Origin of the sequence: Pantoea sp. At-9b, from assembly GCF_000175935.2 — a bacterium.
Lineage (GTDB): Bacteria > Pseudomonadota > Gammaproteobacteria > Enterobacterales > Enterobacteriaceae > Pantoea.
Genome location: NC_014838.1, coordinates 678,613 through 736,283 on the forward strand (window position 1 = coordinate 678,613; position 57,671 = coordinate 736,283).

Annotated in this window: 46 protein-coding genes (2 of these 46 only partly in view); 18 read left to right on the forward strand and 28 right to left on the reverse strand. The window is 55.3% G+C overall.

Features of this window, described 5'->3' with window-relative positions; all coding sequences use genetic code 11:
• Both hcp and hcr read left to right on the forward strand, forming a co-directional pair.
• Positions 1-1,459, forward strand: the 3' portion of a protein-coding gene (gene hcp / locus PAT9B_RS23475; protein WP_013511785.1) for a hydroxylamine reductase. It extends 194 nt beyond the left edge of the window; 1,459 of the gene's 1,653 nt are visible here — the last part of the coding sequence; the start codon falls outside the window, past its left edge; the stop codon is at positions 1,457-1,459.
• A 10-nt stretch (positions 1,460-1,469) separates the two neighbouring features.
• Positions 1,470-2,435 (forward strand): NADH oxidoreductase, encoded by a 966-nt coding sequence (gene hcr / locus PAT9B_RS23480; protein WP_013511786.1) that lies wholly within the window; start codon positions 1,470-1,472, stop codon positions 2,433-2,435.
• Between the two features lie 24 nt (positions 2,436-2,459).
• On the opposite strand, the gene PAT9B_RS23485 is transcribed toward hcr, so the two are convergent.
• Positions 2,460-3,260, reverse strand: a complete 801-nt coding sequence (locus PAT9B_RS23485; RefSeq protein ID WP_013511787.1) for an IclR family transcriptional regulator — start codon at positions 3,258-3,260, stop codon at positions 2,460-2,462.
• Positions 3,261-3,331: 71 nt separating this feature from the next.
• On the opposite strand from PAT9B_RS23485, the gene PAT9B_RS23490 reads away from it, so the two are divergent.
• The 4 genes from PAT9B_RS23490 to PAT9B_RS23505 all read left to right on the forward strand — a co-directional run bounded on the left by PAT9B_RS23490 (position 3,332) and on the right by PAT9B_RS23505 (position 8,466).
• On the forward strand, positions 3,332-4,786 hold the full coding sequence (locus tag PAT9B_RS23490; protein WP_013511788.1) for an NAD-dependent succinate-semialdehyde dehydrogenase: 1,455 nt from the start codon (positions 3,332-3,334) through the stop codon (positions 4,784-4,786).
• Positions 4,787-4,814: 28 nt separating this feature from the next.
• Positions 4,815-5,975, forward strand: coding sequence for an iron-containing alcohol dehydrogenase (locus tag PAT9B_RS23495; RefSeq protein ID WP_013511789.1), 1,161 nt, complete (start codon positions 4,815-4,817; stop codon positions 5,973-5,975).
• A 54-nt stretch (positions 5,976-6,029) separates the two neighbouring features.
• Positions 6,030-6,821 carry an N-acyl homoserine lactonase AttM gene (gene attM / locus PAT9B_RS23500; RefSeq protein WP_013511790.1) on the forward strand — a complete coding sequence of 264 codons (792 nt, stop codon included), beginning with the start codon at positions 6,030-6,032 and terminating at the stop codon, positions 6,819-6,821.
• 265 nt (positions 6,822-7,086) lie between these two features.
• Entirely contained in the window at positions 7,087-8,466 is a 1,380-nt protein-coding gene (locus tag PAT9B_RS23505; protein WP_013511791.1) for an aromatic acid/H+ symport family MFS transporter, read from the forward strand.
• A 38-nt stretch (positions 8,467-8,504) separates the two neighbouring features.
• Here PAT9B_RS23505 and PAT9B_RS23510 read toward each other — a convergent pair whose 3' ends face one another.
• The 3 genes from PAT9B_RS23510 to PAT9B_RS23520 all read right to left on the reverse strand — a co-directional run bounded on the left by PAT9B_RS23510 (position 8,505) and on the right by PAT9B_RS23520 (position 12,799).
• A complete protein-coding gene (locus PAT9B_RS23510) occupies positions 8,505-9,869 on the reverse strand; it encodes a carbohydrate porin (RefSeq protein WP_013511792.1) in 1,365 nt (454 codons plus the stop codon).
• A 413-nt stretch (positions 9,870-10,282) separates the two neighbouring features.
• Complete coding sequence (locus tag PAT9B_RS23515; RefSeq protein ID WP_013511793.1) at positions 10,283-11,449, reverse strand: M20 aminoacylase family protein; 1,167 nt, start codon at positions 11,447-11,449, stop codon at positions 10,283-10,285.
• 15 nt (positions 11,450-11,464) lie between these two features.
• Positions 11,465-12,799 carry an MFS transporter gene (locus PAT9B_RS23520; protein ID WP_013511794.1) on the reverse strand — a complete coding sequence of 445 codons (1,335 nt, stop codon included), beginning with the start codon at positions 12,797-12,799 and terminating at the stop codon, positions 11,465-11,467.
• A 163-nt stretch (positions 12,800-12,962) separates the two neighbouring features.
• Here PAT9B_RS23520 and PAT9B_RS23525 point away from each other — a divergent pair, with 163 nt between their 5' ends.
• Both PAT9B_RS23525 and PAT9B_RS23530 read left to right on the forward strand, forming a co-directional pair.
• Positions 12,963-13,901 (forward strand): LysR family transcriptional regulator, encoded by a 939-nt coding sequence (locus tag PAT9B_RS23525; RefSeq protein ID WP_013511795.1) that lies wholly within the window; start codon positions 12,963-12,965, stop codon positions 13,899-13,901.
• A gap of 117 nt (positions 13,902-14,018) precedes the next feature.
• Positions 14,019-15,044 (forward strand): AI-2E family transporter, encoded by a 1,026-nt coding sequence (locus tag PAT9B_RS23530; RefSeq protein ID WP_013511796.1) that lies wholly within the window; start codon positions 14,019-14,021, stop codon positions 15,042-15,044.
• Here PAT9B_RS23530 and PAT9B_RS23535 read toward each other — a convergent pair.
• A complete protein-coding gene (locus PAT9B_RS23535) occupies positions 15,033-17,750 on the reverse strand; it encodes a cation-transporting P-type ATPase (RefSeq protein WP_013511797.1) in 2,718 nt (905 codons plus the stop codon). The genes PAT9B_RS23530 and PAT9B_RS23535 overlap by 12 nt on opposite strands.
• 442 nt (positions 17,751-18,192) lie before the next feature.
• Between PAT9B_RS23535 and PAT9B_RS23540 the strand changes: the two genes are divergently transcribed.
• Genes PAT9B_RS23540 through PAT9B_RS23550 form a run of 3 tightly spaced genes read left to right on the forward strand, consistent with a single transcriptional unit; the run spans position 18,193 to position 23,301 of the window.
• Positions 18,193-19,281: an efflux RND transporter periplasmic adaptor subunit gene (locus PAT9B_RS23540; RefSeq protein ID WP_013511799.1), complete on the forward strand. Its 1,089-nt coding sequence runs from the start codon at positions 18,193-18,195 to the stop codon at positions 19,279-19,281.
• Positions 19,281-22,343, forward strand: coding sequence for an efflux RND transporter permease subunit (locus PAT9B_RS23545; protein ID WP_041526058.1), 3,063 nt, complete (start codon positions 19,281-19,283; stop codon positions 22,341-22,343). The genes PAT9B_RS23540 and PAT9B_RS23545 overlap by 1 nt, the downstream gene beginning before the upstream one ends.
• Positions 22,336-23,301: an acyltransferase family protein gene (locus PAT9B_RS23550; RefSeq protein WP_013511801.1), complete on the forward strand. Its 966-nt coding sequence runs from the start codon at positions 22,336-22,338 to the stop codon at positions 23,299-23,301. The genes PAT9B_RS23545 and PAT9B_RS23550 overlap by 8 nt, the downstream gene beginning before the upstream one ends.
• Positions 23,302-23,341: 40 nt before the next feature.
• Here the strand turns inward: PAT9B_RS23550 and PAT9B_RS23555 are convergent, their stop codons facing one another.
• Positions 23,342-23,695 (reverse strand): DUF1428 domain-containing protein, encoded by a 354-nt coding sequence (locus PAT9B_RS23555; RefSeq protein WP_013511802.1) that lies wholly within the window; start codon positions 23,693-23,695, stop codon positions 23,342-23,344.
• Positions 23,696-23,815: 120 nt separating this feature from the next.
• Entirely contained in the window at positions 23,816-25,198 is a 1,383-nt protein-coding gene (locus PAT9B_RS29430; RefSeq protein WP_190274676.1) for an RHS repeat-associated core domain-containing protein, read from the reverse strand.
• A gap of 185 nt (positions 25,199-25,383) precedes the next feature.
• Between PAT9B_RS29430 and PAT9B_RS23565 the strand changes: the two genes are divergently transcribed.
• The gene (locus PAT9B_RS23565) at positions 25,384-26,070 is read left to right on the forward strand and encodes a hypothetical protein (RefSeq protein WP_013511804.1); all 687 of its coding nucleotides are present in this window, start codon (positions 25,384-25,386) and stop codon (positions 26,068-26,070) included.
• A gap of 34 nt (positions 26,071-26,104) precedes the next feature.
• On the opposite strand, the gene PAT9B_RS29895 is transcribed toward PAT9B_RS23565, so the two are convergent.
• Positions 26,105-26,359 carry a hypothetical protein gene (locus tag PAT9B_RS29895; protein ID WP_071883930.1) on the reverse strand — a complete coding sequence of 85 codons (255 nt, stop codon included), beginning with the start codon at positions 26,357-26,359 and terminating at the stop codon, positions 26,105-26,107.
• Positions 26,360-26,498: 139 nt separating this feature from the next.
• Between PAT9B_RS29895 and PAT9B_RS23570 the strand changes: the two genes are divergently transcribed.
• The 3 genes from PAT9B_RS23570 (at position 26,499) to PAT9B_RS23580 (ending at position 29,238) form a co-directional block, all read left to right on the forward strand.
• Positions 26,499-26,831 (forward strand): gamma-glutamylcyclotransferase family protein, encoded by a 333-nt coding sequence (locus tag PAT9B_RS23570; protein WP_013511805.1) that lies wholly within the window; start codon positions 26,499-26,501, stop codon positions 26,829-26,831.
• 374 nt (positions 26,832-27,205) lie between these two features.
• Positions 27,206-27,922 carry a response regulator transcription factor gene (locus tag PAT9B_RS23575; protein WP_041526059.1) on the forward strand — a complete coding sequence of 239 codons (717 nt, stop codon included), beginning with the start codon at positions 27,206-27,208 and terminating at the stop codon, positions 27,920-27,922.
• A complete protein-coding gene (locus tag PAT9B_RS23580) occupies positions 27,922-29,238 on the forward strand; it encodes a HAMP domain-containing sensor histidine kinase (protein ID WP_013511807.1) in 1,317 nt (438 codons plus the stop codon). The genes PAT9B_RS23575 and PAT9B_RS23580 overlap by 1 nt, the downstream gene beginning before the upstream one ends.
• A 28-nt stretch (positions 29,239-29,266) precedes the next feature.
• Here PAT9B_RS23580 and PAT9B_RS23585 read toward each other — a convergent pair whose 3' ends face one another.
• The 15 genes from PAT9B_RS23585 to PAT9B_RS23655 all read right to left on the reverse strand — a co-directional run bounded on the left by PAT9B_RS23585 (position 29,267) and on the right by PAT9B_RS23655 (position 49,655).
• Complete coding sequence (locus PAT9B_RS23585; RefSeq protein ID WP_013511808.1) at positions 29,267-30,370, reverse strand: YncE family protein; 1,104 nt, start codon at positions 30,368-30,370, stop codon at positions 29,267-29,269.
• 17 nt (positions 30,371-30,387) lie between these two features.
• A complete protein-coding gene (locus tag PAT9B_RS23590; RefSeq protein ID WP_223300492.1) occupies positions 30,388-32,256 on the reverse strand; it encodes a TonB-dependent receptor domain-containing protein in 1,869 nt (622 codons plus the stop codon).
• 278 nt (positions 32,257-32,534) lie between these two features.
• The gene (locus tag PAT9B_RS23595; protein ID WP_013511810.1) at positions 32,535-33,830 is read right to left on the reverse strand and encodes an esterase family protein; all 1,296 of its coding nucleotides are present in this window, start codon (positions 33,828-33,830) and stop codon (positions 32,535-32,537) included.
• Between the two features lie 437 nt (positions 33,831-34,267).
• Positions 34,268-35,272 carry an ABC transporter permease gene (locus PAT9B_RS23600; protein ID WP_013511811.1) on the reverse strand — a complete coding sequence of 335 codons (1,005 nt, stop codon included), beginning with the start codon at positions 35,270-35,272 and terminating at the stop codon, positions 34,268-34,270.
• Positions 35,272-36,210, reverse strand: a complete 939-nt coding sequence (locus tag PAT9B_RS23605; RefSeq protein WP_013511812.1) for an ABC transporter permease — start codon at positions 36,208-36,210, stop codon at positions 35,272-35,274. Before PAT9B_RS23605 ends, PAT9B_RS23600 begins: the two co-directional genes overlap by 1 nt.
• Positions 36,211-36,212: 2 nt before the next feature.
• Positions 36,213-37,844 carry an ABC transporter ATP-binding protein gene (locus PAT9B_RS23610; RefSeq protein WP_013511813.1) on the reverse strand — a complete coding sequence of 544 codons (1,632 nt, stop codon included), beginning with the start codon at positions 37,842-37,844 and terminating at the stop codon, positions 36,213-36,215.
• Positions 37,845-37,853: 9 nt separating this feature from the next.
• A complete protein-coding gene (locus tag PAT9B_RS23615) occupies positions 37,854-39,584 on the reverse strand; it encodes an ABC transporter substrate-binding protein (RefSeq protein WP_013511814.1) in 1,731 nt (576 codons plus the stop codon).
• A gap of 20 nt (positions 39,585-39,604) precedes the next feature.
• Complete coding sequence (locus PAT9B_RS23620; protein WP_013511815.1) at positions 39,605-40,813, reverse strand: GNAT family N-acetyltransferase; 1,209 nt, start codon at positions 40,811-40,813, stop codon at positions 39,605-39,607.
• Between the two features lie 9 nt (positions 40,814-40,822).
• On the reverse strand, positions 40,823-42,043 hold the full coding sequence (locus tag PAT9B_RS23625) for an acyl-CoA dehydrogenase family protein (protein WP_013511816.1): 1,221 nt from the start codon (positions 42,041-42,043) through the stop codon (positions 40,823-40,825).
• 33 nt (positions 42,044-42,076) lie between these two features.
• The gene (locus PAT9B_RS23630) at positions 42,077-43,210 is read right to left on the reverse strand and encodes an LLM class flavin-dependent oxidoreductase (protein WP_013511817.1); all 1,134 of its coding nucleotides are present in this window, start codon (positions 43,208-43,210) and stop codon (positions 42,077-42,079) included.
• Positions 43,207-44,616 (reverse strand): LLM class flavin-dependent oxidoreductase, encoded by a 1,410-nt coding sequence (locus tag PAT9B_RS23635; protein WP_013511818.1) that lies wholly within the window; start codon positions 44,614-44,616, stop codon positions 43,207-43,209. The genes PAT9B_RS23630 and PAT9B_RS23635 overlap by 4 nt, the downstream gene beginning before the upstream one ends.
• 12 nt (positions 44,617-44,628) lie before the next feature.
• Positions 44,629-46,248 carry an ABC transporter ATP-binding protein gene (locus PAT9B_RS23640; RefSeq protein ID WP_013511819.1) on the reverse strand — a complete coding sequence of 540 codons (1,620 nt, stop codon included), beginning with the start codon at positions 46,246-46,248 and terminating at the stop codon, positions 44,629-44,631.
• A 10-nt stretch (positions 46,249-46,258) separates the two neighbouring features.
• On the reverse strand, positions 46,259-47,086 hold the full coding sequence (locus PAT9B_RS23645) for an ABC transporter permease (protein ID WP_013511820.1): 828 nt from the start codon (positions 47,084-47,086) through the stop codon (positions 46,259-46,261).
• Positions 47,086-48,039 (reverse strand): ABC transporter permease, encoded by a 954-nt coding sequence (locus PAT9B_RS23650; RefSeq protein ID WP_013511821.1) that lies wholly within the window; start codon positions 48,037-48,039, stop codon positions 47,086-47,088. The genes PAT9B_RS23645 and PAT9B_RS23650 overlap by 1 nt, the downstream gene beginning before the upstream one ends.
• Positions 48,036-49,655 carry an ABC transporter substrate-binding protein gene (locus PAT9B_RS23655; protein WP_013511822.1) on the reverse strand — a complete coding sequence of 540 codons (1,620 nt, stop codon included), beginning with the start codon at positions 49,653-49,655 and terminating at the stop codon, positions 48,036-48,038. The genes PAT9B_RS23650 and PAT9B_RS23655 overlap by 4 nt, the downstream gene beginning before the upstream one ends.
• A 251-nt stretch (positions 49,656-49,906) precedes the next feature.
• Between PAT9B_RS23655 and PAT9B_RS23660 the strand changes: the two genes are divergently transcribed.
• The 3 genes from PAT9B_RS23660 to PAT9B_RS23670 all read left to right on the forward strand — a co-directional run bounded on the left by PAT9B_RS23660 (position 49,907) and on the right by PAT9B_RS23670 (position 53,569).
• Positions 49,907-51,277, forward strand: coding sequence for an LLM class flavin-dependent oxidoreductase (locus tag PAT9B_RS23660; protein ID WP_013511823.1), 1,371 nt, complete (start codon positions 49,907-49,909; stop codon positions 51,275-51,277).
• Between the two features lie 132 nt (positions 51,278-51,409).
• Positions 51,410-52,591, forward strand: coding sequence for a low temperature requirement protein A (locus PAT9B_RS23665; protein WP_013511824.1), 1,182 nt, complete (start codon positions 51,410-51,412; stop codon positions 52,589-52,591).
• A gap of 33 nt (positions 52,592-52,624) precedes the next feature.
• Complete coding sequence (locus PAT9B_RS23670; protein ID WP_013511825.1) at positions 52,625-53,569, forward strand: LysR family transcriptional regulator; 945 nt, start codon at positions 52,625-52,627, stop codon at positions 53,567-53,569.
• Here PAT9B_RS23670 and mdcH read toward each other — a convergent pair.
• The 5 genes from mdcH to PAT9B_RS23695 all read right to left on the reverse strand — a co-directional run.
• A complete protein-coding gene (gene mdcH / locus PAT9B_RS23675; RefSeq protein ID WP_013511826.1) occupies positions 53,554-54,447 on the reverse strand; it encodes a malonate decarboxylase subunit epsilon in 894 nt (297 codons plus the stop codon). The two genes, PAT9B_RS23670 and mdcH, sit on opposite strands and share 16 nt — an antisense overlap.
• Complete coding sequence (locus PAT9B_RS23680) at positions 54,444-55,049, reverse strand: malonate decarboxylase holo-ACP synthase (protein WP_013511827.1); 606 nt, start codon at positions 55,047-55,049, stop codon at positions 54,444-54,446. The genes mdcH and PAT9B_RS23680 overlap by 4 nt, the downstream gene beginning before the upstream one ends.
• 2 nt (positions 55,050-55,051) lie before the next feature.
• Positions 55,052-56,011 (reverse strand): AEC family transporter, encoded by a 960-nt coding sequence (locus PAT9B_RS23685; RefSeq protein ID WP_013511828.1) that lies wholly within the window; start codon positions 56,009-56,011, stop codon positions 55,052-55,054.
• Positions 56,012-56,139: 128 nt separating this feature from the next.
• Complete coding sequence (gene mdcE, locus PAT9B_RS23690; RefSeq protein WP_013511829.1) at positions 56,140-56,928, reverse strand: biotin-independent malonate decarboxylase subunit gamma; 789 nt, start codon at positions 56,926-56,928, stop codon at positions 56,140-56,142.
• Positions 56,925-57,671, reverse strand: partial view of a biotin-independent malonate decarboxylase subunit beta gene (locus tag PAT9B_RS23695; RefSeq protein WP_013511830.1) — the 3' portion only. 90 nt of this gene lie beyond the right edge of the window; only the last 747 of its 837 coding nucleotides appear in the window; its start codon lies off the right edge, out of view — the gene reads right to left on this strand; it ends in the stop codon at positions 56,925-56,927. Before PAT9B_RS23695 ends, mdcE begins: the two co-directional genes overlap by 4 nt.

Consider the following 57,671-nt stretch of genomic DNA (forward strand, 5'->3'; position numbering starts at 1 on the left):
TGCCCCACGCGCCTTTTTCTCCACCCTCACTAACGTCAACTTCGATTCACTGCGCATTGTCGGCTATGCGCAGGAGGCGATTGCCAAACGCGAAGCGTTGAAGGCGGCCTGCCTGGCGATTGACCCGCAGGCGAACATCGTTCATCCGCTGGCAGATTTGCAACTGGTCAGTGACGATCTCGGCGCATTGCAGCAACAAGCCGCCATTTTCACGCCAAATCGTGATAAAGCGCTGATTGGTGACAATATCCTCAGCCTGCGTCTGTTGTGTTTGTATGGGCTGAAAGGGGCGGCGGCCTATATGGAACACGCGCATGTACTCGGTCAGTACGACAACACCCTGTACGCCACTTATCACCGCATCATGGCGTGGTTAGGCAACTGGCCTGCGGATATGAATGCCCTGTTGGCCTGTGCCATGGAAATCGGCCAAATGAATTTCAGCGTGATGCGTATGCTCGATGCCGGAGAAACCCACAGCTGGGGCCATCCGACACCCACGCAGGTCAATGTTAAAGCGGTCGCCGGAAAGTGCATCCTGATTTCTGGTCACGATCTCAGAGACTTACATCACCTGTTGCAACAGACTGAGGGCACCGGCGTCAACGTTTATACCCACGGCGAAATGCTGCCTGCACATGGCTATCCGGAATTACGCAAGTTTAAACATCTGGTCGGCAACTACGGCAGCGGCTGGCAGAACCAGCAGGTGGAATTCGCCCGCTTCCCGGGGCCGATTATCATGACCTCCAACTGTATTATCGACCCGACCGTCGGTGCCTATGACCAACGTATCTGGACGCGTAGCATCGTCGGCTGGCCGGGTGTGCAACACCTGACAGGAGACGATTTCACCCCAGTCATCCAGCAGGCCCAACAACTGAACGGTTTCCCGTACAGCGAAATTGAACATCTGATTACCGTCGGTTTTGGTCGTCAGACCTTACTCGGTGCCGTGGATACCTTGATCGACCTGGTGACGCAGGAAAAACTGCGCCATGTGTTTTTAGTCGGTGGCTGTGACGGCGCACGCGGCGAACGCAGCTACTTCACCGATTTCGCCACTCAGGTGCCCGACGATTGCCTGATTCTGACGCTGGCATGCGGCAAATATCGCTTCAACAAACTCGACTTTGGCAACATTGCCGGACTGCCCAGACTGATCGATGCGGGTCAGTGTAATGACGCCTATTCGGCGATCATGCTGGCCGTGACGCTGGCGGAAAAACTCGGTTGTGGCGTCAACGATCTGCCGCTGTCCCTGGTGCTGTCGTGGTTTGAGCAAAAGGCGATTGTCATCCTGCTGACGCTGTTATCGCTGGGTGTCACCAATATCGTCACCGGCCCGACGGCTCCGGCATTTCTGACGCCGGACCTGCTGGCGATCCTGAACGAGAAATTTGGCCTGCGTCAGGTGACCACCGTTGAGCAGGATATGCAACAGATGCTGAGCGCCTGAGGAGGCCACCATGACGATGCCAACCCCACAATGCCCGTGGCGCATGCAGGTGCACCATATCCAGCAGGAGACGCCAGATGTCTGGACGCTGTCACTGTTGTGCCACGATTATTATCCTTACCGCGCCGGGCAATATGCGCTGGTGAGTATCGCTAACAGCGCGACCACCTTGCGCGCCTATACCCTCTCCTCTACACCCGGCGTCAGTGAATACATTACCCTGACCGTGCGCCGTATTGCAGACGGCGCTGGCTCGCAATGGCTGACTGGTGAGGTAAAACGCGGTGATTATCTGTGGCTCTCGGATGCGCAGGGGCAATTCACCTGTGATGACATGCCAGATGACAAACTGTTACTGCTGGCCGCCGGTTGTGGCGTGACGCCGATTATGTCCCTGCGCCGCTGGCTGGCACGATACCGTCCGGCAACCGATGTGCAGGTGATTTACAGTGTACGCTCACCACACGATGTGATCTTTGCCGACGAATGGCGTGATTACGCGGTGACGCGGGTGGCAGAGCAGCAGGCCAGCGCGGGATTTGTTGCAGGCCGCCTGAGCCAGGCGTTGTTAAGCACCGTGCCCGATCTCGCTAACCGAACGGTGTTTTGCTGTGGTCCGGCCCCCTACATGGCCTGGGTGGAAGACGCGGTGCAGCAATTCGGTGTGCGTCGCTTCTTTAAAGAAGCCTTCTTCACCCCGACAGCCCCGGCAACGGAAGGGCTGAAAATCAGCAAACTTTCCGCCGGCAAAACCTTCTTTGCGCCGCATGGCAGCTCACTGCTACAGGCGCTGGAGAGCAACAAGGTGCCGATCGTCGCGGCCTGTCGCGCAGGGGTGTGCGGCTGCTGTAAAACCCAGGTGCTCTCGGGCGAATATCACGTCAGCAGCAGCGCCACCCTGACCACTCAGGAAATTGATCAGGGTTTTGTGCTGGCCTGTTCGTGCCAGCCGCAGGGAGATTTGCTGCTGGCCTGATCAACAAATTCGTCACGGCGGCATTCAGCCCTGATAGCCGCACTGCCGGGACAAGGCAAGCGCCGCCGCACGGATTTTCTCGCCAAGGCTGTCCACCAACCCCGCCCGGGCTTCGCTGCTGAGAAAGCTGGTGGCGATGCCCGCAATCGCCCTTCCCGAGTGATCGTAAATCGCCGCACCAACACAGGTCATCGCCGCATGGATCTGGCCGTTATCAATCGAAAAATGGCGTGCACGAATCGCCGTCAGCTCGCGGCGCAACGCCTCAAGATTATTCACCCCGGCAGCGGTCATCGGGGGTGGAAAACCGCTCGCGAACAGGGCAGTCAGCTCATGGTCAGGCAGCTCGGAAAGCAGCATCTTACCAGTGGCGGTAAAGGGGGCTGGCAAGCGCATACCGATACGAAACGTATGACCAAGGGGTTTATCTGAATTTCGACAACTGATGTAGACCACTTCATCGCGGTCAAGCACAGTCAGCGTGATGGTATAGCCATCCAGCTCGCTGTCGCTGGCAAAGTATTCACGGAACAACGCCACGATATCCATTTGCGACAAGAAACCCTCTGCCCAGCGCATCAGATGTGGCCCGAGGCGGAAAGCCCCATCGGCGGATCTGACTAACAGCCCCAGCTCGGTCAGCACGTTCAGTTGCCCATGCGCGGTGCTTTTCGGCAGGGCCAGCTGACGGGTGATATCCGCCGCCGCCAGCGCGCCCCCCTGAGCAGCAACCAGGTCGAGAATGGTGACCGCACGTCGCAAAGCGGGAACGGTATCCATATTTTTGCGCGTTTGATCGCTTTTTGTTACGAAGTCCCCTGACATACTGCCCCCTGTCCAATGTTCACTATACCGATCTTAGTTCAATATATTGAACTTATCCTAAGGGGGAGTACATGATCAAACTAAAAAATCCCACGCTGCTGCGTGACCGCTGTTTGGTAAATGGCGAATGGGTGAGCGGCAGCAAGGGAGAGGTCATTAAGGTTGATAATCCTGCCACCGGCGACATTATCGCCACCGTACCTGCCCTGTCGGCATCCGATACTGAGGGCGCGATCCGCGCAGCGCAAACCGCCTTCCGCAGCTGGAGCAAAATGGCGGCCAAAGATCGCACCGCCGTGCTGCGTCGCTGGTTCAATTTGATGGTAGAACATGCCGACGACCTCGCCGCACTGATGACCGCTGAACAGGGTAAACCGCTGGCAGAAGCCAAAGGTGAAGCGCTGTATGCCGCTTCCTTTGTCGAATGGTTCGCCGAGGAAGCGAAACGGGTGTACGGCGAAACCATCCCGGCCCCCACCAATAACAAACGTATCGTGGTGATCAAGCAGCCGATTGGCGTTTGTGCGGCCATCACACCGTGGAATTTCCCGGCGGCGATGATCACCCGCAAAGCCGCGCCAGCACTGGCCGCAGGCTGCACCATGATCGTCCGCCCCGCAGAGAAAACACCGCTAACGGCACTGGCGCTGGCTGAATTGGCCCAACAGGCCGGTATTCCGGCCGGGGTTTTCCAGGTGATCACCGGCGATGCGCGCGAGCTGGGCGGGGTGCTCACCGCCAGCGATGTCGTCACCAAACTCTCTTTTACCGGCTCCACCCAGGTTGGCCGTCTGCTGATGGCCCAGTGCGCCCCGACCATTAAAAAGCTGTCGCTGGAACTGGGCGGTAACGCGCCTTTTATCGTGTTTGATGACGCCGACCTTGATGCCGCCGTCGAGGGGGCCATCGCCTCTAAATATCGCAACGCCGGGCAGACCTGCGTCTGCTCCAATCGTCTTTATGTGCAGGACGCGGTGTACGACCAGTTTGCCGAAAAACTCGCGGCGCGGGTTGCCGCGCTGAAGGTCGGCGAAGGTCATCAGCCGGATGTGCTGATCGGGCCGTTGATCGATGGCAACGCCGTCAAAAAGGTCGAAGAACATATTGCCGATGCACTGGCGAAAGGGGCGCGGTTGGTCACCGGGGGCAAAACGCATGCGCTCGGTGGCAGCTTCTTCGAACCGACGGTGCTGACGGACGTCACCCAGCAGATGAAAATCGCACGCGAGGAGACCTTCGGGCCGGTTGCTCCGTTGTTCCGCTTCAGCAGCGAGGATGAAGTGATCGCGATGGCAAACGATACCGAATTTGGCCTTGCCGCTTATTTCTACACCGAAAATGTGCGTCGCACCTGGCGAGTGGCCGAAGCGCTGGAGTACGGCATGGTCGGTCATAACACCGGGCTGATCTCCAACGAAGTTGCACCGTTCGGTGGTGTGAAGCAATCCGGTCTCGGTCGTGAAGGTTCCCATCACGGCATTGATGAGTATCTGGAAATCAAATACCTGTGCTCAGAAATTGCCTGAACATAGCAGTCAACAAAGAGGAGATGAGATGACTATCAATCCATTTGAGTTTCGCACCGTACCCGCGATCGAGATGAAGTGGGGAGGTGCACAGCAGCTCGGTACCAGCATCGCCGCCCGTTTCACCCAACGTCATGTCTGCCTGATCACCGATGCCGGGCTGGTTAAAGCCGGTCTGATTGCCCCCATCGTTGACAATCTTACCGCCGCCGGTTTCAGCGTCAGTGTGTTTGATCAGGTGGTGGCCGATCCGCCAGAAGCGATCGTCCATGCCTGTGTTGATGCCGTGAAACAAGCCGGTGCCGATCTGATTATCGGCCTCGGCGGTGGCTCCTCGCTGGATATCGCCAAGGTAGCGGCGGTGATGGCACACGGCGAGCAGCCACTGGCCGAGATGTATGGCATCGGCAAGGTGACAGGTTCCCGGTTGCCGCTGGTGCTGATCCCCACGACCGCCGGGACCGGCTCGGAAGTCACCAATATCGCCATTATCACCACTGGCGAAACCACCAAGATGGGTGTGGTTGCGCCACAACTGTATGCTGATTTCGTGTTGCTCGATGCGGAACTCACCGTCGGACTGCCACAAATCCATACTGCCGCGACCGGCATTGATGCCATGGTGCATGCCATCGAGGCTTACACCAGTAAGCACAAGAAGAATCCGTTATCCGATGCGCTGGCGCGTGAAGCGCTCCGGTTGTTGGGCGCTAACCTGATCAATGCCTGTCAGGACGGCAGCAATCGCAGCGCGCGTGAAGGGATGCTGCTCGGGGCGACGCTTGCCGGTCAGGCATTTGCCAACTCGCCGGTTGCCGCCGTGCACGCCCTCGCCTATCCGTTGGGTGGTCATTACCATGTCGCACACGGTCTTTCCAATGCGCTGATGCTCGGGCCGGTATTGCGTTATAACGCCAGCGCGGCGGCACCGCTGTATGCCGAACTGGCAGACGTACTGGGTGTGGCAGGAAGCGGCGATGCCGATACGCGTGCCAGCGCCTTTGTCGCACATATGTTGCAACTGATGGAACGCAGCGGTGCACCGCGTCGCCTGCGTGATGTTGGCGTCACCGAGGAGAGCCTGCCGCGACTTGCAGCTGATGCCATGTTACAAACACGCCTGCTCACCAATAACCCGGTAGAGGTGCTGGAGCAGGATGCCCTGAATCTGTATCGCGAAGCCTTTTAAGTTCTTACCCCTAAAACAAAAAAGTACCCACGACTAACCAGAGGAATGCCCAGTATGAAAGATATACGACTCTACATGCTCCAGTCCGGCACCCTGAAATGTAAGGTTCACAACATCAAGATGAACCAAGGCGCCGGGGCCGATTATGAAATCCCGGTCCCGTTTTTTCTGATTACCCATCCTGACGGTCACACCATTATCGATGGCGGCAACGCCATTGAAGTGGCAACCGATCCGCGCGGTTATTGGGGCGGGATTTGTGATGTGTACTGGCCAGTGCTGGGCGAGGATCAGGGCTGTGTTGATCAGGTCAAAGCACTCGGTATCGACCCGGCAGATGTGAAATATGTGGTGCAGTCGCATCTGCATCTCGACCACACCGGAGCCATTGGTCGCTTCCCCAATGCGCGCCATATTGTCCAGCGCGCGGAGTATGAATACGCCTTCACCCCGGACTGGTTTGCTGCGGGTGGCTACATCCGCCACGATTTCGACCGTCCCGGATTGAACTGGCAATTCCTCAACGGCACCGACGATGATTTCTATGACATCTACGGTGATGGCACCCTAACCACCATTTTCTCGCCTGGCCACGCGCCCGGGCATCAATCCTTCCTGGTCCGTTTGCCCAACAGTAAACCGCTGCTGCTGACTATCGATGCAGCCTATACGGTCGATCACTGGGAACAAAAGGCGCTGCCGGGCTTCCTCGCCTCCGCAGTGGATTCGGTGCGTTCGGTGCAGAAACTGCGCGCCGTGGCTGAGCGGGCGGATGCGATTGTCGTCACCGGCCATGACCCGGATGCCTGGGCAGGGTTTAAAAAAGCCCCCGAGTACTACGACTGAATCCCGAGGGGCGTCATGCCCCTTTTTATCGTCGGCTAAACGAAATTCATACACTTACTTCATCCCTCCGCGAATAATCCCCGTCTGTGCGCGCTTTTTCCCTGCCTGAGTTTGTCAGCCAGCTCACAATATAAACGCAACTCATACCCTTAAAAGCCTTTTTTGACAGACACTGCCCCGCCCCATGCTTAAGGTGTGATCGGATTGTTAAATTTCTCTCACCATGACAATAGCCGTCTGACACGGCATAACAGAGAGCGTACCCATGAACACAAACAACCTGGTCGATATCAAAGCATGGATCGACGCCCGGCCTATTTCGCGCTTTCAATGGCGCGTGTTACTCCTCTGTCTGATCATCATCATGTTCGACGGTTACGACGCCGCCGCCATGGGTTTTATTGCCCCCGCGTTGATTGAACATTGGGGCATCTCCCGTGCCGCGATGGGACCCATTCTCGGGGCGGCAATGTTTGGCGTCGCCATCGGTGCGCTCATCGCCGGACCCCTTTCCGATCGCTTTGGCCGTAAACGTATCATTCTGTTGTCCTTTCTGATGTTCTCAGCGTTTAGCCTCGCTTGTGCGTTTGCCAGCACGCCGTGGCAGATGGCGTTGTTGCGTTTTCTCACCGGACTGGGCCTGGGTGCGGTGATGCCGAACTGCGTCACGCTGCTGTCGGAATATATGCCAGAGCGCCGCAAAGGGGTGATGATTACCCTGATGTTCAGCGGCTTTAACATCGGATCCGGTCTGGGTGGCTTTATTGCTGCGGGATTGCTGAGTGTCTGGTCGTGGCAAGCGGTGCTGGTGTTTGGTGGCGCGGTGCCGCTGTTAATGTTGCCGTTTTTTATCTGGCTGTTGCCGGAATCCGCCCTGAATCTGCTGGTACGTAAAGCCCCGCGTCACCAGATTGCGGCCTTACTGAACCGCATGGGCGGCAGCTTCAGTCATGACAGCAGCTTTGTGCTGCACTCACCTCGCGTCAATGGTCACAGCCCGATTTCGCAACTGTTCCGTCATGGTTTTGCGCGCGGCACCATTATCCTGTGGCTGACCTACTTTATGGGACTGTTCGTGATTTACCTGCTGAACGGCTGGCTGCCGACCATTATGCGCTCTGGTGGCATTTCGCTGGAGCAGGCGGCGATTCTGGCGGGACTGTTCCAGCTTGGCGGCCCGTTGGGCGGTATCATTGTCGGCGCGTTAATGGACAAACTGCGCGCCAAATATGTGATTGGCGTGGTCTACCTGCTCGGCTGTCTGTGTCTGGTGGCGCAGGGGATGTTCGGCTTTAGCGGTGTCGCGCTCGGTGCCTTTATTTTTGTCATCGGGATGTGTATCAACGGGGCGCAAAATGGCTTGCAGGTGTACTCACCGGCTTATTATCCCACGGAAATCCGTGCCACCGGGGTGAGCTGGATGCACGGCATTGGTCGCACCGGGGCAATACTCAGTTCCTCGATCGGCGGATTGCTGATGGGCGCTTTCCCGGAGCAATCGTCGATATTCTTTATCCTCGCCCTGCCCGCGCTGCTGGCGGCACTGAGTATTGTGTTACATCGCACGATTCCGTTGACCCTCAAAATAAAAGGCGCAGAACTGGCTGACATTCCTGCGCTGTCGCAAACCTTAAATAACCGATAGTCGCGGCGCGATTTATCGCGCCGCTACGGAACAGCGGATTAGAACGTTACCACCGTTTTCAGCTCGCCCACCCAGGCATCCTGGGTTTCACTCAGGCTGCCCGGGCGATGCCAGTATTGAATCCCCGGTTGCAACTCAAGCCAGCTAACAGGACGGAAGCGATAATACAGTTCCGCGTTGATCGCATGTCCCGGGACCGGGCTGTAGAGTGGATCATAATAATCACTCACCCCTTGCAGGCTATTTTTCTCCTGCTGATTGCGGCTGTAGTGATTGCTGATATCGATATACGACACGCCTACCCCAATCCAGTCTTCCGGCCGGGCATCAAACAGTCCGCGATAGCGCAGGGTCGCCGCCGTGACGTAGTGGATATAGTTACTACGCTGGTCACCAAACCCGGCATTTACGCCGCCGCTTAAGCCGCGATTGGCGTCATCAGCATGGCGAGTGAGCTGCTGGTTGAAACCGCCATAGAAAAACCAGGTGCGGTTATATTCTTTATACCCGTCGGGATCATTCGCGCCGGCATTTTGCGTTTTTCCGCTGTAAAGATCGGATTGTTTGGCGTTGGTAAATTGCGTGCCCAAATTATAAATACCGGGTAAGTCATTAATGTGGGTTTTCCATTCCACTTCCAGCGGTAAAATAAACCCTTTGCTGCCTTTGGTTGACCAACTCCAGGCATGGCTACGGTCGGTCGCTGACGGGTTTTGCTCCATAATACCCGCTTTCAGGGTCAGCTCCGGGGTGAGTTTATAGGCGAACGTGGTCCCCCAAGTGTGAATATTCCAGTTGCTCCACAGCATGGAGTTAGCCGATTTTCCGCCGCACAACATTAGGGTCTGAAAATCACAGGGGGCAATTTGATCGAAGGTCTGGACTTTATTCATCATGCCGATACGCCACTGTAAACGGCGATCGTCAAAGGTTCGGCTGAACGTTAACCAACCCAGGCGGGTAATTGAACCGGTCCCGGCACTTTCCTGGGTAGCATCATTAATATTGACGCGTGAATCCTGTACCCGTTTGGTTAACAGGCTGTCATCATGATTACGGTTAACAATATTGCCTTCAATGGTCGCATCCGGAATACCGGTAAAGCGCTCTAAATCTTGCGTAAAGGTGATAGCAAATTGATCAATATAGGCGAGATGATGATCGTGATTGTATCCCCCGGCGATATTGTATGCATTTTCATTGAGATACTGAAAATTATAGTTAAATCCGTTATCGCTCAGGATCGGGCGAATGCCCAGCATATCACCCAGTAAACCTGTTCCCGGTGCTTCAAAACCCAATACCGTGCCATTCCATTGCGGATCTTCTGCATAGGTATTGAGCGCAGTAAAAAGTAATCCAGCCAGAATTGTTACACGGAAAACCCTCACGCTTTTTATCATGATTTTCGCTTCTCTCTATTTTTTAGGGCGTAGTTAACCCGGCAACGAAATATCTGCCTGAGTCAATTCACTGTCGGAATTTTGAGCAAAAAAAAACCTAAATCGCCGGACTCTGATTAACCAGAGCCAAGTGATTTAGGTTTTGCCTGTCAATGTAAAACAGTAACAATCCTGAATGGGGAGCATCATCATCAAACTGCTTCAGGCAGGCAAGCGGTTATCCGCATCTTGATTAAATAATGTGAAGGAGATCTTATTTACGCGTCGGTTGCAGCCTCAAGTTGCTGTTTTGGTTGTCCACATTCCGGGTGCATATCCGCGGCAAAACCCTGTGGATAAACTTCTCCGGGCCGCGCCCAGCGGCCCCGGAGAAATATCAGGTCATTTATTGACCGCATGCGGGCTATTTGTCCTTAACGCAGCCAGGCCTCCGCCAATCGCGCCCAATAGGTCGCGCCCGTTGACAGGCAGGCATCATTAAACTGATACAACGGATGGTGCACCGCATAGTCCTCTCCGCCGGTGCTGGTGCCCAACCAGATATAGTTTCCCGGCACCTCCTCCAGCATAAAGGCAAAATCCTCACTGCCCATCAGCGGCTTGACCTCAGCGTATTCGGCAACACGTTCCGCCCCGAAGGTGTCACGTGCCACCTGAGTCGCGAACGCTGTTTCCGCCTCATGGTTGATAGTGACAGGGTAACCGAAATCCGGTTGAATGCTGGCGGTCAGACCAAAACTGGCAGCCTGTGCCTGTACCAGTTGTTCAATTCGCGCCTTGGCTTTCTCACGGACCCCAGCGTTGAACGTGCGCAGATTCAGCTTCAGTACCGCGCTGTCCGGGATAACGTTATGGGTGCTGCCACTTTGCAGGCTTCCTACCGTGACCACCACCGCATCTTGCGGATCAACATTACGCGACACGATGGTCTGCAACGCCATGACAATCGCCGCACCGGCCACGGTCGGGTCGAGGGTATTTTCCGGCGTCGCGCCGTGTCCCCCCTTGCCATGGAGCGTAATGGTCATGCTGTCGGAGGAAGCCATCAATGGCCCGGGTTTGGTAAAAAAATGTCCGGCAGGCAGTAACGGAAAATTGTGTAAGCCAAACACCGCATCACAGGGAAATAAACGAAACAGCCCCTCATCCATCATGCGCCGCGCGCCGCCGTAAGACTCTTCCGACGGTTGGAAAATCACATGCAGCGTGCCGTTAAAAGGACGTTTCTCCGCCAGATAGCGTGCAGCAGACAGCAGCATCGCGCAGTGCCCGTCATGGCCGCAGGCATGCATTTTGCCCGCCACCTGACTGCGCCACGGGAGATCGGTTAACTCCTGCATCGGTAAGGCGTCCATATCGGCACGCAATCCCAGACGTTTGCTGCCGTTACCGACCTTCAGCGTGCCGACCACGCCCGTGCCACCGAGCCCACGGTGCACCTCATAACCCCATGACGTCAGCAGTTCGGCGATACGATCACTGGTGCGAAATTCTTCAAAACCCAATTCCGGGTGCTGATGAAAATCACGACGGATCGCAATCATCTCGTCTTCGAATGCGAGAATTTCTTTAATCAACATGTTAAACCTCAGCTGTTACTCATCGGATAAAACGGGTTGTTCCCGCCACGCCAGTAAGGCCGACAATGACACCACTGCGCTAAGCAGCAGATACCATGCCGGAGCCATGGCATCGCCGGTGACATTCAATAACCAGGTGACGTTAAATTGGGCGAAACCACCGAACAGGGTGACGCCAATCGCATAAATCAGCGCCATGCCCGATGCGCGCACCGGGCGTGGGAAGGCTTCGAGAATCAGCAAAAAGAAAGCCACTGCCGTAATGTTGGCCAGCACCTGATCGAGGGTAATCAGCGCCAGAGTCAGCGCGAGAGGTGCGCCGTGCTGCAAACTGGCAAAGATCGGCCATACCAGTAATAACGAACCGCTGCCGCAGCCAAGCAACAGGGGTTTACGTCGAGGCAGACGGTCCGCCAGTTTTCCGGCAAAGAAAGGCACCACCAGGGTTAAGGTGGCGGCCATCAGGCTAATCCAGTAGGAGGTGGCTTCCGGCATGTGCAGGGTATGCACCATGTAGGCGGGCATGTAATAAACGATGATGTAAAATGTAGTGGTGCTTTTCATCACCAGCAGAATACCCAGCAACAGGCTGCGGCGATGCTCGCGCCACAGGCGACCTGCCGGTGTTCCGCCTGCCGACTCAACCGATGGCGTATGGGTTTCACGCAGGTGGCGACGGATATAAATTCCCACCGGCATAATCGCCAGGCCGACGATGAAAGGGATGCGCCAACCCCAGCTATACAGGGCATCATGACTTAAGCTGTGGGTTAATAACGCCCCCATCGCCGCGCCAAGCAATGCCGCACCGCCCTGGCTGGCCATCTGCCAGCTCACACGCACGCCCCGTTGCGACTTGCCTCCCGCCTCCATCAACCAACTGGTCGCCGCCCCTACTTCACCACCCGCTGAGAAGCCTTGTAGCAGACGCCCGGTAACCAGTAAGGCAGGTGCCAACATGCCGACTTGCTCCCAGGTCGGTGCGAAGGCGACCAGCGCTACGCCGAGCGCCATCAACGCCATAATCAGCGTCAGCGCCGCCTTACGTCCATGTTTATCGGCGTAGTGCCCAAGCACCAGGCTACCGAGCGGGCGCATAAAAAATCCCACGCCAAAGGTTGCCACCGCCAGTAATAACGAGGCGGAGTCGCTGTCGGTAGGAAAGAAAAGGTGTCCAATAATGACAGAAAAGAAGCTATAAACGGCGAAATCATAGATTTCGAGGCCATTACCCAGCGTCACCGCAAACAACGATTTTGCCTGGCTACGCCGGTTTACCGTTGCAGTGTCGCTGAAAGGAAGCGAAACCGCTGCCTGCGCCTCAGCAGGCGCATATTTGACTTTTTTCATACGCAAATCCTTCCAGTAACGTTTCATAAACGGTGGAAGGTGCACTATTGTCATAAATAAATTACATTTCAATCATGAGAAATTGTTATGCCCTGAGTTATCTGTCCTGAATGTTGCTGGTGCATGAGTTGCACCAGTGATGTGAGTAAAGCCTGAGGAAAGCATGAAAATAAAACTCAATCAGCTCGATGTCTTACTGGAAGTGGCCGCTCAGGGCAGCATTGGTAAAGCCGCGCGCACCCTGCACCTGACACAGCCCGCCATCAGTAAAACCATTCAGGAGATGGAGAGCGAAATCGGCATGCCCATCGTTGAGCGTTCTTCACGTGGGGTGACGTTGAATGAGTATGGACAGGTGTTGCTGCGCCATGCGCGCGATATTGATCGCTCTCTGAATCAGGCGCGTGAAGAGATTGACCATTTGCTGGGAAAAGCGATGCGTCAACTGCGTGTCGGTTTCACCTCCGCCGCCGCCTGGGGGCCATTCACCACCACGTTACTTCAGTATCAGCAACGCTTTCCCGGCGTAAAACTGATCGCGATGGAAGGACGTCCCCATCAGCTGTATGACGCGTTGGAGAATAATCGCATCGATCTCGCGGTGATCTCATCCACCGATGGGATGCTTATCGCGCCGATGTATTATGAAATGCTGTACTCGCTGAGCAACGCCATCATTGCAGGTAAACATCATCCGATTACCCATACCACTTCATTGCGTAAGTTGCTGGCATACACCTGGCTGGACTGGGATGAGCCGGGCGATCATTCGATTCTGGCGCAAGTGTTTCGTCGCTATAACCTGCCATTGCCGGAACGGGTGATCCACTGTTCATCCCCGACCATCATGGCGCGTTTGATGGACGAAGCTGAGATGGTCAGCATGTGGACGTCGGTACGACTGCGCTTTCCCGGTTATCAGGAAAGCCTGCGGCCGTTGTCATTGAAGGAAGTGCTACCGGCGACCGATATTGGCATCCTTTGTGCCAACATTGGCCGTCTGTCGACTGCCGGACACAGTTTTCTGGAGTTGCTACGGGTGATCAGCCGTGACTGGTTGCAGCAGAGTGACGCACGGGAAATGGTGGTAAATCAGACGTAAGCGTGTTTGTCAGGGGCGGTGGCTGCCCATGTTCCCGTTAAACTATGCTGAATCAAAACATTGCAGATATAGTTAATGCACTATGCAGCGCATCGTTAACTTCAGGGAAATGACGCAATGAGCTGGTTTACCCCATGGCCGCAGTTATCTCGTGTATTGATTCTCCTTGCCTGCCTGACGCTGATTTTGATCGGGCTTCACCTGTCGGCACACCTTATCAATCAGGTGCTGCTGGCGTTGCTGCTCTCCATCATGCTGGACCCGTTGGTGAGCTGGCTGGAGCAAAAACGTATTCCGCGTATCCTCTCCTCCCTGGCGATCATTTCGGTGCTGTTGCTGGTGATTGTCGTCACCATTATCAAACTCACGGTACTGACGCCCGATTTGATTTTGCTCAGCCGTCAGACGCCCCTGTTGTTAACCACCCGCTTGCAAGAAATCACCCAGGCGCTGGACCAGGTTGGCATTGCGCTGGCGCCGGATGAAATGCTGGCATTTATTGATGTCGGTGCCGTGGTGAAATGGGTGACCGCTTTCCTCACCCAAATTCCCGGCGTGTTGTCATGGTGGGTGATGGTGTTCCTGATGCTGTTGTTTATGTTGTATGAACTGCCGCTGTTGAAAAATGCGCTGGAAAAGCGCGCAGGCGGCAAGTCGGCGGCGCTCTATCATGCGCTTGATGACGGGATTCAGAGCGTGATTGTCTATGCCCGGGTCAAAACCCTGACCGGCATCTTTGGTGGGGTGATCGTCTGGGGCGGCGCGCAACTGCTGGGGCTGAAATTTGCCTTCTTCTGGGGCGTGTTGATGTTTGTGTTCAACTATATCCCGGTGCTGGGTTCGTTTATGGCCGCGATTCCACCGGTGGTGCAAAGCTATATCGCTTTTGATCTGGAAGTAGCGTTAGCAATCGCCGGTTTTTTCGTCCTGCTAAACCTGACGCTCAGTTCGGTGCTGGAACCGTTGATGATTGGTAAACGTCTCGATATGGCGCTGACCAGCCAACTGTTGGCTTTTCTGTTCTGGCAGGCATTGCTTGGCATCACCGGGGCCATCCTCGCCATTCCGCTGACTTATCTGATCAAAAAAGTCCTGCTGGCCAGCTATCGGCAACAGCAGGACTCGGCGTTATCAGATCAATGACTGCGTTTTAACCCCACGCCAGCCACGTGTCAGACGTTTCTCGATTTCGACGATGATAAAGATGGCGATACTGACGATTAACGAGATGAACCAGTAGTTAATCGGTAACGGACGGGTACCGAACAGCGTGTTCATCAGCGGAACATAGATGATGATGGCCTGGAGAATAATCAGCACCAGCGTCACCATCCAGATGCCTTTGTTTTTGACCAGACCGCTGTCGAGAGAGAAACCTTCCGAGTTGCGGCAGTTAATCATGTAGGCCCATTGCGCCGTCACCAGCATTTGCAGCAGCACGGTGCGGATAAACTCCTCACTGTAGCCACGCGGTTGCAGCCAGGCTTCCAGCACGAAGGCGCTGATTGAAATCAGTAAACCAACAAAGATGACACGCCAGATCGCATAGCCATCCATCACATGCGCTTTGACATTACGTGGTGGACGGCGCATGGCATTGGCTTCTGCCGGTTCAAACGCCAGACCAAATGACAGCGTGGCGGAGGTTGCCATGTTCATCCACAGAATCTGCACCGGCGTGAGCGGCAACAGGTTGCCCATCAGGATGGCGATAATGATCAACAAGCCTTGCGCCAGGTTGGTCGGCATAATAAACAGGATGGTTTTCTTCAGGTTATCATAAACCCGCCGTCCCTCTTTCACCGCGGCCGCAATGGTGGCGAAGTTGTCATCGGCCAGAATCATATCTGCCGACTCCTTGGTCACTTCCGTCCCTTTGATCCCCATGGCAATACCGACGTTGGCCTGTTTCAGTGCCGGGGCATCATTCACCCCGTCACCGGTCATCCCGACGATTTCACCGCTGGATTCCAGTGCTTTAACCAGCCGTAACTTATGTTCGGGGCTGGTGCGCGCAAAGATGTCATAGGTTTTTGCCGCCTGCGCCAGCTCGGCATCATTCATATGCTCCAGTTCATAACCGGTCACCGCAGAATTGCTGTTGCCGATGCCCAGCATCTGCCCAATCGCCATCGCCGTTTCCTGATGGTCGCCGGTGATCATTTTGACGCGAATCCCGGCCTGCTGGCATTCGTGGATCGCCGAGATAGCTTCCGGGCGTGGTGGGTCCATCATGCAGCCCAGTCCCAACAGCACCATGCCATTTTTCAGTTCATCGTGGTCGAGCGTCGTCACGGGTGCTGACGTGGGTTTCCACGCCGCCGCCACGGTGCGCAGCCCTTCGCTGGCATAGGTGGTGATCGCGGCTTCCCAGTACGCCAAATCCAGCGGTTCAACCCCCTGTGGCGTTTGTTGCTGCTGGCACAGCTTTAACAACACATCCGGTGCACCGGTTAACACGATATACGACTGCCCCTCAGCGACACAGCTGACCGACATGTATTTATACAGAGAATCGAAGGGGAGTTTGCTGATGACCTCGACCGGTTGCTTGTGCGTAATCCCTTTTGCCGCCAGCACTTTCATCGCACCTTCAGTCGGACCACCCACGATCACCCAATGACCATTGGCATCCTGCTGTAGTTGGCTTTCGTTACAGGTATCCACCGCGCGTAAAAATTGCTGAAACAGTGGGTCGGTCGCCGCATTTAATCCGCTGGCATCGCCTTCGGCCACTATATCGCCTTTCGGTTCATAGCTGTTGCCGCTGACGCGCCATTTGCTTTTAGCCAGTACCACCGCTTTGACCGTCATTTCATTCATGGTCAGGGTACCGGTCTTATCTGAGCAAATGACCGACATCGCACCGAGGGTTTCAACGGTAGGCAATTTACGAATGATGGCCTGAACGCGTGCCATGGACTGCACGCCTAGCGAGAGAATGATGGAGATAATCGCGGGTAAGCCTTCCGGCACCGCTGCGACCGCCAGACTGATCACCGACAGCGCCAGTTCCGGGAACGGGATGTCACGCAGCAGCCAGGCAAAAATAAACAACGCCACCATCATCAACACGATGATGAAGAAAATGGCTTTGCCGAGTTTGTCGATCTGCACCAGCAGCGGCGTTTTCACTTCTTTCACCGAGCTGATCATCTCATTGATGTGCCCCAGCTCCGTCTCGCCGCCGCTGGCAACCACGACACCCGATGCGGTGCCTGAACTCACCGTCGTACCAGAGAATGCGAGGTTAAGACGATCACCGAGGGATTTTTCCCCCTCCAGCGTCGCGACGTTTTTTGACACCACCGTCGATTCGCCGGTAAGAATCGCCTCTTCCACCCGGAGGTTATGCACATCAAACAGGCGTAAATCCGCCGGAATTTTATCGCCGGGGCGCAACATCACAACATCCCCCGGCACGATATCCTGCGTGGCAACGGTGGTTTGTTTACCGTCCCGCACCAGAATGGCTTCACTGGCTAGCATATTTTGAATGCTTTTCAGTGATTTTTCTGCATTGCTTTCCTGAACAAAGCCAATTAATGCATTGATCACCGCGACGCCGATGATGACAAACGTGTCCACCCAATGCGCCATCACGGCGGTAATAAGCGCAGCGGCGAAGAGAATGTAAATTAACACATCTTTAAAATGTGCGATAAATTTCAGTAACGCTGACTTCTCAGCTTTTTGCGGCAGCGCGTTGGGTCCGTGTTTCTTTAAACGATCGCTGGCGTCGGAGGAAGATAAACCAGACGGTGAGCTTGCTAAGTGTTGGAAAGTTTCCTCTGTAGAGTACTGATACCAGGGCTGAACACCCTTATCCTGACCTTGAACATTTTCCATATCGACCCCTAGCTACTAAGCTATTGTTAAAATGAGTTTTTCTAAAAAAACACACATAATCTGAGGTAATTAGATTTGTAAGACACCTGCCGATATCATTATCTGAAAAAGCGATCTGACTAATGATTTGAATGAGATAAATTAAATCTAATCTATATTATCAGAATGGCAATGTTACTTTGCTTGCGCGGTCAGCCCCAGGTTGCATGCGCCGCTTGCCGATCTCCGTGCATAAAAGAATAAAGGTAAACAGTAATGGAAATACAAACGGTTAAGTTAGTTTGTGGCTTCGTCATCATGGCGGTGGTTGCCACAACGCTGGTAGGGTTGCTGACCTATGTGGTGGTGTCACATATTTCCTAGTGCCGCCACCCGATTAACGCTTCGTTGAATCTTAGCTACTTATATTATGGCGCGTTATTTTCAGGATGAGGGAAAAATAATGATAAAATACAAGGCTCTGCTTTTAGTTGCCTGTACGTTGTTAATTGTGGGGTGCGATGAAAAAAAAGAAGCACCGCCTCCCCAGCCTCGCGTCGTTAAAGCCTTCACGATCACCTCCGGCAGCGCCAGCAATGTGCGTGTCTTCCCGGCACGCATTCAGGCCGGGGATAACACCGAGCTGGCCTTTAAACGCGCCGGTCGCATCGAACAGCTCGATTTGCGTGATGGTATGGTAGTGAAAGCCAATCAGGTCCTTGGCCGATTGAATGACACCGATGCACGCTTGCGGGTGAAAGATCGGCAAAATAGTTTTCAACTGGCCGACCGGCAATATCAGCGTTTCCGCACCTTGTCCAATCGCAGCGCGGTGTCACAAGCGGATATGGATGTACAAAAATCCAACCGCGATGCGGCAGCCACCGCGCTGAAAGTCGCCCAGGAAGAGTTGCAATTTCTCACCCTCAATGCTCCCTTTGATGGCGTGATTGCCCGCGTCAATGTGCGTAATCATCAGGTGGTCGCCGCCGGGCAACCCGTCGCGCTGCTGACACGCGCAGATGTGCTGGATGTGATTTTCACCGTACCAGAAAGTTTATTTACCAGCCTCGATATTCAGAACGTCAGTTACCAGCCAGAAGTCCAGTTCAATGCCCTGCCCGACCGAACCTTCACCGCCAGTTATAAAGAACACAGTACACAAACCGACGCCGCGACGCTCACCTGGCAGGTGGTGCTGACCATGCCACGTCCCACCGATTTACCCAATGTGGCCGGACTGAGTGGGACAGTGCGTATTCAGCTGCACAATCTGCCAAATGCGCCGCAACAATCACAGGTGGTGATCCCCGGATCGGCGGTGTTCAATCCGGATCATAGCCCGACCAATCAAGCGCATGTCTGGTTGATTGTCGGTGAAGGCAACAATTTACACGTGAAGGATCAGCCCGTTGAAGTCGGCAATATCAGTGCCGAAGGGATTGAAATCACTGGCGGATTAAAATCCGGTGACCGTGTGGTATCAGCAGGTATTGGCGAGCTGCGCGATGGTGAAGCGATTCGCATCTGGACCCGTGAGCGGGGGTTATGATGCAGATTTTTGATAACTTTATTAACAAACCGGTCCGCATCTGGATGGTCATCCTGCTGCTGGGCGTTGGCGGGATCTACGCCCTGCTTAACATTGGCCGCCTCGAAGACCCGTTGTTTACCATCAAGGCCGCGGTGATTGTCACGCAATATCCCGGCGCATCGGCACAGCAGGTGGAGGAAGAAGTGACGTTGCCGCTGGAAAATGCCTTGCAACGTTTGCCTTCACTCGACAACGTCAGCTCGATTTCCAGTAATGGCCTGTCACAGATCACCGTCTCGATTCATACCAGCTACCTTGCCAATCAACTGCCACAAATCTGGGATGAACTGCGGCGACGCGTCGGGGATGCCGCTCTCCAGTTCCCACCCGGCGTTAATGCCCCCTTCGTCAACGACGACTTTGGCGATGTGTATGGCTATTTCTTTGTTATTTATGGCAAAGATTTCACCAATGATGAACTGCGCAATTATGCCGACCAGCTACGGCGCGATCTGGTGCTGGTGCCAGGTGTGGCAAAAGTGGCGGTGGCCGGGGTGCAGCAGGAACAGATTCGTATCGCCCTCTCCAGCACCAAAATGAGCAGCTACGGTATCACCCCGGCACGTGTCGCCGACTTGCTCAGCCGCAGCAATGTGGTGTCCAACGCCGGAAGCATTCGCCTTGAAGGTGAATCGATCCGTTTCAACCCGACCGGAGAGTTTCAGTCATTAGAGGATTTAGCCAATCTGCCGATCTCGCGCCCCGGCACCGCGCAAACGATCCATCTGCATGACATCGCCACCCTGTCACACGATGTCACTGACACGCCGGACAACCTCTACCATGCCGACGGTCATGATGCGCTGGCGATTGGCGTCTCTTTCGCCCCCGGCGTTAACGTGATTAACGTGGGCGATGCGCTGACCCAAAAACTCCAGGATTATCAACAGGACAAGCCCGCAGGCATCTCACTGAAAGTGTTTTATAACCAGGCACATGAAGTGAAGCAGTCGGTGGATGGTTTTATCCTTAACTTCCTGATGGCGCTGGCGATTGTTGTCGGTACGCTGCTGATTTTTATGGGGCTACGCAGCGGTATTGTCATCGCCGCCTCGCTTGCCTTTAACGTGCTCGGTACGCTGCTGGTGATGTACCTGTTTGGGCTGGAATTGCAGCGCATCTCGCTGGGGGCGTTGATCATCTCCCTGAGTATGCTGGTGGATAACGCCATTGTGGTGGTGGAAGGCATCAAAATCGACCAACAACGCGGCAAACCGTTACAACAGGCGACCACGCAGATGATCAAGCGCACTGCGTTGCCGTTGCTGGGTGCCACCGTGATTGCCATCATCGCATTTGCGCCGATTGGCCTGTCGCAGGATTCCACCGGGGAGTATTGCAAATCGCTGTTCCAGGTGCTGTTGATTTCTTTGCTGCTCAGTTGGATCACTGCGCTAACGCTGACGCCGGTGTTTATTAAATGGAGCGAAGCACGCCGCAAAGCCTTGCAACTGCCACCGCAGGATGATCAGTCGCCCTACCAGGGCGTGGTGTTCCGCGTCTATCGCAGCACGCTGGCCGGATTGATCCGTATACGTTGGCTGACCATCACCGTGATGGTGGCCTGCCTGGCAGCATCGCTGTACGGTTTCACCTTTGTGAAACAGAACTTTTTCCCCTCCTCCAATACGCCGATTTTCTTTACTGACCTCTGGCTGCCGTATGGAACGGATATCAATTTCACCGCCGCAACGGCAGCAGAAATCGAGCGATTTATTAACCAGGAACCGGGCGTGGATGCCACGGTCACCACTATAGGCCAAGGGGCGATGCGCTTTACCCTGACCTATGATGCAACACGGCAATACAGTAATTACGCGCAAATTATGGTGCGGGTTAAAGATGGCCGGCAACTGGAACGCATTGCGCTGGCTACCGAACATTATATTCAACAGCAATATCCGCAGGTGAATGAGCGAATCAAACGCATCCAGTTTGGCAGCGCCAGTGACAGTGCGATTGCGCTGCGCGTTATCGGTCCCGACCCGGATACGCTCCGCCATATCGCCAGCCAGATTGATGGTATTTTCCAGGCAGATGGCACCACGTTCCCGGTGCGCAATGACTGGCAGGAACGCAGCAAAGTCATCCGGCCACAATACTCGGCATTACGCGGGCAGGAACTGGGGGTCGATAAACGCGATATCGACCAGGCGTTACGTATGAATTTCAGTGGTGACGCGGTAGGTATTTTCCGTGACGGCTCACGGCTGATTCCGATCATGCTATTCCCGGCACCGGAGGAGCGGCAGAATATTGATCATATCGCCAACATCCAGCTATGGAGCGCCTCGCTACAACATTTCGTCCCGCTGAGTAACGTGATTTCTGATTTCCGCCTCGAGTGGGAAGACCCGCTGATCATGCGACGTGACCGGATGCGCGTGTTGACGGTACAAACCGATCCCGACCCGGCGCAGGGTTTAACCGCAGCCCAGGTGGTGGCACGGGTTCAGCCGCAAATTGAACAGTTGAAACTGCCAGCGGGTTATCGTCTGGAATGGGGTGGCGAGCTGGAAAGCTCGCGGGAAGCGCAAAGTGGCCTGTTAAGTTCATTGCCAATTGGCTTCCTGGTGATGTTTGTGATCACCATTCTGATGTTCAATTCCCTGCGCGATGCCGTCGCAATTTGGATCACCGTCCCGCTGGCTTTAATTGGCGTGACTTGCGGCTTCTTGCTCACCGGCATTCCGTTTGGTTTTATGGCGTTGATTGGCTTGTTGAGCCTGTCCGGCATGCTGATCCGCAACGGGATCGTACTTCTGGAGGAAACTCGCCAGTTCCGGCAACAAAAACCGTTGCAGGAGGCGATTCTGGATGCCGCGACATCACGTTTGCGACCCATTTTATTGACCGCGTTCACCACGGTGCTGGGTCTGCTGCCGCTGTTACGCGATGTGTTTTTCCAGAGCATGGCTGTGGTGATCATTTTCGGGCTGGGTTTCGCCACCGTACTGACGCTGCTGGTGCTGCCGGTGCTGTATCGTTGCTTCCATGCCAGGGACGCTGCCGATGAATAATATTGGGTTGAATCTGCTGAAAACGCTGGCGTGCATGACGGCCGTGTCCTTTTTCACCCTGTATCAGAGTTATGATCGCTACAACTACAATTACAGCCTCGCGCTGAACATCCTGAGTTTTATCTCCACCATCGCCACGCCGCTCTACTTTTTGTTGAGCGGCTATCTGGATGCCGGACCGAAACACAGTCCGAACTGGCAACTGGAGAAGATCCGCCGCATTTTGTTGATTTTTCTCTTCTGGTTTAGCTTTTTCTGGTTTGCGGGAGTGCAAAATAAAGGCTATCTGATTCAGCCCTGGTTTGTGATTTCGCTGATTTTAATTTATGTCTCACAACCACAGATTGACCGCCTGCTGCTGTTCCCCGGCAAAATGGCGGCAATCATTTTTGTGTTGTTGCTGGCGGCGTTCCTCTACGACATTCTGGCCGTGCTCTACCCGAACACGCGCGCCTTCTCACTGTTGCCACAATATCGCATCTGGACCTGGGTACTGTACTACCTCTCGGGTCGTCTGATGGCGTTGCCGAGCGTGGTACAAATGCTGCAATCCGTCCGGGTAGTGAAACTCAGTCTGCTGTTATTACCGGCGGTCTATTTGTTTACCTGGCTTTATGAACGTTATTACTTTATTGCGCGCTTTATCACCACTGGCAATGATTTCGTCCTGACCGGCTCCCAGGTCTATTTTCTGGTGATCCTGATGGCGATTAGCGTCAACGCCATCACCGTGCCCGCGCACTGGAAAAAGGTGCCTGCGCTGTTCGCCACCCTCGGTAAAACCATGACGGGCGTCTACATCCTGCATTATCTGGTGTTTAACATCCTCGCCTGGGCAATTGCCATTCGTTCGCTGGCCGATAAGATCATGGTGATTGCTTTGACCGTCGTGGTTTCGATGATGATTTCACTGCTGTTGTTGCAGGTCCCGGGGGTGAAAAAGCTGATTAGCCTGTAAGCGGATGGCTGGCGGCACGCCGCACAGCCAGATGACGCGTTCACTCATCAAGGATGGGGGAAAAGCCACCGTAAATCATGCGCTTGCCATCAAACGGCATGTTTTCGCCCATTTCTTTCATGCGCGGGTCGGCCATCAGTTTTTCATTAGCTGCATCACGTACCGCTTTGGAAGGATACTCAATCCAGCTAAACACCACCGTTTCTTCCTCTTCCGCTTTAACCGCCATGCGAAAGTCGGTGAGCTTGCCGTCCGGCACATCATCCGCCCAGCACTCGACGATACGCGTCGCACCAAACTCCTTAAACAAAGGCGCAGCTTTAGCCGCCATGGCCAGGTACGCCTCTTTTTTATCCAGCGGGACTGGCACCACAAATCCATCAACATAGGGCATGGGAAATCCTCCGTCGTTAATGACGCGGCCAGTGGTGGCCGCGAAGATTAAGTGTACGTAAGATGTTCGACCTGGTTTTGCGTGACCGGTGGCAAAATGCTGACTCAGATATCCATCACATCACACATAAGCCATCCATAATGCCAGAGCGATGACTAAGCCCATGCCTAACACCGCGAAAGCAAAAGCATATGACTGATTTTTTGCCTCAGCCAGCGCTTGCGGTGACGTTTCAACGTTTGCAGATGCCGGATTCACAGGGCGTCTGGCGAGAATTTTATTAATGATTCTCGATTGATAGCCATAATTCCAGCGCAGTTCTTCCCCTTCTTTGACATCCTGAGCGGTAAAAAAAGTGACGAATTCTATTCTGTTCATTTCGGCATAGCGTGGACTGGATTTATCTAAGGTCGCCATGGCCAAAATATTCTCCACGTTATAGCCACTGGTTGCTTGTGTAATATCATTACCTGCCTGATTGAGTTCAAAAATGGTATTCATTTTTGCCATTGGATTATCCCCATCCCAAAAAAACTTGTGACTTACCCCTTCCCCTCCCAGGAGATTAATTTGCTTGTCGATATCAAGTTTTAAAACTTCATCCTCAGACATGACTTCGCCGCCATAGACACCTATGCAGGTCCCTTTTGCTAAATCTCGCGCAGCAACCAATTTTTCCTGGCCAATAAGACGTTGCTCGATAAATCGGCGATTAGGACTCGTTGATACATCATCGCTGGTGAATGCCTCTACCCGCACATTTTGTAGGTATAAATCTTTCCTGCTTGCTTCACTTAGCCCTGGGTCGATAAAGGATTTGAGTTTCGCCTGCGCATCCTGTGGCAGGGGACGCGTCTTATCGAGGTCATAAATCGTAAAACCTCTTAATTTGAATGGCGTGCCTGAGAGGCGAAAAGGAAATTTTCCCGCATTGTCCATGAAGGAAGATTGTCTGGCCGAAGGTTGGGATTGGTCTGAACTTGTTGCCACGCAGCCATTGATATCCCGCAACGTTGCAGGATTGTTTTTCACCATGCAGAAAAGATTGCTGCCATCAACCGTTCCAGCCGGGTCAGGATTGAGCCAACGCATTAACCACGGCAGATAATAGCGCCAGCCGTAATGAATTAACCCTGTTTTATCGCGCTCGTGACCGGCATAGCGATGGGTTTTATACTCGGCACCCATTTGACTACGCGTTAACCAGATCGCCGTCCCGCCGAAGGGATAATAGTCTTCCCTGCTAATCATTGTGGCGTCAGCCGCTATTTCCAGTCTGGCGTTACCATTGCGATCAGAAAAACGGTAGCGCACTTGCCGTATATGGGAATCGGCGGTTTTCGCTGATGTCCGATAATAAATCCGCGCGTTAGCCACATAAATCACCCGGTGGATTTCACCGGATCGGGTTTCGTCGTCGCGCGTCCGAATCTCAATACCGTTGAGGTAGCGGACTTTATAACGTTGTACCAAACGCGCGGCTTTCTGCTGGAAAGATTTCATTATACGCCTACCCTGGCTGGGGTAGCGGTAACACTCACTGAGAACGGGCTGCATGGTGTTTTCTCCTTTTTGGGTAACACCACCGAAGGTTACGGAGCAGGCATCCGATTAATAGCAAGTCGTTTCAATCCACAGCAGCAAATACGTTACAATGTCCTCTTGTTCATCAAGTCTCACGGAATTCTATGCGCATTATCATCGATCAGGCTGACCAGCCCTTCATCCAGAGCCTATGTGGCGAGAAAATTGACAGTATTGAAGCCGAGTCAGCGCGCGCCAGGCAATTGCATCAAGTGCTCCAGACCGCTCGTCAGCAGAGTCAACATGAAGCGGAACTGGACTGGAAACGTAGCGCGTTATTCCTCGCCCTTTTTGTGTTTCTCTATGCCGGATTGGGTGCCTCTCTGACGTTAGATCTCACCGCCAAAAGCTCCAGCCATAAGAGCATTGCTTACGCGCTGGAAGCCGTGCCGGTATTAATCGCCTTCTCCGGTTTTTTCCTTTCCTTGCTGTTCCTGTTTTTTACCCGCAGCAGCGCACGCCGGGCGCGTAACTGGGAACGCAGCATGCTGTTGCTGGAGAAGTACACCGCCTGCAACCTGAGCCATCAAATCAATGTGATGGGCGCGCGCACCACCCACTACTCTCAGCCGACCATCACTATTTCTCTGGCGTTATTTATCAGCGTGACCTGGGTGGTGATGTATAACTTTTTCACCTTTACCACCAGCGGCGTGATAGGCAGCGTTATCTCGTTGTTTATCAGCACCATGACCTATGTGATCCTCGATCTTCAGTTACTGAAGTCCGGTCAGCAGAGCGAGATTGATGAGCCATTGATCCCCGCTGAAGACGAAAAAGAAAAGCCCTAAGTCTGCGGCAACAGCGCGATGTCTCGCGCTGTTTTCATACCGTCTCAGGCATCACTTCCACCAGTATCAACGGACATTTCCTCACCCGACACGCCTGGGAGTATGCCAACGAGCACACCGCGCACAGATCGCGTTCCTCTGATTGATATTCATATTCGGTGAAATAACGAAACTGACCACGCTCAGGCTCGGTACGCCAGAAGCGCTGTGGTTCGAGAATTTCATCAAGTTGCCTGAAGGTCAGGGCCGAAGGGTTATGAAACCCCACTCTTACGCGATAAATAGTCATCCTGCGATTATTCGCACCGGGCCTTAGGTCTGCCAGACGGTATTGGTTTTCAATGCGATAGACTTCACTTATCACGCAGAGTGACAGGTTGGGTGTTCAAGGTTAAAGTGCTTTTTTTTGTCTGATTTCACGAGGGAAAATGAAACGCTTATTTGTTTACGGCACGCTGTGCCCCGGCCGTTCCAATGCACATATTCTGGAAGAAATTGGCGGAGAATGGCTTGCCGGGCATGTGACAGGCACCTTTTATGAACGCGGCTGGGGAGCAGCAGCGGATTTTCCCGGTCTTGTGCTGGACAAGAATGGCCCCGAGGTAAAGGGATACCTGTTTCTCTCTGACAACCTGGAAGCCCACTGGCCAATGCTGGATGAGTTCGAGGACGGTTATGATCGGGTTAAAGTGGATGTCACCACCGTTGAGGGCCAGCAGGTTACGGCGTGGGTGTATCAGCTGCAACCGCAGAATGCGTGATTAGAATCCCCCCGTGCAAAATCGGGTTGACGCCTCTGCCGCCGCCATTAATAATAAAAAACGGCGGCACGGTGGGTAGTGACCGTGACCGCCGGAAAAACGACTTACGATGTGGTTTATCTTGAGGGGATCGACGTTGGCGCGTCGACCCTTTAGTTTTTTCCACCAGCGCCGAACTAAAATCCCCACGGCATATCTGCTTTTACCTGTCATACCGCGAAGAAGTTATGCGAACACGCTGAAAATCACCTTCGGTCAACTGACAAGCTTACGAAATATTGTCATAACTTCGTCATTTACTGAAAATGACTCTCATTATCAATAATGATAAAATCCCGTCTCCACCCTCTCCCCCACGCCATGCAATTGATGATATGACCGATACCCATATTTTGATTGTCGAAGACGACGCCGAGATCAGTCGTTCGCTCGCGACTTTCCTACAGGCCAAAGGCTACACCGCCACCACCAGCGACTCCGCAGAAGCGGGATTGCTGTTTCTCAAAACCCACGCACCTGACCTGATCCTGTTGGACCTGATGCTACCCGGTGAAAGCGGCCTCGATTTTTGTCGCAAAATTCGTTCTCCAGACAGCCCACCAATCATCATGGTGACGGCGCTGGACGATCCAATTGATAACGTGGTGGGTTTAGAGCTGGGGGCGGACGACTATGTGATTAAACCTTTCGATCTCAATGTGCTGCTGGCGCGCATCCGCGCCGTGTTACGCCGCACCAGCGCGATAGAAACCGCACAAAAACCGGTTGGTGAAGCGGTATTACAATTTTCTGGTTTCACGTTTTATCCGTCCCGACGCTTTCTGCGCAGTCCAACGGGTATCCGCAAGCCCCTTACCGGCGTGGAAACCGATTTGCTGCTGGTGTTGTGTCAGCACGTCAAAAAAGTCCTTTCCCGCGAAGACCTGATTCAGTTAACCCGAGGCAGTGAAGCCCCGCTTTCCATGCGCTCCATCGATTTACTGATTAGCCGCTTACGCAGAAAATTGGTCACTGATGACACCAATGAAGAGTTTATCCGTACCTTCAGGAACAACGGCTATATGTTCCGACCGGACGTCAGGAGAGTGTGATGCGGCGGTTTTTTTCTACCACGTTAGGCCACATCCTGATCATTATTTCCTGTTCTACCGTGATCACCTTTCTGGCACTCAGCACCCTGCTTTTTATCCCTAAAGGTCCGCCCGGCCCCCCCTGGCCGTGGCAGACCACCTATCACATTGCCAGTGTGGTTAAGATTCTGCGCGGTATGCAACCTGAACAGCGCGCAGCCGTTCTGGATGCGACACAGCACGTTGACGGATTACTTTTCAAACTGGTGCAACAACCCACGCGTTGCACGACCGATACCTTTAATACCTGGGATCTGGCCAAAACCTTATCCTGGGAATTAGGTGATAAATATCCCGTGGCGGTGTTTTCCTGTAATGCCGCCAATCCACGCAAAGATATTCAGGTCATTATTCCGCTCGGCGGGTCACACCTTGAAGTGATGGTGGATAATATTGGTCGGGAGCCGACCCGTTTCACCTTCCCAACGTTCTGTGCCATCCTGTTTTTGCTCACTGGCATCATTGCCATGTCCGTCTGGGCCATCGGACGTATCATCAGCCCGCTGCGCAAAATATCCGAGAAGGCCGACCTGTTCAGCCGGGACCTCGCCGTGATGCCAATACAAGAAGAAGGCCCTCTCGAATTACGTCGCGTCGCTCAGACATTTAATCTGTTGCAGGAACGGATTGCCCACTCGCTGGAAAGCCGCAGCCGAATGCTGGCGGCGATCAGCCATGATCTGCGCACCCCCTTGACGCGTATGCGTTTATGCCTGGAAACCCATGCTTCCGAACGCGTCAGCACGAAATTGATCAAAGAAATCGATCTGATGAATAAACTCATCGGTTCCGCGTTAGCGTTTATCCGTACCGGTTCGGATGGTGAACAATCAGAATGGGTTGATCTCGATGCGTTACTGACCACCCTGAGTGATGAGTATGAAGATGCAGGCAGCGCCATCGATTATCACGGCCAGCCAGGGCTGGCAGTTTTCTGTAAACCCGATGCGATACAACGCGTTATCACTAATCTAATCGATAACGCACTGGCGCATAGCCATCAAATTGCGGTGCACACCACGCAAGCGGCAGATCAGGCGATCATTGAAATAATCGATAACGGTCCAGGCATTCCGGCAGAGATGCTGGAGCGTGTGAAGGAACCTTTTTTCCGTCTTGATGCCGCCCGCAATGAGCGCAAAGGGAGCGCCGGGCTGGGTCTGTCGATCGTGAACGACATTATAAAACTGCACGGCGGGACGTTTACGCTGAGAAATCACCTGCCGACAGGGCTGATTGCCCGAGTGGTGCTGCCACAGGCACCCACCCCTCCCTGATAATGTTATGAGGGAGGGGGTATCACGATTAATTCAGGGCAATACGTACCACATCATCAGGTTGTGTGGTCGGTTTATCATGACCAGCATCTTGCTTAACGCTAACGTACAGGGCATTCCCCTCAGCACTCAGCGCCAGGCTATTGGGATGTACCGGTAGCGCCACGCTGTTTTTCACTGCGTAAGTCGTGCCATCAATGATACTGACCGCGCCCTGATTGCGATGCGCCGCATAGATTTCATTGCGCTGCGCATTAAACAGCACGCTGAGCGTCTCAGGCACCGCAATATGATTCATCACCTTGCCGTTCTGAGTATCGATGACAAAAACACCCGCCACCTTATTATCCGCTACAAATGCCCGCTGTCCCGTGCTATCCAGGCTGATATTCATCAGCAGATGTTCCTGGCTATCGGCAACGATGCGGGTACGGGATATCACCTGATTATGCGTGGTATCGATGGTGATAAAGTCGCCATCTGCGTTGCTGGTATAGAGACGGTGGTTGGCACTATCCAGCGCCAACCCGGTGTTCAGTTTGCCCAACCCATGCAGCGTTTGTTTCAGGGTGAGCGTATTGCCGTCGATGACCCATAACAGGCTGTCGTCACGCCCGACGCCACTGACATAAACGGTATTGGTGTTATCATCCACCGCCAGCTCTCGTGGCGCTGGCGGGCGTTTGTCATTGCGCTTTCCTGCTTTACCCGCTGCAGGGTGATCGCGTTTCTCTGTGTGCGGCGGTGGCGGTGTCAGTTGCACAACGCCTTTCACTGCACCGGTCTGAATATCTAACGCGATAACACAACCCTCAATGCTGCCGCCAAACCAGGCCGTCCCGGTGCGGGGATTGATCGCCGCACCGAACGGTTTTTTGCCGGTTTTAAACGCATGAATCACCTGCAAGGTTTTCGCATCCAGCTCGTAAACCACCCCGCCCGGATCGGTTTTCCCCTGGCTGGTCGCCACCAGCACGCTATGATTGGCAGCGCTGTAAACCATCTCATAAGCGCCCAGCCCGACGGGTTTTCTCACCACCGCCGTAGCGGCGAAACCGGGAGCAGCCATCGAAGCCAGCATGACAGCAATTAACGTCTTCAGCGGAAAACGTCCATAACCCATCTTTAGCATTATTATTTCCTCTTCTTTTAAAATTTATAGGTCAGGCTCAGGTTGTAACGACGGCCATCCTGGTTACCACCATAGGTGTCGCTATCAATATATTTATCCAGCAGGTTATATACGCCGGTGTTCATGCTTAATTGTTTGGTCAAGCGGAAATCAACGCCCAGATCAATTAATGAATACCCCGGGAAACCGGCAGTTTCAGAGGAACGGGAATTACCAGCATAATGCTCGGAGGTCTTGCCGCGATAATACCATCTCACCCAGGGGCTGATACTTTCTGACAAATCATAATCCAGTCGCGTACTGATCAAATGTTTGGGTTGCTGGTTAAGTGGCTGCCCTTCATATTCACCGGAAAGCTGTTTGGTTTCGGTGTAGGTATAAGACGTATTGAGGTGCAAGTCAGGACGAATATCCCAGGCAAAGGTGGTTTCAATACCGCGCATCATCGCTTTACTGACGTTATAATAAGACGAGACAAAATCATACAGCTCGCCATTATATTCACAGCCGTAAGAACCTGCGTCCCCAGTACATAAGGTTTCTAATTCAATTTTGTTTTTAAATTTACTGTAGAAACCGGTTACACCCGCTTTGATATTCTCATGCTGCCAGTTGAGGGAAAGCTCATAGTTGGTGCTGGTTTCCGGTTTCAAATCCGGGTTACCGATACTCACGCCATCCCTTTGCCCTGAACCCGCGGAGTCAGCCCAATTCGATGCCGATTGCCGCAGTGTCGGGTTTTTATAACCACCTGAAATCCCGCCCTTCAGAGTCCATTCCGGGCTAAGGGTCCAGATTCCGTAGAGTTTAGGCGTGATGTGGGAGCCAAATTTCTGGTTTTCATCTAGACGCAGGGAGGGAACCAGGTCGAAAGGATCGACAATCGTCCAGCGATCTTCAGCAAACAACGCCCAACTATTACGCGTCAGTTTTGACGCGGCATCACCACTCTCGGTTTTAATAACGTTGTTGGCATCCTTAATCTCTTCGTTGAGGAACATCGCGCCAAACGAGAGAGCATGGCTGTCCCCGAGATAAAGTTTCTCGATGGTATTCAGGGTGGTATTACGACCGATAATATTGCTACTGGAATTGCTTGAATCTTCTACCTGGACATAGGAGTTGGTTTCCAGAATGCCGTAGTAGCCTTTATGGGTGATACTGTAGTCATTACGGGTGTAGGTCCGATTCGTCGTGCCACCGGAAGTGCGAGGTGTCGATAACCGATCCTGAATGGCACGTGAGACATCAAAATCAAAGATGTTGTCGTAATTGGGGGTCCAGGTGACGCCTAAAGAACCGTTCTCCAGTTTGTTTTTTGGCGAGCCGCCATCGTAATCATCTTCGTTGCGTTGCTGGAACGTACCGTCGGCTTTCATGCTCAGGGTATCTTTGATCAACGGCCCTGCCACATGTGCACTGGTCTGATAAATGTTCCCGGAACGGCTGTGCTGCTGAAGGGTTGCAGACGTCCCCAATGAACCGTGCCAGTTATCTCCGCTGGATTTTTTGGTGATAATATTGATCACCCCACCCATTGCGTCCGAGCCATATAAATTCGAGGCCGGGCCACGAATCACTTCAATATGGTCGATAGCTTCAATCCCGGGCAGGAATTGATAGCCGGTTACGGTGGTATCAGATTGGCTTTCCCTGACATTCACCTTTTTTCCGTCCACCAGGATTAATGTATAATCGCTGGCCATACCGCGCATGGTAATTTCTTCCGAACCCACCCCACCGGTAACATAAACACCGGGAACATCCTTCAGTACATCAATCACGCTATAATAAGCGCGTTGATGAATTTGTTTGTTAGTAATTACGGTAACGGACGCAGCAGCTTTAGTGACATCCTCATCAAAACCCGACGCCGTCACTGTCATATTTCCTTGATCATTAGCGTCAGTGGTATTGAGTGTTTCATTCGCCCTGGCGGTCGCCGTGGTGAGTAAACATAATGTTATTGCGAGAGATAATGGTGAAAGATGCATGTATCCTTTTGCAGATGTTGTTTTCATTTATTTATTCTCACGTTTATTTTATCCAATAACGATCGGGTCAAGCCTGCCACCGGCGAGACAAATCCGTGTATTAATAGACACCCTGATATATAGCGAATATTTCTTAGATGCCTGTGCATCGAAAATGCACAGGCGTCAATTTACTTGAATAATAACGGCAACAGATTGCGCAGAGAAACGCGGATATTGCGACCATCATGAATTTCGCCCTGTTCAACAACGGTATGCGCGTTGATACCACGTTGTTGCAGGAAGGTTTTCATTAGATCAAACGTTTGAATCAGTGGCTCATCGCTGCCCACGCTCATAAACACCAATTTCATCTGTGCATCCGCATTGAGGTCGGGGATGAGCGCACCCAGTTTATTCATATCCGGTACACGGTTCAGGTCAGGACCGGTATAGCGTGGATAGTGCAGTTTGCTGTCGATTTGCACCCCGACGCCAGGCCAGGTCGGGAAGCCACCGCTGAAGGTGGCGATAGACGCAAACACTTTCGGGTTACGTGCGCCAGCCATAAAGCCCTGAGCACCTGGTGAAGAGAAGCCACCAATGGCGCGATGATCACGATCGGCCAGGGTACGGAAGGCTTTATCAACAAACGGCACCACGTTATCCACGATTGCCTGCGCGGCCTCGATATAACTCGGGCTGGTTTGGTTACCGCCGCCATGGAAGCTGGAGTTACCCAATGAACTGCCACCTGGTGCATCCGGGTCCAGCACCACCACAATCATCGGTTTGATGCGTTTGTCGGCAATCATGTTGTCGAGCAGGTTGAAGATAAAGGTATCTTCATTGGCGCGGGAACCATCGTGAGCACCCCCCAACGTCAGATAGAGCACCGGATAACGATCGGTCGCGTTGAAGTAACCCGGCGGCGTATACACAGTGAAGCGTTTTTCACTGTTCATAAAGGGGACGGAGGTATAGGTGATGCTACCTCGCGCAGCGCCTTGGGCGATAAAATCATCGGCTTTTGCACCGGGGATGGCGAACTCGTCACTTCCCAGACCGTTTTGCGCTCCCCCTTTACGACCAAATTCGGCCATCGCTTTTACGCCATCGACGATAAACTGATAGTGCCAGATATCCGACGCCAGCGGACCCACAGTCGCGCTCCAGGTGCCGTCTTGACCTTTGGTCAACGCTACATGGCTGTCGCCTGCAATACCGCCCGGCCAGCCACCTTGTACCTCGACTTTCGTGGCTTGCGGCGCGCGAATGCTAAACACCACTTTGTTATCCGGCAGCACTTTATACGGTTGCGGCGGAGGTGCCCATTTATGCGGGCCGCCCTTGCCACCATCATGCACCTGAGCGTGAGTATCATCAGCGGGTTGAGGTAGCGCAGCAACAGCCTGATGAGCGATGATTGCTGAGCAAAAAATGGCAAGTGCGCTCTTTGCTACGCCAGTTAATTTTTTATCTTTCATCTGAATCTCTGACTCATTGTGTGGAATTAATTGATAAGCTCAGATTCGCTATATTTATTGAACCGGTTGAAGCCGCGTTATAAATATATGCCTGACACTATTTACTGAACTTTCAATCCCAGTGCTAAATGCGCTGACAAGATAGCAGATACGACGCGTTAGGCAATCGTTGATGACAATGATTATCATTTGCAATGACAAAAATTCAACTCATTGATATGTAATGGTTAACTCACTTTTATCGCGGATTTTATCGGCAGGAAATGAAATAAAAATATAAATCCATGCAAATTCTCATCGGATGATAAGTTTGTGTCAGAACTGACATAAAGCAGACATAAATAACGATCTATTTTGTTGCGCGATAAATCGCACCGCTACAATCTGGCACCCTTTCGTAGCGACGCGATTTATCGCGTGTTTTTGGCCTTATAAATTCAACGCCCTTTATCACCTGCGGCAAACAGTGTTTTCTGCAGAATATCCACCAGGGTATTACAAAAAATAAACGCGCAGGCGGCAAACAGGGTTGTTCCAATTACCACCGGAAAATCACCGTCCAGCGCGGCATCAATTGCCAGACGCCCAACCCCATCCAGGCCAAACATTTTCTCGGTGACAATCGCCCCGCCCATCACCGCAGCCAGTTCCATCCCGGTAAGCACCAGTACCGGACTCATCGCCGGTTTTAAAGCATGATCAAAATACACCCGCCATTCCCGCACGCCTTTGGCACGCGCCGTGCGAATATAATCGTGATTAAGCACCTCCAGCATACTGGCGCGAATCACCCGCTGAAAAATACCCACTTCGGCCAGTGCCAGCGTCAGCCAGGGGAGCAACAAATGACGCAACCATTGCCAGGGGTTCTCGCTTAGCGCGACATAGCCCCCCGCCGGAAACCACTCAATACCGTGCAGTGACAGTTGATAAAACAGAAAAAAGATAATCAACATGCCACTGAGAAAGGTTGGTAAGGACAGCGCCACGTAGGAACATAGCGCCAGAGCACGATCGACAAAGCGGTCACGATAACGCGCTGCCAGCACGCCGGTAATCAAGGAGATTATCATCCAGATCAGCAAAGACCCCAGTGCCAGTGACAGCGTCACGGCCACCTTATCCAGCACCAGTTGCGTGACCGGTGTCTGGAAGCGGAATGAATAGCCTAATGCCGGAGGCCAGTGCATCAACCCCACCGCCGTTCCCTGGATTTCCGGGCCGCGCCATAAAAAATAACGCAACTGTTGATACCAGGGATCGTCGAGATGTAACGCACGGGCAATGGCCTCAATCGCCTGTGGCGTAGCGTTACGCGGTGCCAGCATTACGGCCGGATCCTGATAAGCCACACGCGTCAAAATAAAAGCGGCAATCAGCACCAACAGCAACGTGAACAGCGCACGCAACATCGTCTGCGCTAACGAGTAGAATTTAAACATCAGCGCCGCTCCAGGTGAGGGTCGAAAATATTACGCAATCCGCTGCTGAGGCTGTTAAATCCCAACACGGTAAAAAATAACGCCAGCGCCGGGCCGACTAAAAACCACGGCTGCACTTGATACATCGCCGAACGCTGCACATCCGCAATCATATTGCCCAAACTGGCTAACGGTGCTGGCACCCCAACACCGAGGAAGGAGAGCGTCGCCTCTGCAATAATATTGGTTGGCAACTGAATCGCCCAATACACTCCGACAGTGGGCAACACGGCAGGCAGGATTTCACGCCATAGAATGCGCCAGCGCGTCATACCCATCAGCTCCGCCGCTGCAACAAATTCCTGATGGCGCAGCTGTTGCACCAGCCCACGCGTCAGGCGGGCGAAGTAACCCCAGGAGAAAAAGGTGATCACGGCAATCACCACCCATGCTGGATCCACTTTTACGCCGCCATCACTGCTGTGATTCAGGGCCAACAGGCTAAGGGCAGTGACGACAAAGGGAAATGACAACACCAGGTTGATTAACTGCTGGCAGAGCTGATCAATACGCCCGCCACGATAGCCACTCACCAATCCCACCAACAGGCCAATTACCATCGCCAGCGTGGTCGCCGGTAGCGCCACTAACAACGATATTCGGGTGCCATACAGGGTGCGCACTAACACATCTCGCCCGTTATCATCCGCACCCAGCGGAAAGGCGCGCGTCGGGCCGATCGGGATCCCCATATCGGACAAGGCGGTATCACGGAATTGTTCGGTTTCACTGTGTCCCAGCCAGACCGCAACCAGCGGCGCGCTAAATGCTGCAATGACCACCAGCACCACGATCATCAGACCGCGGCGGGCGCTATTCTCCCGCCAGATCCGGCGCAGTAGCCCGGCAGGCTGCGTCGTCGAGGACGGCAGACTCTCCGCCATCAGATGTTGCGCCATATTCAGACCTCCGCAGTCGCTAACGGTGACAGGCGGGACTGGCCGGGGATCGCCGCCAACAATTGTCGCGTCCACGCCTGCTGTGGGCGATTAAAAATTTGTTCACTGCTGCCCTGCTCAATGATTTCGCCATTCTGCAACACCAGCACCCGATCGCAGAGCGCGGCGACGGCAGAGAGATCATGAGAGATAAACAGCAGCGACAACGCTTGTTCACGACGCAAACGCATCATCAACTGCATGATGCGATGTTGGGTGGTGACATCCAGCGCCGACACCGCTTCATCAGCCACAATCAGCTGCGGTTTCATTGCCAGCGCACGGGCGATGGCAACACGCTGGCGTTGCCCGCCAGATAACTGAGCGGGATAGCGCTGCGCCAGTTCAGCCGGGAGTTCAACGGTTTGCAGCAGGTCAACCACGGCTCCTTGAAGCTGCTGTGCGCTCAATGGCTGACCGCTTTCACGACGCTGCGTCAGTTGCAACGGTTCACTGAGGATTTCCACCACGCGCCGACGCGGATTGAGGCTGTTATACGGGTCCTGAAACACCATTTGCACCGCATAACGTAAGGGATGATCGATGGCCAGCCGTTGCCCGGCTTGCTGCCATAACTGATCATTCAGTCGGATACTGCCCTGATCCGGCCCATCGAGGCCAACAACCAGCCTGCCCAGCGAGGTTTTCCCCGATCCTGACTCCCCTACCAGCCCGAGAATTTCGCCTTTATCCAGGTTAAAACTGATGCCATTCAGCACCCGCTGCGTTTGGCTAAAAAAGCCCACGCGGCGGCCAAACTGGCGTACCAGATTGTTGGCCGACAACAGGTGCGTGCCAACAACCGGTGGCTTTGCGGCGGGGGCATACTGATGCCAGCTCGCCTGCAACAGCGAACGGGTATAAGGATGTTGCGGCTGATGGAACAGCTTTGCTTTTTCGCCCTGTTCCACAATCCGCCCGTGTTGCATCACCACCACACGATCGGCGATATCAGCCACCACCCGTAGGTCATGGCTGATAAACAACAACGCGCAGCCATGCTGTTGTTGCAGTCGTTTTAGCAGTTGCAGGATAGCCGCCTGTACCGTGACATCCAGCGCGGTGGTGGGCTCATCCGCGATAATCAGTTTCGGGTTAAGCGCGATGGCCATCGCGATCATCACGCGCTGGCGCATCCCGCCGGAAAACTGTGCCGGACGCGCATGGTAACGTTGCGCCGCCTCACGGATGCCCACCTCTTCCAGCAAAGCGATCACCCTGTGACGCAGGGCCTTGCGTGGCAGGCGTTGATGCGCCTGAATCGCCTCCTCGATCTGCTTACCGACGCTTTTTAACGGATGCAGGTTACTGAGCGGGTCCTGGGAGATATATCCCATCTGCGCCCCCCGTAGCTGGCGATATTCATCGGCCGTCAGTCCACTCAACTCACGGCCATTAAACCATCGCTCACCCGTCACCCTGGCGTTGCCAGGTAACAGGCCGAGCAGCGCCAGCAGACTCAGGCTTTTGCCCGAGCCGGATTCGCCAACGATCGCCAGCGTTTCCCCAGGTTCCACAGCGAAGCTGACCTGTTGCACCCGCGGTGGTTGGGCATCAAAGCCAACCGACAGTTGATTCACGCTCAGTAATGACATGCGATCCTCTTAAGGTTTTAACGCGATATTGGTGATATCCGCCTGCGTTGCCAGCGACGACCAGGTCCAGTTGGTCACCCGATCGGAGGTCACAGCGATACGGCGCTTCTCGAACAACGGAATCCACGGCAGATCGGCGGACACCAGACGATCGGCTTGTGCCCAAATCGGGCCGGGGTTGTCTGAGGAATACGCCTGTTTTGCCAGTTGGTTCAGCTGTGGGTTGCTGTAGCAGATGGCATAAACGTTACCGCGCCCACAGGGAGAGGCGTCTGAATTGAGCCAGCCGCCGAGCAGCATGCGCGTGGCCGGTCCTTGCCAGTCGGGCGAGGTCTGCCCCAGCGCCAGATCCCAATGGTTTTCCGGGCTTTGCAGATAAGCCATAAACTGTGGCGCAGGCACCGGATTGAGGTTCAGGGTGATACCGGCTTTCGCCAGATCCTCTTTCAGAATCACCGCCAGGGTACTGAACTGATTGTTAGCGCGGTACACGAGGTCAAAGGTCACGCCGTTGGCAAAGCCTGCCTGCTGTAATAGCGCTTTGGCTTTGGCCGGATCGCCTTTGTTCTCAGGTGTGGGATAGAGGTCAAGCGGTTCATGGCCCAGCAGCGTGCTGGTGATGATCTGACCGAGCGGCAGGGCCGCAATTTTGCCCCCCTGTGCCTGCACCAGGTGCGCACGGTTAACCGCGTATGTTAAGGCCTGACGCACCTGCAAATCACGCAGCGCGGTCGCCCCCGCGCTTTTGGCTTCCGGTTGTGCATTGATGGCGATAAAGTTGGCCGCACCACTGTTGGCAGCATGCAAATACGGGCTGTTTTTAATCGCGTACTGGCGGATCACCGCCTGCGGCGGTACGTCCAGATACAGCGACAGATCGGCATCCCCTGCCTGCACACGCTGCATCACGCTGTCTTCATTGTTGCCGGTGAAGTTGATGTCAATCTGGTCGACATACGCATGACGCGCCGGGTCTTGCGCATGGTTATAATTCGCCACCTTTTTCAGCACCAGCTTCTGGCCGCTGGCATAACTCGCCACCTCGTAAGGTCCACTGGAGGGAAAGTTTTTACGAAATTCCGGCGAATCCGGGTAGTAACGCGAGGCCACCTCTTCCGGCAGCGGCGTAACGAAGTTCATCGACAGAATATTCAGGAAATCATAGTTTTTGCTGTCGGAACGCAGTACCAGGGTGTGATCGTCCGGGGCACTGACGCCGGCAATCTCATGACTATCAATAAAGGCTTTGGTGGCCGCCAGGTCGCCGGTGGGCACGGCGGCGAATTTTTTGCAGTAATCGGCAAAACCGGAGAAAGCCAGGTTGAAGTAATTCACCGCCGCCACCTGCTTATTGGGATCGCAAAAGCGTTTAATTGCGTAGACAAAATCCTTCGCGACGATGGAACGGGTGGTGGGTCCGGCATAGCGAATGCCGTCACGCAGATGGAAGGTATAGGTTTTACCATCGGCGCTGACATCCCAAGATTTGGCCAAATCGGGCACCAGCGTGGTGTCATCTTTCAGGCTTTGTGACGATCCGGGATAGGTGACCAACTGACGCGTGACCGCGCGCAGAATTTCCCACGAATCCACCGAATAGCCGGTCAGCGGATCAAAGGCATCCAAGTCCGGTTGTAACGAGGCAATACGCAGCGTACCACCGGGTTGTGGGGCATCAGCAGCCGTCGCCTGCCATGCCAGACCTGACAGCAGCAACATAAGGGCGTGCGCTTTACGCATGAAAATCTCCTGGTATCCAATCAAAAAAACAGGCCAGCCCAGGGCAACTGCGTCACGGCAAATAACCGTTCGAGTCGGCCTGCGGCCTGAGGGTTATGTAGTTCAATTTTTTTACTAAAGATCAGTTGCCAGACGCGACTGCCACCCAGCAGTAGCGTCGCCAGCGCATCAATCGACAGGCTGGCATCCGCCGCTGCCGTGCTGCGCCGAACACCTTGTGGCCCAAGCTGCCAGCACCCGTGGTTATGGGGTAACAGCGGGTCGTGAACCGCCAGCGTGACGGGTTGTTCCGCCCCCCACTGCCGGGCATTCAAGGTGGTTGCAACATCAATGATGCGCAGCCAGCTTTCATCGCGCTGGGCGCTGATTGTCACCGCCCGTGAGTTATCCACCCACAGTGGCAAGGGATCGTCAGTCGGGCGGGAGGCAAAGGTGATATGGCGGGTGATATCCAGTTGCAGCAGATAGCCGATTAGCGCCTGATAACTGTCGGCATCCGGTGCGTGCAGATCATCCACCACCAGCGTGCGATCGCGGCTGTAGAGCCAGTTCTCGTCGGGCTGGGCGTGGTAACGTACAAACGCCTGTGGCTCCTCATTACGTATCAACAACGCAACGTAGTGGTTGTGGCTACTGTGACGCAGGCGATGTTGTTGCATCGCCCACCACTGCGGCCAACGGGTTAACGTACCTGCCCGCCGTTCAGGAAAACGATGCACGATGGTGACTTGCTGCTCCCAGGCTTGTGCCGCAGGCAGCAGTTCAATCCGCGCCGCACTGGCGGGTATCGCTCCCAGCTCGCGCTTATCGAGGCTGAGGGTATTGAACCAACTGGCGATACCAAAGCCGAAACGTGGATAAATCGTGCCCTGTGAGGCACGTAGCGTCGCAACCGCCACCTGTTGCTGGTGAAAATCGTTCAACTGACGTTGGAATAGCGCGCGCAATACACCACGGCGGCTGAACTGCGGCAACACGCCGACATGCGTCACCGCCGCGTGAGATACCCGGTTGCCACCGGGTAGCGTGATTTCGCCGCGAAAACTGTTGGTGGTGCCCGCCAGTTCTCCCGCCAGCCAGGCACCGTACACCCGCCCCGGTTGCAGATACTCTTCCACCCAATTCTCCAACGGCGTGACGCCGCCGGGCAGGCCAAACATCGCCTGCCGAAAGGTGGTGGCTGCCGCCAGTAAGGTATGCGGCTCCTGAATCAGACCAACATCCACCATGCCGTCACCTCAGGCCTTGGGCGGCGCGTAAACGCGCGGCGTCGGTAGCTTGCCACTTAACACATAATCACCCACTTCGCGGGTACGATACGTCACCGGGTCATGCAGGGTATGCGTGCGAACGTTGCGCCAGTAAACATCCAGACCGTATTGATTGCCGGTGGAACGCCCGCCGGTGAGTTCAAACAATTCGTGACTGATTTTCAGTGCCACGTTGTTGGCAATCACCTTGGACTGGTCGGTGAGCAGCGCCAGTTCGCCCCATTGGCTTTCGGTCAGGTCATGTTCAGCCTGGAATGCCACCTGATATGTGCGGGCGGTTTTCTCCGCCAGTGCGATGCCTGCCGCCAGTTCTGAGGCGAGTTCACCCGCTTTCAGGCGGTGGTAGGGGTCATCGAGGGCATTATCCACACCGGATTCCGGCCAGGGACGGACGGTGTCACGGAAATAGGCAGCAGCATGTTTGAGCGCGCCCTCGGCGATACCGAGATAGAAATGCACAAAGATCAGCTGGCTGAACTGGTTACGTAAGGCGTTACGCAGCGTGGCACTGGCCGGATGCTCCTCCAGTCCGGTCAGACGATCCTGCGGGCGCAGCCGTAAGCGATCAAAATTCAGCGTGCCGCTGGCGGTGAGGCGCTGTCCAAGGTTATCCCAGTCGTCATTGAAATGGATGCCGGGTTGATCGGCGGTGACCTGATATTGCACCAGCTTGTCATCCACCCAGACGGCAATGGTCATCACTTGCGACACCGCCGCGCCGGTGGCAAAGGTACGCCGACCACTTACCAGCACGTCGTCACCGTCCCATTCCAGTTGTAAACGGGGATCGCGAGGATTGCTGATGCTCGACTGGAACCAGCCTTTTTCGACGATGCCGCGCGCGATAAATTCCCACTGCTGGCGATTGCCAAGGATGTAGCTCCAGACGCCATTGGAATAGTGATAGGCAATCAACTGGCCAAGCGAACCATCAGCAGCCGAGATGATGCGGCTGATTTCCAACGCCTGGACCAGATCGGCACCGCCGCCGCCCAGCGATTTCGGCACCGCCAGTCGCAGCAAGCCGCTCTGCCGCAGCCAGTCAATTTCTTCAAACGGATGCTGATTGGCGCGGTCACGTTCCAGCAACGTTGCAGCGAGTCGATCAGCCACCTGTTGTGCCACCTGCTTCCAGTGAGCGAACTCGCTCTCGCTGACACCCTGATAGATGTCGTTAGCGTGACTCATGATATTCCCCTGATAAAGTTATGAGTGTGAGGGTCAAACTAAACCGGCACGGCGCAGTAGCGCTCCTGCGCCTTCGGCAAACCACCAGGCTTCTTCCAGATGCGGTTGGCCGGATAAAATAAAGTGATCGATACCCAGGGCGTGATACGCCTTGATCAGCTCAGCAACCTGCTGATGGCTGCCCACCAGCGCGGTGCCTGCACCGCCGCGCACCAGGCCATAACCACTCCAGACACCGGGAGCAATTTCCAGCGCCCTGACGTTTTCGGGATTGACGTGGCGGGCTTCGATGTTGTTGAGCAACGCGGTCATCCGCTGCTGCCCGACGGATTCCGTGCGGCTGAGCAAGCTTTGCGCACTGTGGATACGCGCGGGGGTGATGCCCTGAAGCAGGCGAGCCGCCTCGCGCCAGGCCTCCTCCTCGCTGTCACGGCTAATGACGTGGAAACGAATGCCAAAGGTCAGCTGACGTCCCTGAGTGGCGGCCGCAGCACGCACCGCCGTCAGCCGTGGCGCGACCTGATCCAACGGCTCGCCCCAGGTGATCCAGGTATCCGCCTGCGCTGCCGCCACCTGTTGCGCTGCCGCGCTGGCACCGCCAAAGAACACCGGCGGCACCGGCCAGGCTGAAGGCAATAACGTCGCCTGCTCCAGCTGATAATGCTGCCCCTGAAAATCGAACGGCTGACCGTTAGCGCGCGCCGCGCTCACCCCTTTGAACGCGGCGATAAACTCACCACTGCGGGCATAGCGCTGCTGATGGTCCAACTGATCGCCATAGCGCCGTTGCTCCACCGGATCACCGCCGGTGACGATATTGATCAGCAGCCGTCCCTGTGTCAGCCGTTGGAACGTGGCAGCCTGATGCGCCGCCAGCGTCGGCGAAATAAAACCGGGTCGGAATGCCACGATAAACTTCAGCTTTTCCGTGTGCTGACTGATTGCCATCGTGCTCAGCCAGGCATCTTCACACCAACTGCCGGTTGGGGTGAGTACCCCCTCGAAACCGAGCCGTTCGGCACTGCGCGCGATATCGATCAGGTAGTCCAGTGAAGCCGCGCGATAGTTAACCTCGCCGCCCTGGATATGCTGCGAATCATCGCCTGCGCCGACAATGCTCCGACTGTCGCCATTGGTGGGCAGATACCAGTGGAGATGGATACTCATGCGTCACTTCCCGGATAGCGCTGGGTATGCAGATCACGGAAGCGCGTACCGGGATGGTCGTTGCGCAGATGACGTTGCCCCTCCCCCTGTAGACGTTCACGCAGCGTCGAGGCGCGGCCATCAGGACGGCGCATCCGCCCACGCGCCTGTAATTCCGGTACCACCCAGCGGACAAAATCTTCAAAACTGCCGGGGCTGATGGCATACGCGAGGTTAAAACCATCAATGCCGGACTCATCTGCCAGCGCTTCCAGCGCATCGGCCACCGTTTGCGGGCTGCCCACCAACGTCGGATGAATACCACCGATGCCGATGTAGTTACTGATATCACCCACCGTCCAGACGCGTTCGGCATCAATGCGGGTTAACCCGACCAGGGCAGAACGGCTGGCGTTGGTTTCGATATATTGCAACGGCGCATCAAGCGGCCATTCGGACCAGTCCACCCCGGTCCAGGCGGAGAACAACGCCAGTGCCGCTTCCTGACTGGTGTAGCTGAGGTAATCCTGAAATTTGGCATGGGCCTGTTCATCGGTTTCCGCCACCACCACGCTGACCGCGGTGATAAAACGAATGGCCTCATCAGCACGCCCTTGCTGGCGTGCCAGCGCGCGAATACGTTCGATATTGTTGCGAATCGCCAGCGCAGTGGTGCCACCGAGGAACACCACCTCCGCATTCTGCGCCGCAAACTGACGGCCACGATCGGAGGTGCCCGCCTGGAACAGGACCGGTGTTCGTTGTGGGCTGGGTTCAGATAAATGGGCATCCGGTACGCTGAACCAGCGTCCCTGATGACGAATCGGATGGACTTTAGCCGGATCGGTGTAGACACCCTGCTGGCGATCGCGTCTGACCGCATCCTCTTCCCATGAGCCTTCCCACAGTTTGTAGGTCACTTCCAGGAACTCCTGCGCGCGCTCGTAACGTTCGTCGTGGTCCATCTGGCGTTCCAGCCCAAGGTTACGCGCGGCCGATTCCAGCACCGACGTGACGATGTTCCACGCCACCCGTCCTTTGGTCAGATGGTCCAGGGTGGTGAATTTGCGCGCCAGCAGGTAAGGATGTTCATAGGTGGTCGAAACGGTGATACCAAAACTCAGTTGTTGTGTGGCGGCCGCCATCGCCGACACCAGCAGCAGCGGGTCGTTGACTGGCGACTGTGCCGCCGTGCGCAAGGCAGCGTCCGGTTTGCCCTGATACACGTCGATCTGCCCCAGCGCATCCGCGATAAACATCGCGTCGAAACCGGCTTCATCCAGCAGGCGAGCGATTGATATCCAGTAGTCCAGCGTAGTGTATTCACTGGCGCGATCGTCAGGGTGACGCCACAATCCAGCCGAGACATGGCCGACCACATTCATTAAGAAGCCATTAAATAACAGCGTTTTCTTCTCAGCGCTCATCATTTTCCTCCATTAAGCCTGACGTTGTTGTTTGGCGAACGCGACCGGTTGTGGTTTGTCACGGCTGTCCGACAGCAAGGTGCTGGCCGCCAGTAAACGCTGCGTGACCGGATGTCGTCCGGCGTCGTAGAGCGCATCACGCGTGAAATCATCAACCACGCGTCCTGCCTCCATCACCAGGATGCGCTGACAAAACTGGGCAACCAGTGCGAGGTTATGACTGATAAACAGATAAGTGAGTTGGTGCTGCTGATGCAGCCGTTGTAACAGCGCGATCACCTGCGCCTGCACCGATAAATCAAGGGCCGAGGTGGGTTCATCCAGTAGCAGACAACGCGGATTGACCACCAGCGCGCGCGCAATATTGGCGCGCTGGCGCTGGCCGCCAGACAGCTGATGGGGGTAGCGATCGAGCAACGCCGGTTCCAGCCCCACCTCACTAAACAGCTGCTGTGCACGAGCTAACGCGCTCTCACGGTCGCGCACCACTGCCAGACGTAACTGCGGACGAATCAGCTGTTCGCGCAGTGTCAGTCGAGGGTTAAATGACGCCAGGCTGTCCTGAAACACGCACTGCAACTGGCGACGGAATGCCGCCAGCGAATCACCCGCAAATTGCAGCTCACCACGACTTGCAGGGACCAGTTGCGCCAGCAGGCGGGCTAAGGTCGATTTGCCCGAGCCGGATTCACCGATAATGCCGACGATTTCCCCGGCATGCAGTTGCAGATCAACCGCCTCAACCGCACTGAAACGCACGTTGCGCGGCCACCAGCCTGAAAATTCACGCTGCCAGTAGTCACGCCCTAATCCTGTCGCCCGTAACAGCGTGCTGCTGGCGGCTGCCGGTGGTGGCTGACGATTGGGGTGTGGCACTGCCGCCAGTAACGCTTGCGTATACGGATGTTGTGGCGCGGCAATCACCTCAGCGGTGTTGCCGGTTTCCACAATGCGGCCATGACGCATCACCGCAACGCGATCGCTGAGCGACGCCACTACGCCAAAATCGTGGGAGATCAGCAGCATCGCCATCTGTTGTTGCTGGCACAGCTCGCGTAATAAGTGCAGCACTTCGCGTTGCACGCTGGCATCCAGTGCCGTGGTGGGTTCATCGGCAATCAACAACTCGGGCTGACACATCGCCGCCAGCGCGATCAGAATACGTTGCCGCATGCCACCGCTCAGTTCATGCGGGTAGCGCGCCATGACCTGCTCAGGCTGCCGGATGTGCATCCGTTCCAGCCAGTGAATCGCCCCGGCGCGCCGTTCCCTCCGGCTGAGCCGGGGATCGAGGCGACGCAGGTTATGTTGCAATTGCTGCCCTACCCGCCATGACGGGTCGAGGGTGGAGAGTGAATTCTGCGCAACCATCGCCAGCGCATGGCCGCGCAGACGATTCAGCCGGGCATCGGGCTGGTTAAGCAGCGGCTGATGGTGGAACAGGATGTCGCCACTGGCTTTGGCCTGTTGCGGTAGCAAACCGAGGATGGCGGCAGCCGTGATGCTTTTACCGGACCCGGACTCCCCGGCCAGTGCCAGCACTTCACCCGGCGCGATACTCAGCGACACATCCTGCACCACACGATCGCTGCCGAACTGCACGTTAAGCTGAGAAACCGTTAATAACGTCATGGTGGTCTCCTCAGCGATGCGGGTCGAGGAGATCGCGTAAGCCATCTCCCAGCCAGTTAAATGCCAGTGACACCACCACAATCGCCAGCGCGGGCAGCGTAGCGATATGCGGTGCGCCGAGGATCATCATCTGCGCCCCTTCACCCACCATCCGCCCCCAGTCGGCCTGTGGCGGTTGGACGCCCAGACCGAGGAAGCTCAGCCCGGCCAGAAACACCACCATGCCGCCCAACAGAGAGGTGGTGTAGACCAACAAGGGCGTCACGACATTGGGTAATAACTCACGGAACAGGATGTCGGCATGGCTGGCACCCTGTGCGCGCAATGCCTCGACGTACTCCTTCTGCACCTCAACGCGGGTATCGCTGTACACCACCCGCGTCAGGTAAGGGATCACGCTACAAATCAGGGTGATAATCACGGTGAGGTAGCCGCTGCCGAGTACCGCCGACAGACCAATCGCCAACAGCACCATCGGGAAGGCGAACAGCATATCGATGCAGCGCATGATAAACGCGGAGATCGCGCCATGGCGGTAACCGGCAAACATACCTAACGCCAGGCTGACGACGGCGGCGAAGATCACTGGCAGAATCGAGGCCCCCAGCGCGCTACGTCCGCCCCAAATCAAGCGGCTGAGCATATCGCGCCCTTGGTTATCCCCCCCGAGCAGATGGCCCGGCGTACCCGGAGCGGCCAGGCGCAAGCCAGGAAAAGCCTGGAGCGGATCATAAGGTGCCAGCCAGGGGGCCAGCATTGCGATGGCGATCATCAGCACCAACAACACCAGGCTGGCGGCGGCCAGCGGTTGCTGAACCATCAATCGACGTAGCGTCATCACAACTGCCCCCGCTGCCGGGGATTCAGCCAATTTTGCATCAGGTCGCTAAGCAGATTTACCACCACAAAGCACAGCGCAACCAACATCACCCCGGTCTGAATGGTGGGATAATCCTGCCCGGCAGCCGCGTTGTACAACTGGGAACCGATCCCCGGCCAGGCAAAAATTTTCTCAATAAAGATGACCCCGCTGAGCAGATAGCCAATCTGCAAGCCGGTAATGCTGACGATCGGAGCCAATAAATTACGTCCCAGATGACGCCACAGCAGTACCCGGCGCGGATAGCCCAATGCGCGGTAAGTGCGCAGATAGTCCTGCTGCATGATGGTGATCGTGCTGCTGCGCACCTGGCGCGCCAGGATCAGCATGGAGATCAGTGCGGTGGAGAGCGCCGGGAGAAACAGATGATGCAGCAGATCCGCCAGCCCCTGATCGCCGCGCATGTCGTACATGCCCGATACCGGGAACCAGCGTAATTTGACGGCAAACAGCCAGATGAAAAACACCCCGAGCCAGAAAATCGGGATATTGTGGCCAAGCTGCACCACCAGCATCACCAGGCGGTCGCGACGAGTGCCGTGCCACAAACCGCACATCACCCCGATGATTACCCCAGGGATCAGGCACAACAACACGGCGGCTCCGGTGAGGATCAGCGTGTTGCCAAACGCACCACCTAACACCTCAATCACCGGCGTGCGCATGGTCAGAGACATGCCCCAGTCACCGGTCAGGAGGTTTTTCAGCCACAGCAGATATTGCAGTGCGGCAGGTTTATCCAGCCCGTAGAGCTGACGAATGTGTTCAATCGCGTCCTGCGACAACTGGCCCGCCAGTGCGTTGGTGATGGGATCGCCAGGTGCCAGTTTGGCAATCAGAAACACCAGCAATGAGATCACCCACACCAGCGGAATTGCCTGCAACAGCCGCATAAAGATCAGGCGTATCATGATTTGAGCCACACCCGCGTCAAATCATAGAAGTTCTGTGCCGGGACATTGAATCCCTGTACCGCCGGGGAGCTGGTAAAGACACGGTTCAGCGCCAGCAACGGCACAAAGGCGGCCTGCTGCTGAAATTGCTGATTGACCTGATGCCATAGTGTCAGCGCCTGTTGGCGATCGACGGTAACGGAGGCTTTCTCAATTAACTCCGCCACGCCGGTGATCACCGCTTCACCTTTGCCCCGGCTGACCACATAGTTTTTCCATGCCACACGCAGCCATTGTGGCGTAATCAATCCCCACTCCATGGTGAACAGGCCGGTTTCTGGCGCAAGGTTGGCGAGATGGGAGCTATAGGTGATCCACTCCTGAGAGACCACCTGCACGTTAATGCCCACCTTGCTCAGATCACGCTGAATCCACTCAATCACCGGCTGGTTTTGGTCGTAGGTGATAATGGTGAAACTGACGTCACCAGGTTTGAAACCGGCATCCGCCAGCAGTTTCTTCGCGCCTTCCGGGTCGTATAGATAATCTTTTTGGCTCGCCAGAAAGGCTTCATTGGCGCGATTCAGAATGTTGTAACTTGCCACCGCATGGCCGTTGAGTAGGGTTTTGACTAACCCTTCGCGATCGATGGCTTTAATCACCGCCTGGCGCACCGCCAGTTGGCTGGTGAAACGGTTGGCGAAGTTCCAGCCGAGAAACAGTTGGTTGGCTTCGACGCTGTCGTGTACCTGGTAACCGCTTTGCGCCAGCAAATCTACCGCATCGGTTGGGGTGCGTGACAGGATATCGACCTGCCCGGACTGCAATGCGCTGATGCCGGTACTGCCATCGAGAATCGGCCGGAAAATGATGCGTTCCATATAGGGTTTCTTACCCCACCAGCTGTCATTTCTGACCAATTCGGTGCGGTCATTACGTACCCGCAGCACAAAGCGATACGGACCGGTGCCGGTGGGGTGTTCCGCCAGGCCATCCTGCCCCCATTTCTGCAACGCTGCCGGACTGAAAATGCCAGATACCCAGTTGCCCTGGGGTAAAAAGCGCAGAAAATCCGGGAACGGATGATTGAAGTGGTAAGCCACGGTGTGCGGATCAATCACCTCCAGGGTTTTCAGATCCCCGTACACCTGCGCCATCGTCGCCTGAGAACGTGGGTCAAAATAGTCGAAGGTGGGATCGGTAAAACGCCGCACATTAAAACGCACCGCTTCGGCATCAAAAGGAGTGCCGTCATGAAACACCACGCCTTGCCGCAGTTGAAAGGTGTAGACCGTGGCATCGTCATTGACCTGCCACTGGGTCGCCAGCGCCGGAATAATTGGCGGCGTCCCCTGCGCGGCAGGAACCGACAAATCCTCAGCGACTAAGGATTCATAGATGTGTTTATCAACACGGTAGGTTTCATAGGAATATTGCCGGTTAGGATCATAAATTGTTGGTTCCAGCGCCTGACCAACAATTAACGTTTTACCGTAGCGTTGCGCCTCGTCGTCTGCGGCCAATGCTGGCAAACTGCGGCCCATACCGATAAATATCAGCGGAGAGAGTGCTGACAACTTAATAAGCAGACGACGAGAGGCATCAACGCTCTCATCGTGAGGTTTGTTTTGCATGATGTTTTCCGATGACCGCAGGTGTTGTGTGCCGCAAACGCAGCTGAATCAGTGAGTTGATTCGTTATTTTTAATATGACCGGCACGTTAGCACGCGTTACAGAAATATTTAAATGCCATTTCCGCAAATAAAAAGTCAGTCTGATGCTTTATTTAATGCCGGATTTCTCATTTGAAATTGCAGATTTCTTCATTACACAACGTCGGTTTTCTTATTACTCTCGATGGCTTTCATTGCACCGGGAATAACCATGTCAGAGAAAAAAAGAATTATTTTGAGCGGTTTTACCATGGCGGCCGTCTCACATATTAATTATGGCATGTGGCGTCATCCTGATGAGCAGGGTTGGCGTTATACCGATATTGATTACTGGACGGAATTAGCCAGGCTGCTGGAAGAAAACCACTTTGACTGCCTGTTTATTGCCGATGCGCTCGGTTTGCTGGATAACTGGGGCGACTCCCCGGCGGCCTCACTGCGCAACGGTATCCAGTCACCTCTGATCGATCCTCTGCTGCTGGTCTCGGCGATGGCCGCCAGCACGCAACGACTCGGCTTTGGTATCACGGTGTCCACCACCTATGAACAGCCTTATCTGCTCGCCCGCAAGTTCACCACCCTTGATCACCTCAGTAATGGACGTATCGCGTGGAATATCGTGACCTCGCAACTGGAGAGTGCGGCGCGCAACCTTGGGTTGGAACGTCAGATGGATCATGACCAACGTTATGAACGCGCCGATGAATTTCTCGCGGTGTGCTACAAGTTGTGGCAACACTCATGGCAGCGTGATGCGCTGCGCCGTGATAAACAGGCCGGTATCTACAGCGACCCGACTAAAGTGCACGCCATCGGGCATCATGGCGCGTGGTTTGATGTGCCGGACGCACACCTCTCCGAACCCAGCCCACAACGCACACCGGTGCTGTTTCAGGCCGGTGGCTCACCGCGTGGGATTGCGTTTGCGGCGAAACATGCAGAAGTGGTGTTCGTCGCCGGACTGGACGCCGCAGGCGTCAAAAAGCAGGTCCAGGCGATCAAAGCATGCGCCCGCGAGTATGGCCGCGCAGCGGATAGCATTAAATTTATCAGCGCCGTAACGGTGATTACTGCCGCGACCGGGGATGCCGCGCAAGCGCGTTTTGCCGAACTGCAACACTACTACGATCTGGAAGGGGCGTTGGTGCACTACGCCGCCAGCACCGGTGTCGACCTTTCGCAACATGACATCGATGCGCCGCTCGACTGGCGTCACACCAATTCCAATCAGTCACTGCTTAAAATGGTGACCGGTACTGAGGGTGAACCCCGCAAAACCCTGCGCGAGGTGTTCCTGCCAGCATCCGGGCTTGGCCGACAAAAGACTTTCGTTGGCAGCGGAGAACAGGTCGCCACCCAACTGGAACAGTGGCTGGAGGAGAGTGATACCGATGGTATTAACCTGGCACAGTGGCTCAGCCCGTCCAGTTTTGCGGATTTTGCCCGTTGGGTGGTGCCGGTGCTGCAACAGCGTGGACGTCTGGGCAGCAACCTGCCTGGCAGCACTCTGCGCCAGTGTCTGTTCCCACAGGGCGGTAACGAGCCTGCGATCGATCACCCCGCCCAAAATCCCCTCCCCTGATTTGCCAACCAGGCACACATTCGTAGCGGCGCGATTTATCGCGCTCTTTTGACCTTTGGGTTTAAAAACCGCGCGATAAATCGCGCCGCTACGGATTATGCTTAACGTCACATCATCGCTGAGATTACTGTCATGACTGTTCAACATCCTGGCTTATTGCGCCAGCGCGATGGGCACCATGCCCGCGTCACCTGGGAAGAATTGTTTTTCGATCTGGTTTACGTGTTCGCCGTTACCCAACTTAGCCACCGCCTGCTGCACGATCTCAGCGCCAACGGCATGCTGCAAACGCTGATTCTGTGGTTCGCGGTCTGGCTCGGCTGGCAATATACCTGCTGGGTCACCAACTGGTTCAGTCCCGAAACGCCGCAAATTCGTAGCTTGTTATTTGGTGTGATGGCGGCGGCACTGGTGATGGCCGCCGCGCTGCCCGACGCTTTTGGTGAGCGGGCGTGGTTCTTCGTGACCGCGTACCTCATCATTCAGGTGGGGCGCACTGCATGGATTGTCTGCGTGCTCGGTCCACATCATGCCCTGAGCGCCAACTATCGCCGGATGCTGGTGTGGCTGGTCATTTCCGCGCTGATCTGGTGTGCCGGTGCGCTGAGCAGCGGCGGTTTGCGCACCGCCCTCTGGGCTCTGGCGGTGTTGTGTGAATATCTCTCGCCGATGACCGGTTTTGCCCTGCCAGGGATGGGACGTTCCTCCACCCGCGACTGGACGATCGAGGGGGGACATCTCACCGAACGTTGTCAGTTGTTTGTGATCGTGGCGTTGGGAGAAAGCCTGCTGGCGACCGGAGGCAGTCTGGCCGAGAGCCAGGCCTGGACCTTCCCGGTACTCTCCGCGATGTCCGCAACGTTTATTTCGGCGCTGGCGGTATGGTGGCTCTACTTTGGCACTTCTGGGGAGCAGGCGACACAGGCCATCACCCACTCCGCTGATCCTGGTCGCATGGGGGCACGTTTTCACTATATCCATGTGATTTTGGTCGGCGGGATTATCGTCATGGCGGTAGGGAATGACCTCACCCTCGAAGGGCCGGAACATCACGTGACGCTGCTGCATGGTGCGGTAATCAGCGCCGGGTCGGTGATCTTCCTGGTAGGCAGCGCCATCTACAAACGGGTGGTGTACGGCAGCATCCCCGTCACCCATATTGTCGGGGCGCTGGCGCTGTGTCTGGCGGTGGTACTGATGCCGGTGTTAACGCTGGAACAGGCCGGTTGGCTGACCACCGTGATCATGCTGATCACAGCCGTGGCGGAATCACGGGTACATCAGCGCCGCATGATTAAAATGAAAGGTGTATGATAATCATCGTCTTCATTTTTAATGACTTTATTCATGAAACTCAATTTCGATAATGATCTGACGGTGCGCAAACTTTTCATTTTCTGCACCTATATGGAAAGCGAAAATCTGGCGCGCACGGCGGAAACACTCGGCATCAGTACCGTCAGTGTGCACCGCGCGTTGCATACGCTGGAGGAGAGTCTGCGTTGCCCGCTGTTTACCCACAAGGGACGTAACCTGGTGGCGCTGCCCGCCGCCTGGACCTTGCTGGAGTATAGCCGCGAAGCGTTGCAGACCCTCAGCCAGGGGCTGGAAGAGACCCGGCGCACGGCGGGTATCGGGCTGGGACATCTGCGGATCGGCACGCTGTATTCCTTATCGCTGGAAACCGTGCCACGCCTGATCATGAATATGAAACTGCGTCGCCCGGAACTGGAGCTGAACCTAACCATGGGATCCAATCAGGTGCTGACCGGGATGCTGCAAAATAATCAACTGGACGCGATCATCATCTCGGTGACGGAAACGGAAATCGACCAGAAGGTGTTTGAGCAGGTCAGCTTGTTTCAGGATGATATTTATCTGGCGGTGCCGACTACGGAACCGCGCGATGCGGCGGTGGATATCGACCTGCGCGACTACAGCGACAAACCCTTTGTCTCGCTCGATGAAGGGTTTGCCACCTTTACCGGTTTTCAGGAAGCCTGTCATGTGGCGGGTTTTGAACCCAATATCGTCACGCGCGTCAATGATATCTTTTCGATGCTCAGCCTGGTGCAGGCGGGGATGGGGTATTCACTGGTGCCGGGGCGTATGCGCAAACAATACGAGCACGACTTACAGTTCCGCAAGCTGGCCGAGCCTTATCAAATGCGCCAGCAAATCGCCATCGTCTTTGCCCGCAACCGCGAACATGATCCGAATCTGTTAGCGCTGGTGGCGGAGGGCCGGATGTACGCCCTGAGCCTACAGGATAAGTCTCAGCCACGAGCGTAGAGATGTTGCACCAGTTCGATGCTGCTGCGCTCCAACGCCAGACACTCCCCCTGCGGTTGGGTACTGCGCGTCAGGCCGGTCAGCACCCCGCCGGGTGGCATCTCAATCACCAACCGTACCTCGCGTTCTTCCGCCGCGACCATCGCCTCATGCCAGCGAACCTGGCGGGCCATATTCATCGCCAGATCGTCAGCAATGCGTTCCGGTTGCCACAATACCCGGGCGCTGTTGCCGCTGAGGTAGGCACAGCGTGGCGGTTGCAGTGACACTTGCCGCATCTGCTGCGCCAGCTTGTGCGCCGGTTCATTCAACAAGGCGCAGTGGGATGGCACGCTAATTGCCAGGCGGCGGACGCAGTTGGCGCCTTGTGCCCGCGCCGCATCACCGACGGCTTGCATCGCCGCCTCACTGCCCGCAATGACGATCTGCGATTCCGAGTTGATGTTGGCGATAAAACTGTGCTGGTTATCCACCAGCGGCTCCACCTGGTACAACGGTAAGCCGTTGATGGCGGTAAGACCATAGCCGTGCGGATACGCACTTTCCATCAGATCGCCGCGCAGCGCCACCAGCCGTAACGCGTCCGCAAAGTCCAGTGCCCCGGCAATCACCGCCGCCGGATAAGCGCCAATCGACAAGCCACAGACCATATCCGGTTGCACACCCTGCGCCATCAATCTGCGGGCAGCGGAGACCCCCGCTATCAGCAGTGCAAGCTGCACGGACCGGGTATGCTGTAATGCGTCAGGACTGTCGAGGGTGGTCAGCTCATCCGCCAATACCGCTTGCGCCTGCTGCCAGGTAACATCACGTGGTAGATCGTGAAGCATACCTGGCCGTTGTGCGCCCTGACCGGGAAAGGTAAACAAGGTTTTCATGGCATCTCCTCTGCCCAGGGATTATCCGTTAAGCGCGGTCCCTGTGCGGTTTTCAGCAGCACGCGTCCACTGCGCAGCCACTCATTCAACGCAAAGCCACCAAAGGGGGTCTCAATCTGGGTGTCGGCACGGCATGGCAGCGTCGACAGCGCCTGTTGCCAGCGGCTAACGTCAGCAGGCCGCAATGGCGTTGCGGCGCGGATTAGCAGATCCAAATCGCTGTCCTGGTGCAATACCGGTAAGCCGGTTGCCAGCGCAAAACCCGTGCTGCCGGTCACGCCCCACTCCCACGGCCAGTTGTGCTGACGCAGCACCACCAGCGCCTGAACTGTCGGGTGATGATTCAATTGAGGTGGCACCACCAGCATTTCCGGCGAGATCACCCGCACCACGTCAGCGGGTGCCACCCAACCCGCGGCCCGTTGCTGGCGTGCCTGACCGCGCACGCCAACCGGAATCAACCCCTGTTGCATCACATCACGTCGCACCACCACCGGCTGCTGGCAATGCCACAGCTCGGCCACCCAAGCTTCGGTGATGCCGACCAGCGCCCTGTCATGGCGTAGCCAAAGCAGGTCGTGGGGACGTGCGGTGATGTTCATGATCAGATTCCTGCAGTTAAGGATATAAACAGCGGCAGCGAGAGAATCGACAGCAGCGAGCTAAGCAGCAACACCGCTTCCGCATCGGGTGACTGCACGCCAAAACGGTTACCAAATACCACGCCAAAGAAACCAGCGGACAGCGCAATCATCAGAATCGCGGTGATGGCAACGGTGCCATGCAAGCCAAATACCAGTACGATACCCCAGGCCAACGCCGGTTGAATCAACAACTTGGTGACGGTGGAACTGATCACCATGCTGTTAATTTTCAGTTTACGTGCGGAGAGGATCACCCCGGTCAGGAACAGCGCCGCCGCTGTGGCTGCCAGTCCGAGCGGTTTAATCGATGCCAGCAGCAGATCCGGCATCTTCACACCGAACGCCGACAGCACCACCCCCAGCAACGGTCCCCAGACGATAGGTTTTTTCACCGAACGCCACATCAGTACCGGCAACATCGCCAGCGTGGAACGTTGAGTCTCACCTGCCGCCCGCGCTTTTTCTCGTTCGAGGATCAGCAGACAAAACGGCGTCATCAGCACCGAACCACAGGCAATAGACACCGCGACTGACAATGATGTCGCGGAACCTTCACCGACCACACTGCCCAGAATCGGCAGCCCCAGCGCGGCATAGTTCGGCAATGCGACCGTCAGCGTCAACACCGCCGCATCCTGTGGTGACTTTTTGAAGATCCCGGTCGCGATAAAGTAGAGCGCCGCATAGGCAATCCACATCGCCAGCGTCAGGACCGCGATCAGTGGCATTTGCGCCACAATACCGCTCCACGGAGTCTGTACCGTGGCACTGAACAGCGCGGCAGGTAAGGCAAAATCCATTACAAATATATTCAGCAGCGAGACGTTCTTGTTATCGACCATCCCGGCCTTGCCAGCCCAGAAACCCAGCAGCATGATGACAAAAATGGGCGCGAGGGCATGAAGAATCACGTAAGTCATAAATCACCTGTTATTAGAAGAGTGAATACTGACGCGATGGTGTTTATTTAACAGATGCTGCAGTTAGCCGGGTGTAACCACACACCCGGCCCTGTCGCAATCCGGCAGGTTTATATTTTTTGTTTTAACTACCAACTGGCACGCATACGCGCGCGCACATCAGCCGAAGCCTGACGATTAGCGGCGACTTCACCCGAACCACGGCGCGGGTCCTTGCGGGCATCCGCAATCGCTGCCGCCAGGGTGTCGCGTACTCGCTGCACATCGCTGGCACTCGGTGCATCGGGATCGGCAATGTTCAGCAGCGACGACAGCAAACCCAGCGTGGCGTAATTGCTGATGTCATAAGCCATCGGCGGCACCGTGGCGGCCAGTTTTTCCAGTGCTTCCACGGTACGCAGTGTGATACGGGCAGCAGATTCTTTGCCCATGGCATGCACCAACACGCCCGCATCGTTGAAGGCGATCAGGCGATTAGCCTGATAACCGTGCGCCAGGAATGCCCCGGACATTGCCTTACCGACAATCAAGCCGATCACCGGGTGGCCTGCCAGGCGAGCCTGGGCATACGCCCCGGCCGCACCGGCCAATGCCTGGTGGATACCGAACGCTTCTTCACGGCGACCGTAGGCCTGGCTTGGCACATCAATCACCGCCACGATCGGGCGTTTGATGGTGCTGTTGGCATCGGCGGCGAGGGTTTCCTGTACCACTTTCGCCAGCGTCCACCCTTCCAGTAATCCCACCTCACCTTTGGCGGCACGCGGGTAGCGGTTGTGCGCATCCGGGACCACCGCAATGTAGCGAACACCGGCGGCATCCGCGGCCAGTACCGATGGACATAAACCCTGAATCCGCTCTGCGTCGCCGGTCAGCTGGTTAAACCACAGCTCACCACGGCTGTTATTGGCGCTCATTTTTTCACCTCCGGGGCAAAGACCTGATGAATCACAGCCGTACTGGCCTGTTGCTGCGTATCAAAACGGGTTAAGCGATCAAGGTAGAAGGCGTAGTTTTCACTACGATGCTGTGCCGGGACGCCCCGGGCGATGGCATCATCGACGGCGGCCTGAACGGCATTCACCCCATCACCAACCAGCGCCTCAACCAGCCCACTCTGATAACGGATTTCGCCGCCGGTCATGCTCCAGATAAAGGGACGGTCACGCGAGTCGTACTCTTCAATGCCGGCTTCCTGCTCGATTACCTGCGGGCCATTCAGTCCCAGACGCGCTTCGCGGGTGACGATCAGGTAGCTGCATAACGCCGCGGCAATCGACATCCCACCAAAGCAACCGACCGTACCGGCGACAATGCCGATAACCGGGGTGTAACGGCGCAGATCAACAATCGCGGCATGAATATCGGCAATCGCCGCCAGCCCGAGGTTGGCTTCCTGTAGGCGCACCCCCCCGGTTTCCAGACAAAGAATCGCCTGGGTCGGGATGCCGTTGCGGTTGTCTTCCGCTGCCAGTTCCAGCGCCGCCGCCATTTTGGCACCAGAGACTTCGCCCATGCTGCCACCCTGGAAGGTACCTTCAATTGCCACCACAACCGTGGGTTTGCCGTGGCGGCTGCCTTTCATCACCACCATGCCGTCATCGGCCTGTGGCACGATGCCCTGTTTGGGTAACCACGGCGACATCACCCCAGCGAAAGG

What these genes read in the sequence shown, in the direction of transcription:
- PAT9B_RS23575 (WP_041526059.1), top strand. Translation starts at nt 27,206, where the DNA reads ATGACCGATACCCATATTTTGATTGTCGAAGACGACGCCGAGATCAGT.
- PAT9B_RS29430 (WP_190274676.1), bottom strand. Translation starts at nt 25,198, where the DNA reads ATGAAATCTTTCCAGCAGAAAGCCGCGCGTTTGGTACAACGTTATAAA.
- PAT9B_RS23605 (WP_013511812.1), bottom strand. Translation starts at nt 36,210, where the DNA reads ATGGCGCAACATCTGATGGCGGAGAGTCTGCCGTCCTCGACGACGCAG.
- PAT9B_RS23640 (WP_013511819.1), bottom strand. Translation starts at nt 46,248, where the DNA reads ATGACGTTATTAACGGTTTCTCAGCTTAACGTGCAGTTCGGCAGCGAT.
- PAT9B_RS23520 (WP_013511794.1), bottom strand. Translation starts at nt 12,799, where the DNA reads ATGAAAAAAGTCAAATATGCGCCTGCTGAGGCGCAGGCAGCGGTTTCG.
- PAT9B_RS23660 (WP_013511823.1), top strand. Translation starts at nt 49,907, where the DNA reads ATGTCAGAGAAAAAAAGAATTATTTTGAGCGGTTTTACCATGGCGGCC.
- PAT9B_RS23530 (WP_013511796.1), top strand. Translation starts at nt 14,019, where the DNA reads ATGAGCTGGTTTACCCCATGGCCGCAGTTATCTCGTGTATTGATTCTC.
- PAT9B_RS23570 (WP_013511805.1), top strand. Translation starts at nt 26,499, where the DNA reads ATGAAACGCTTATTTGTTTACGGCACGCTGTGCCCCGGCCGTTCCAAT.
- PAT9B_RS23485 (WP_013511787.1), bottom strand. Translation starts at nt 3,260, where the DNA reads ATGTCAGGGGACTTCGTAACAAAAAGCGATCAAACGCGCAAAAATATG.
- PAT9B_RS23615 (WP_013511814.1), bottom strand. Translation starts at nt 39,584, where the DNA reads ATGCGTAAAGCGCACGCCCTTATGTTGCTGCTGTCAGGTCTGGCATGG.
- PAT9B_RS23515 (WP_013511793.1), bottom strand. Translation starts at nt 11,449, where the DNA reads ATGTTGATTAAAGAAATTCTCGCATTCGAAGACGAGATGATTGCGATC.
- PAT9B_RS23540 (WP_013511799.1), top strand. Translation starts at nt 18,193, where the DNA reads ATGATAAAATACAAGGCTCTGCTTTTAGTTGCCTGTACGTTGTTAATT.
- PAT9B_RS23620 (WP_013511815.1), bottom strand. Translation starts at nt 40,813, where the DNA reads ATGGTGGATGTTGGTCTGATTCAGGAGCCGCATACCTTACTGGCGGCA.
- PAT9B_RS23585 (WP_013511808.1), bottom strand. Translation starts at nt 30,370, where the DNA reads ATGCTAAAGATGGGTTATGGACGTTTTCCGCTGAAGACGTTAATTGCT.
- PAT9B_RS23630 (WP_013511817.1), bottom strand. Translation starts at nt 43,210, where the DNA reads ATGAGTATCCATCTCCACTGGTATCTGCCCACCAATGGCGACAGTCGG.
- PAT9B_RS23650 (WP_013511821.1), bottom strand. Translation starts at nt 48,039, where the DNA reads ATGATACGCCTGATCTTTATGCGGCTGTTGCAGGCAATTCCGCTGGTG.
- PAT9B_RS23665 (WP_013511824.1), top strand. Translation starts at nt 51,410, where the DNA reads ATGACTGTTCAACATCCTGGCTTATTGCGCCAGCGCGATGGGCACCAT.
- PAT9B_RS23680 (WP_013511827.1), bottom strand. Translation starts at nt 55,049, where the DNA reads ATGAACATCACCGCACGTCCCCACGACCTGCTTTGGCTACGCCATGAC.
- PAT9B_RS23685 (WP_013511828.1), bottom strand. Translation starts at nt 56,011, where the DNA reads ATGACTTACGTGATTCTTCATGCCCTCGCGCCCATTTTTGTCATCATG.
- PAT9B_RS23635 (WP_013511818.1), bottom strand. Translation starts at nt 44,616, where the DNA reads ATGAGCGCTGAGAAGAAAACGCTGTTATTTAATGGCTTCTTAATGAAT.
- PAT9B_RS23535 (WP_013511797.1), bottom strand. Translation starts at nt 17,750, where the DNA reads ATGGAAAATGTTCAAGGTCAGGATAAGGGTGTTCAGCCCTGGTATCAG.
- PAT9B_RS23655 (WP_013511822.1), bottom strand. Translation starts at nt 49,655, where the DNA reads ATGCAAAACAAACCTCACGATGAGAGCGTTGATGCCTCTCGTCGTCTG.
- PAT9B_RS23555 (WP_013511802.1), bottom strand. Translation starts at nt 23,695, where the DNA reads ATGCCCTATGTTGATGGATTTGTGGTGCCAGTCCCGCTGGATAAAAAA.
- PAT9B_RS23625 (WP_013511816.1), bottom strand. Translation starts at nt 42,043, where the DNA reads ATGAGTCACGCTAACGACATCTATCAGGGTGTCAGCGAGAGCGAGTTC.
- PAT9B_RS23590 (WP_223300492.1), bottom strand. Translation starts at nt 32,256, where the DNA reads ATGACAGTGACGGCGTCGGGTTTTGATGAGGATGTCACTAAAGCTGCT.
- mdcH (WP_013511826.1), bottom strand. Translation starts at nt 54,447, where the DNA reads ATGAAAACCTTGTTTACCTTTCCCGGTCAGGGCGCACAACGGCCAGGT.
- PAT9B_RS23505 (WP_013511791.1), top strand. Translation starts at nt 7,087, where the DNA reads ATGAACACAAACAACCTGGTCGATATCAAAGCATGGATCGACGCCCGG.
- PAT9B_RS23525 (WP_013511795.1), top strand. Translation starts at nt 12,963, where the DNA reads ATGAAAATAAAACTCAATCAGCTCGATGTCTTACTGGAAGTGGCCGCT.
- PAT9B_RS23610 (WP_013511813.1), bottom strand. Translation starts at nt 37,844, where the DNA reads ATGTCATTACTGAGCGTGAATCAACTGTCGGTTGGCTTTGATGCCCAA.
- attM (WP_013511790.1), top strand. Translation starts at nt 6,030, where the DNA reads ATGAAAGATATACGACTCTACATGCTCCAGTCCGGCACCCTGAAATGT.
- PAT9B_RS23510 (WP_013511792.1), bottom strand. Translation starts at nt 9,869, where the DNA reads ATGATAAAAAGCGTGAGGGTTTTCCGTGTAACAATTCTGGCTGGATTA.
- PAT9B_RS23490 (WP_013511788.1), top strand. Translation starts at nt 3,332, where the DNA reads ATGATCAAACTAAAAAATCCCACGCTGCTGCGTGACCGCTGTTTGGTA.
- PAT9B_RS23600 (WP_013511811.1), bottom strand. Translation starts at nt 35,272, where the DNA reads ATGTTTAAATTCTACTCGTTAGCGCAGACGATGTTGCGTGCGCTGTTC.
- PAT9B_RS23495 (WP_013511789.1), top strand. Translation starts at nt 4,815, where the DNA reads ATGACTATCAATCCATTTGAGTTTCGCACCGTACCCGCGATCGAGATG.
- PAT9B_RS29895 (WP_071883930.1), bottom strand. Translation starts at nt 26,359, where the DNA reads ATGACTATTTATCGCGTAAGAGTGGGGTTTCATAACCCTTCGGCCCTG.
- PAT9B_RS23550 (WP_013511801.1), top strand. Translation starts at nt 22,336, where the DNA reads ATGAATAATATTGGGTTGAATCTGCTGAAAACGCTGGCGTGCATGACG.
- PAT9B_RS23595 (WP_013511810.1), bottom strand. Translation starts at nt 33,830, where the DNA reads ATGAAAGATAAAAAATTAACTGGCGTAGCAAAGAGCGCACTTGCCATT.
- mdcE (WP_013511829.1), bottom strand. Translation starts at nt 56,928, where the DNA reads ATGAGCGCCAATAACAGCCGTGGTGAGCTGTGGTTTAACCAGCTGACC.
- hcr (WP_013511786.1), top strand. Translation starts at nt 1,470, where the DNA reads ATGACGATGCCAACCCCACAATGCCCGTGGCGCATGCAGGTGCACCAT.
- PAT9B_RS23580 (WP_013511807.1), top strand. Translation starts at nt 27,922, where the DNA reads ATGCGGCGGTTTTTTTCTACCACGTTAGGCCACATCCTGATCATTATT.
- PAT9B_RS23565 (WP_013511804.1), top strand. Translation starts at nt 25,384, where the DNA reads ATGCGCATTATCATCGATCAGGCTGACCAGCCCTTCATCCAGAGCCTA.
- PAT9B_RS23545 (WP_041526058.1), top strand. Translation starts at nt 19,281, where the DNA reads ATGCAGATTTTTGATAACTTTATTAACAAACCGGTCCGCATCTGGATG.
- PAT9B_RS23670 (WP_013511825.1), top strand. Translation starts at nt 52,625, where the DNA reads ATGAAACTCAATTTCGATAATGATCTGACGGTGCGCAAACTTTTCATT.
- PAT9B_RS23645 (WP_013511820.1), bottom strand. Translation starts at nt 47,086, where the DNA reads ATGACGCTACGTCGATTGATGGTTCAGCAACCGCTGGCCGCCGCCAGC.